Annotated in this window: 54 protein-coding genes (1 of these 54 cut by a window edge); 45 read left to right on the top strand and 9 right to left on the bottom strand. The window is 38.4% G+C overall.

Going from position 1 to position 57,671, the window contains the following annotated elements; all coding sequences use genetic code 11:
• Window positions 1–613: 613 nt before the first annotated feature.
• A complete protein-coding gene (locus AAV98_RS01220) occupies window positions 614–1,702 on the bottom strand; it encodes a citrate synthase/methylcitrate synthase (RefSeq protein WP_060663729.1) in 1,089 nt (362 codons plus the stop codon).
• Window positions 1,703–1,813: 111 nt separating this feature from the next.
• Here AAV98_RS01220 and AAV98_RS01215 point away from each other — a divergent pair, with 111 nt between their 5' ends.
• From AAV98_RS01215 to AAV98_RS01195, 5 genes are all read left to right on the top strand, one after another.
• A complete protein-coding gene (locus AAV98_RS01215; protein ID WP_060663728.1) occupies window positions 1,814–2,692 on the top strand; it encodes a LysR family transcriptional regulator in 879 nt (292 codons plus the stop codon).
• Window positions 2,693–2,877: 185 nt separating this feature from the next.
• Window positions 2,878–3,708 (top strand): electron transfer flavoprotein subunit beta/FixA family protein, encoded by an 831-nt coding sequence (locus AAV98_RS01210; protein WP_060663727.1) that lies wholly within the window; start codon window positions 2,878–2,880, stop codon window positions 3,706–3,708.
• Window positions 3,705–4,727 (top strand): electron transfer flavoprotein subunit alpha/FixB family protein, encoded by a 1,023-nt coding sequence (locus AAV98_RS01205; RefSeq protein WP_060663726.1) that lies wholly within the window; start codon window positions 3,705–3,707, stop codon window positions 4,725–4,727. Before AAV98_RS01210 ends, AAV98_RS01205 begins: the two co-directional genes overlap by 4 nt.
• Window positions 4,727–6,022 carry an FAD-dependent oxidoreductase gene (locus AAV98_RS01200; RefSeq protein WP_060663725.1) on the top strand — a complete coding sequence of 432 codons (1,296 nt, stop codon included), beginning with the start codon at window positions 4,727–4,729 and terminating at the stop codon, window positions 6,020–6,022. Before AAV98_RS01205 ends, AAV98_RS01200 begins: the two co-directional genes overlap by 1 nt.
• Window positions 6,004–6,318, top strand: a complete 315-nt coding sequence (locus tag AAV98_RS01195) for a ferredoxin family protein (protein WP_047968712.1) — start codon at window positions 6,004–6,006, stop codon at window positions 6,316–6,318. Before AAV98_RS01200 ends, AAV98_RS01195 begins: the two co-directional genes overlap by 19 nt.
• A 150-nt stretch (window positions 6,319–6,468) precedes the next feature.
• Here AAV98_RS01195 and AAV98_RS01190 read toward each other — a convergent pair whose 3' ends face one another.
• Window positions 6,469–6,807 (bottom strand): hypothetical protein, encoded by a 339-nt coding sequence (locus AAV98_RS01190; RefSeq protein ID WP_060663724.1) that lies wholly within the window; start codon window positions 6,805–6,807, stop codon window positions 6,469–6,471.
• Window positions 6,808–7,001: 194 nt separating this feature from the next.
• Between AAV98_RS01190 and AAV98_RS01185 the strand changes: the two genes are divergently transcribed.
• From AAV98_RS01185 to AAV98_RS01145, 10 genes are all read left to right on the top strand, one after another.
• A complete protein-coding gene (locus tag AAV98_RS01185) occupies window positions 7,002–7,913 on the top strand; it encodes a DUF899 family protein (RefSeq protein ID WP_231687669.1) in 912 nt (303 codons plus the stop codon).
• Between the two features lie 93 nt (window positions 7,914–8,006).
• Window positions 8,007–8,771 (top strand): exodeoxyribonuclease III, encoded by a 765-nt coding sequence (locus AAV98_RS01180; RefSeq protein ID WP_060663722.1) that lies wholly within the window; start codon window positions 8,007–8,009, stop codon window positions 8,769–8,771.
• A gap of 22 nt (window positions 8,772–8,793) precedes the next feature.
• Window positions 8,794–9,654, top strand: a complete 861-nt coding sequence (gene dat / locus AAV98_RS01175) for a D-amino-acid transaminase (protein WP_060663721.1) — start codon at window positions 8,794–8,796, stop codon at window positions 9,652–9,654.
• Between the two features lie 473 nt (window positions 9,655–10,127).
• Entirely contained in the window at window positions 10,128–11,357 is a 1,230-nt protein-coding gene (locus tag AAV98_RS01170) for an aminopeptidase (RefSeq protein WP_060663720.1), read from the top strand.
• Window positions 11,358–11,443: 86 nt separating this feature from the next.
• Window positions 11,444–11,536: a YjcZ family sporulation protein gene (locus tag AAV98_RS19770; RefSeq protein WP_010199532.1), complete on the top strand. Its 93-nt coding sequence runs from the start codon at window positions 11,444–11,446 to the stop codon at window positions 11,534–11,536.
• Between the two features lie 85 nt (window positions 11,537–11,621).
• Window positions 11,622–12,845, top strand: a complete 1,224-nt coding sequence (locus tag AAV98_RS01165; protein ID WP_060663719.1) for an NADH:flavin oxidoreductase/NADH oxidase family protein — start codon at window positions 11,622–11,624, stop codon at window positions 12,843–12,845.
• A 127-nt stretch (window positions 12,846–12,972) separates the two neighbouring features.
• Window positions 12,973–14,142: a M20 family metallopeptidase gene (locus AAV98_RS01160; RefSeq protein ID WP_060663718.1), complete on the top strand. Its 1,170-nt coding sequence runs from the start codon at window positions 12,973–12,975 to the stop codon at window positions 14,140–14,142.
• A 16-nt stretch (window positions 14,143–14,158) separates the two neighbouring features.
• Entirely contained in the window at window positions 14,159–15,163 is a 1,005-nt protein-coding gene (locus AAV98_RS01155; RefSeq protein WP_060663717.1) for an LLM class flavin-dependent oxidoreductase, read from the top strand.
• A gap of 424 nt (window positions 15,164–15,587) precedes the next feature.
• Window positions 15,588–17,567: a penicillin-binding transpeptidase domain-containing protein gene (locus AAV98_RS01150; protein ID WP_060663716.1), complete on the top strand. Its 1,980-nt coding sequence runs from the start codon at window positions 15,588–15,590 to the stop codon at window positions 17,565–17,567.
• A gap of 18 nt (window positions 17,568–17,585) precedes the next feature.
• Window positions 17,586–17,864: a DUF1871 family protein gene (locus AAV98_RS01145; protein ID WP_060663715.1), complete on the top strand. Its 279-nt coding sequence runs from the start codon at window positions 17,586–17,588 to the stop codon at window positions 17,862–17,864.
• A gap of 51 nt (window positions 17,865–17,915) precedes the next feature.
• Here AAV98_RS01145 and AAV98_RS01140 read toward each other — a convergent pair whose 3' ends face one another.
• Window positions 17,916–18,446: a YceI family protein gene (locus AAV98_RS01140; protein ID WP_060663714.1), complete on the bottom strand. Its 531-nt coding sequence runs from the start codon at window positions 18,444–18,446 to the stop codon at window positions 17,916–17,918.
• A gap of 309 nt (window positions 18,447–18,755) precedes the next feature.
• On the opposite strand from AAV98_RS01140, the gene AAV98_RS01135 reads away from it, so the two are divergent.
• The 23 genes from AAV98_RS01135 to AAV98_RS01025 all read left to right on the top strand — a co-directional run bounded on the left by AAV98_RS01135 (window position 18,756) and on the right by AAV98_RS01025 (window position 44,746).
• Window positions 18,756–21,344, top strand: coding sequence for a DEAD/DEAH box helicase (locus AAV98_RS01135; RefSeq protein WP_060663713.1), 2,589 nt, complete (start codon window positions 18,756–18,758; stop codon window positions 21,342–21,344).
• A gap of 113 nt (window positions 21,345–21,457) precedes the next feature.
• Complete coding sequence (locus tag AAV98_RS01130) at window positions 21,458–22,942, top strand: hypothetical protein (protein ID WP_060663712.1); 1,485 nt, start codon at window positions 21,458–21,460, stop codon at window positions 22,940–22,942.
• A gap of 209 nt (window positions 22,943–23,151) precedes the next feature.
• A complete protein-coding gene (locus tag AAV98_RS01125) occupies window positions 23,152–24,894 on the top strand; it encodes a carbon starvation CstA family protein (protein WP_060663711.1) in 1,743 nt (580 codons plus the stop codon).
• A gap of 69 nt (window positions 24,895–24,963) precedes the next feature.
• Window positions 24,964–25,227, top strand: a complete 264-nt coding sequence (locus tag AAV98_RS01120; RefSeq protein WP_060663710.1) for a cory-CC-star protein — start codon at window positions 24,964–24,966, stop codon at window positions 25,225–25,227.
• A gap of 11 nt (window positions 25,228–25,238) precedes the next feature.
• Window positions 25,239–26,192 carry an ArsA family ATPase gene (locus AAV98_RS01115; protein WP_060663709.1) on the top strand — a complete coding sequence of 318 codons (954 nt, stop codon included), beginning with the start codon at window positions 25,239–25,241 and terminating at the stop codon, window positions 26,190–26,192.
• 85 nt (window positions 26,193–26,277) lie between these two features.
• A complete protein-coding gene (locus AAV98_RS01110) occupies window positions 26,278–27,189 on the top strand; it encodes a CBASS cGAMP-activated phospholipase (RefSeq protein ID WP_060663708.1) in 912 nt (303 codons plus the stop codon).
• A 66-nt stretch (window positions 27,190–27,255) separates the two neighbouring features.
• Window positions 27,256–28,074, top strand: coding sequence for an adenosylmethionine decarboxylase (gene speD, locus AAV98_RS01105; protein ID WP_060663707.1), 819 nt, complete (start codon window positions 27,256–27,258; stop codon window positions 28,072–28,074).
• Between the two features lie 120 nt (window positions 28,075–28,194).
• Window positions 28,195–28,629, top strand: coding sequence for a YrvL family regulatory protein (locus AAV98_RS01100; RefSeq protein ID WP_060663706.1), 435 nt, complete (start codon window positions 28,195–28,197; stop codon window positions 28,627–28,629).
• Between the two features lie 107 nt (window positions 28,630–28,736).
• The gene (locus AAV98_RS01095; RefSeq protein ID WP_082380712.1) at window positions 28,737–29,450 is read left to right on the top strand and encodes a helix-turn-helix domain-containing protein; all 714 of its coding nucleotides are present in this window, start codon (window positions 28,737–28,739) and stop codon (window positions 29,448–29,450) included.
• A 154-nt stretch (window positions 29,451–29,604) separates the two neighbouring features.
• On the top strand, window positions 29,605–31,416 hold the full coding sequence (locus tag AAV98_RS01090) for an IucA/IucC family protein (RefSeq protein WP_231687668.1): 1,812 nt from the start codon (window positions 29,605–29,607) through the stop codon (window positions 31,414–31,416).
• Window positions 31,394–33,106, top strand: a complete 1,713-nt coding sequence (locus AAV98_RS01085; RefSeq protein ID WP_060663704.1) for an IucA/IucC family protein — start codon at window positions 31,394–31,396, stop codon at window positions 33,104–33,106. Before AAV98_RS01090 ends, AAV98_RS01085 begins: the two co-directional genes overlap by 23 nt.
• A 3-nt stretch (window positions 33,107–33,109) precedes the next feature.
• Window positions 33,110–34,348 (top strand): AMP-binding protein, encoded by a 1,239-nt coding sequence (locus tag AAV98_RS01080; protein ID WP_060663703.1) that lies wholly within the window; start codon window positions 33,110–33,112, stop codon window positions 34,346–34,348.
• Window positions 34,345–34,638, top strand: coding sequence for a petrobactin biosynthesis protein AsbD (gene asbD, locus AAV98_RS01075; RefSeq protein ID WP_060663702.1), 294 nt, complete (start codon window positions 34,345–34,347; stop codon window positions 34,636–34,638). Before AAV98_RS01080 ends, asbD begins: the two co-directional genes overlap by 4 nt.
• Window positions 34,635–35,606, top strand: a complete 972-nt coding sequence (locus tag AAV98_RS01070) for a DUF6005 family protein (protein WP_060663701.1) — start codon at window positions 34,635–34,637, stop codon at window positions 35,604–35,606. The genes asbD and AAV98_RS01070 overlap by 4 nt, the downstream gene beginning before the upstream one ends.
• Before the next feature lie 14 nt (window positions 35,607–35,620).
• Entirely contained in the window at window positions 35,621–36,457 is an 837-nt protein-coding gene (locus AAV98_RS01065) for a sugar phosphate isomerase/epimerase family protein (RefSeq protein ID WP_060663700.1), read from the top strand.
• A gap of 118 nt (window positions 36,458–36,575) precedes the next feature.
• Window positions 36,576–37,913, top strand: coding sequence for an alkaline phosphatase (locus tag AAV98_RS01060; RefSeq protein ID WP_060663699.1), 1,338 nt, complete (start codon window positions 36,576–36,578; stop codon window positions 37,911–37,913).
• Window positions 37,914–38,028: 115 nt separating this feature from the next.
• Window positions 38,029–39,153: an NAD(P)/FAD-dependent oxidoreductase gene (locus AAV98_RS01055; protein WP_060663698.1), complete on the top strand. Its 1,125-nt coding sequence runs from the start codon at window positions 38,029–38,031 to the stop codon at window positions 39,151–39,153.
• A 71-nt stretch (window positions 39,154–39,224) separates the two neighbouring features.
• Entirely contained in the window at window positions 39,225–39,599 is a 375-nt protein-coding gene (locus AAV98_RS01050) for a nucleotide excision repair endonuclease (protein ID WP_060663697.1), read from the top strand.
• Between the two features lie 164 nt (window positions 39,600–39,763).
• Entirely contained in the window at window positions 39,764–40,678 is a 915-nt protein-coding gene (locus AAV98_RS01045) for a hypothetical protein (RefSeq protein WP_060663696.1), read from the top strand.
• Between the two features lie 36 nt (window positions 40,679–40,714).
• Window positions 40,715–41,350 carry a hypothetical protein gene (locus AAV98_RS01040; protein ID WP_060663695.1) on the top strand — a complete coding sequence of 212 codons (636 nt, stop codon included), beginning with the start codon at window positions 40,715–40,717 and terminating at the stop codon, window positions 41,348–41,350.
• Between the two features lie 18 nt (window positions 41,351–41,368).
• The gene (locus tag AAV98_RS01035) at window positions 41,369–42,508 is read left to right on the top strand and encodes a DUF4350 domain-containing protein (RefSeq protein ID WP_060663694.1); all 1,140 of its coding nucleotides are present in this window, start codon (window positions 41,369–41,371) and stop codon (window positions 42,506–42,508) included.
• Window positions 42,505–43,434: an AAA family ATPase gene (locus AAV98_RS01030; protein ID WP_060663693.1), complete on the top strand. Its 930-nt coding sequence runs from the start codon at window positions 42,505–42,507 to the stop codon at window positions 43,432–43,434. Before AAV98_RS01035 ends, AAV98_RS01030 begins: the two co-directional genes overlap by 4 nt.
• Window positions 43,385–44,746, top strand: a complete 1,362-nt coding sequence (locus AAV98_RS01025; RefSeq protein ID WP_060663692.1) for a DUF58 domain-containing protein — start codon at window positions 43,385–43,387, stop codon at window positions 44,744–44,746. Before AAV98_RS01030 ends, AAV98_RS01025 begins: the two co-directional genes overlap by 50 nt.
• Here the strand turns inward: AAV98_RS01025 and AAV98_RS01020 are convergent.
• On the bottom strand, window positions 44,738–45,700 hold the full coding sequence (locus AAV98_RS01020; RefSeq protein WP_060663691.1) for a stage II sporulation protein M: 963 nt from the start codon (window positions 45,698–45,700) through the stop codon (window positions 44,738–44,740). The genes AAV98_RS01025 and AAV98_RS01020 overlap by 9 nt on opposite strands.
• Window positions 45,701–45,808: 108 nt before the next feature.
• On the opposite strand from AAV98_RS01020, the gene AAV98_RS01015 reads away from it, so the two are divergent.
• The 4 genes from AAV98_RS01015 to AAV98_RS01000 all read left to right on the top strand — a co-directional run bounded on the left by AAV98_RS01015 (window position 45,809) and on the right by AAV98_RS01000 (window position 49,668).
• On the top strand, window positions 45,809–46,612 hold the full coding sequence (locus AAV98_RS01015) for an RDD family protein (RefSeq protein ID WP_060663690.1): 804 nt from the start codon (window positions 45,809–45,811) through the stop codon (window positions 46,610–46,612).
• A gap of 337 nt (window positions 46,613–46,949) precedes the next feature.
• Entirely contained in the window at window positions 46,950–47,711 is a 762-nt protein-coding gene (locus AAV98_RS01010; RefSeq protein ID WP_197284195.1) for a nuclease-related domain-containing protein, read from the top strand.
• Between the two features lie 295 nt (window positions 47,712–48,006).
• Window positions 48,007–48,984: a ring-cleaving dioxygenase gene (locus AAV98_RS01005; protein WP_060663995.1), complete on the top strand. Its 978-nt coding sequence runs from the start codon at window positions 48,007–48,009 to the stop codon at window positions 48,982–48,984.
• Between the two features lie 135 nt (window positions 48,985–49,119).
• Window positions 49,120–49,668 carry a cupin domain-containing protein gene (locus AAV98_RS01000; RefSeq protein WP_060663688.1) on the top strand — a complete coding sequence of 183 codons (549 nt, stop codon included), beginning with the start codon at window positions 49,120–49,122 and terminating at the stop codon, window positions 49,666–49,668.
• Window positions 49,669–49,846: 178 nt separating this feature from the next.
• Here the strand turns inward: AAV98_RS01000 and AAV98_RS00995 are convergent, their stop codons facing one another.
• Window positions 49,847–50,719 carry a DUF3307 domain-containing protein gene (locus AAV98_RS00995; RefSeq protein ID WP_060663687.1) on the bottom strand — a complete coding sequence of 291 codons (873 nt, stop codon included), beginning with the start codon at window positions 50,717–50,719 and terminating at the stop codon, window positions 49,847–49,849.
• 25 nt (window positions 50,720–50,744) lie between these two features.
• A complete protein-coding gene (locus AAV98_RS00990; protein ID WP_060663686.1) occupies window positions 50,745–51,491 on the bottom strand; it encodes a helix-turn-helix domain-containing protein in 747 nt (248 codons plus the stop codon).
• Between the two features lie 232 nt (window positions 51,492–51,723).
• Here AAV98_RS00990 and AAV98_RS00985 point away from each other — a divergent pair, with 232 nt between their 5' ends.
• Window positions 51,724–52,977 carry a YeeE/YedE family protein gene (locus AAV98_RS00985; protein WP_060663685.1) on the top strand — a complete coding sequence of 418 codons (1,254 nt, stop codon included), beginning with the start codon at window positions 51,724–51,726 and terminating at the stop codon, window positions 52,975–52,977.
• Window positions 52,978–53,503: 526 nt separating this feature from the next.
• Window positions 53,504–54,139 carry an NUDIX hydrolase gene (locus AAV98_RS00980; RefSeq protein ID WP_231687667.1) on the top strand — a complete coding sequence of 212 codons (636 nt, stop codon included), beginning with the start codon at window positions 53,504–53,506 and terminating at the stop codon, window positions 54,137–54,139.
• Between the two features lie 46 nt (window positions 54,140–54,185).
• On the opposite strand, the gene cydS is transcribed toward AAV98_RS00980, so the two are convergent.
• From cydS to AAV98_RS00970, 3 genes are read right to left on the bottom strand one after another with little or no spacing between them, the layout of a single operon-like run.
• Complete coding sequence (cydS, locus tag AAV98_RS20895; protein WP_442853667.1) at window positions 54,186–54,287, bottom strand: cytochrome bd oxidase small subunit CydS; 102 nt, start codon at window positions 54,285–54,287, stop codon at window positions 54,186–54,188.
• 13 nt (window positions 54,288–54,300) lie between these two features.
• The gene (locus AAV98_RS00975) at window positions 54,301–55,314 is read right to left on the bottom strand and encodes a cytochrome d ubiquinol oxidase subunit II (RefSeq protein ID WP_060663683.1); all 1,014 of its coding nucleotides are present in this window, start codon (window positions 55,312–55,314) and stop codon (window positions 54,301–54,303) included.
• A gap of 12 nt (window positions 55,315–55,326) precedes the next feature.
• Window positions 55,327–56,667, bottom strand: coding sequence for a cytochrome ubiquinol oxidase subunit I (locus AAV98_RS00970; protein WP_060663682.1), 1,341 nt, complete (start codon window positions 56,665–56,667; stop codon window positions 55,327–55,329).
• A 370-nt stretch (window positions 56,668–57,037) separates the two neighbouring features.
• On the opposite strand from AAV98_RS00970, the gene AAV98_RS00965 reads away from it, so the two are divergent.
• On the top strand, window positions 57,038–57,671 hold the 5' portion of the coding sequence (locus AAV98_RS00965) for a tetratricopeptide repeat protein (RefSeq protein WP_060663681.1). Its footprint extends 587 nt past the window's final position; 634 of the gene's 1,221 nt are visible here — the first part of the coding sequence; the start codon lies at window positions 57,038–57,040; its stop codon lies off the right edge, out of view.

Genomic DNA, 57,671 nt, shown 5'->3' with positions numbered 1-57,671 from the left:
AGCCAGAACCTTTTTTGTGGGGTTCTGGTTTTTCTTTAAGTGATGGGGATCAATCTACCAATCATGCAAGGTGAAGGTACTACTAGGCTGAATTTATAGTTGGATAAGTCCTCATACACTATTTGAATAGATTATAATATTGTTATGTAAACTTAATGTCTAGATATTGTAGATAATCAATCATATAAGGGGAGAGATCGTAGTGTTACATTGAAATGTCCGAAGATTTTATGATTTTGTCCAAAGTTTTCACGAAGTTGACCGAAGATTTTCGGTTTTTGACCAAAGATTCAAGAAAGTTGACCGAACCAATTTTTCAAATGACCGAACACCTCAAATATTTATCCAAACATCCACGTACAATTGTCCAAACCCTCCTCCAAAACAGCATAAAAATGTCCGAACTTGAGTAGATTTTGACCGAACGGTTTTAAACACCCTAAGATGCACTAATTTCTTTAGTTTTTTCTTAAGTATACTTATAAATACACACAAAAATTTTGCATAGCAGCCTACCACCATCTCGTTAATTCCGGAGAAAGTTTGTAGTTTTAGAAAATGGACAAGACTAAAAATTCACCACTAAAAAAGCACCTTTATATAAGGCGCTCGCTTACCTATAATTCCCCACATACTTCGACAACGGCCGGTAAATCACATTATCCTCAGCCTGTTCCAAAACATGCGCGGTCCAACCGACCATTCGACTAGCTGTAAAGGTTGGCGTAAAAAGGGAAGAATCCATTTGAATTGCTTTCATAATGGCTGCTGCATAAAACTCAACATTCGTATATAGTCCTCTACCTGGTTTGAGTTCTTCCAACACATCGATAGCCGCACTCTCTACCTCTAAAGCTAAATCCAGCCATCTATCTCTTCCTACAAGGCTAGATAAAGTTTCCTTTAGTGCAATAGACCGGGGATCACGCGTTTTATATACTCGGTGCCCAAATCCCATCAGTTTTTCTCCTGCCAGTATTTTTTCTCGTAAGTGCAACTTTTTGTCTTTTACTTCACTCAATTCGTTCAAAAGAAATATTACCTCAGATGGTGCGCCACCATGCAAGGGGCCGTTCATCGTACCGATTGCAGAAGTCACTGCAGATGCAAGGTCCGTTTCGGTTGAAGCGGTTACTCTGGCGGAGAAAGTTGATGCATTCATACCGTGTTCCATTGTCAGTATCATGTACGTCTCCAATGCACGGACATGCTCAGGGCTTGCTTCTCTTCCGTTTAACATATACAAATAATTCTCAACATGGCTTAAATCTAGACGCGGAGGAATTAATTCTTTTCCTTCTAAACTTCTCTTTCTACAGGCAATGATTATAGGGATAACCGCTGTCAGTTTCATCGCATCTTCAAATGTAGGTTTCCACTTCATAGATTGGTCTCCGGCACTGGAAATCACTGTTCTTATGATACTCATCATATCCATATTTTCTGGAAGAGCAAATAAGACTTTTTTCATCGTTGGGGAGAGGCGCCTATATGATGTAAAAATTGACTTGAATTTTTCTAACTGTACAGCAGTAGGAAGTTCTCCGAACCATAAGAGATGAGCAATTTCCTCGAAAGAAAACTCATTTGAAATGTCTCTAATCTCAAATCCACGATAAACTAAACGGCCATTTGTCCCATCCACTTCGGCAATACTTGTTTGAGCAGCAATGACACCTTTTAATCCTCTTTTTACATCCATTCATAATCACCCTTTCTTTTGTTATTTATATCTTATAAAATATGGATGATTATGAAAATTAAAGATTATTAAATATATTGATTAATAAAGATAATAAGAGGGTGAAGTCCAATGGAACTGAACTGGTTAAAAACCTTTGTTACTGCTGCAGAACATAGTAATTTCAGAAAAGCATCAGAATTATTGTATATTTCACAACCAACAGTGACTGTACATATCAAGCAGTTGGAAAAGGAAGTCGGGATAGAACTGTTTGTTCGAGATGGTAGAAGAGTTATGTTAACAGAGGCAGGGAGAAGTTACTTAAAACATGTAAAAACGTTATTAGCTCTTTATGAAGAAGGAATTTCGGAGTTACATTCCATTCAGCAGGGGTTCACATCACAACTCACCATAGGAATTTCGCCATTAATTGCAGATACGATTTTGCCTTTTGTGCTTAAACAATTTATTCAGTCCCATCCTACAATAGAAATATCTGTTAAAATCATAGAATCAATTAAAATTGAACATGCTGTGGAATTGGAGGAAGTGGATATCGGTTTATCATGTCTGCCTAACAGAAAAACAGACCTGAAATGCCACTCCTTATATGATGATCCCCTAGTTTTGGTTGTGCCTCACGATGGCTTTGATTTGGAGACAGGGTTGCCACTTGAAGAAGAGGATATCTTTGGCCAGCACACCTTATTGACTCACAATCATCCTGGGTATTGGGAGGAACTATGTCAGCAGATTAAAGCCAAATATCCTCTTACAAAAATGATGAAGGTGTCCCAAACTCATATAACTAAGAGGTTTATTATTGAGGGATTAGGGGTGTCTGTCTTACCTAAATCTACGGTGAGACGCGAATTGTTAGAAGGAAGGCTCCTCGAAGTTGATTGCCGGTCTATAAATCTACCAAATGCAAAGACTTATGCTTTGATGAAATATGAGCATTCATTACAAAATGAGTTTTTAAGATTTATATCACAATACAGAATTTAATAATAAGCAAAATGAAAACATTACTCCCACAAAAAGGAGTAGTGTTTTTCTTTTGTTCCTGCTTATTAACAAATCTATAAAAATCGGTATTTTCTCTTTATCTACTTTATATAGTAATAGTAGTGGGACGAATATACATTACTATACATCAAGAAAAAATAGATGAAGGGCAGGAGGGAATAGATTTGCTTCACATTGTTGCCTGTATTAAGCAAGTACCAGATACAAAAGTAATTAAGATGAATCCAAAAACGAATACGATGGACCGTGCAAGTGCCCCGGCAATATTAAATCCTTACGATGCCCACGCGGTAGAAGAGGCCGTTCGCCTGAAAAACAAATATGGAGGAACTGTAACGGTCGTCACAATGGGACCGCCACCAGCAGTAAAAGCTATTAGGAAATGCATCGAAATTGGGGCGGACGAGGGATATATGATTTCAGACAGGGCTTTTGCAGGAGCGGACACCTTAGCAACCAGTTATGCACTGACAAAAGCGATCAATAAGATCAGGGAAATCAGACCAATCGATTTGATCATCTGCGGAAAAATGACCATTGATGGTGATACAGGACAAGTAGGGCCCGGTATTGCCCGCCGTCTTGATATACCACCATTGACTTCTGTTAATAAAGTCGTCGAAATTCATAAAGAGGATGGCTATATGGTGGTCCATCGAAAACTTGAAGATGGATATGAGGTTGTTCAAACTACATTGCCTTGTTTACTTTCGGTAGAAAAAGAGATAAATGAGGTACCCTATTCTTCTTTTCCAAACATGTTAAAGGCAGCAAGATATCAACCTGTAATTTGGTCCGTCAATGACCTGGAGGATATTGACCGGAAACAGTTAGGGTTAAAGGGGTCTCCAACCATTGTTGCAAAAGTTTGGGCGCCACCAAAACCAGAGGGTGGAAAGTTACTTGAGGGCAACTCGGACGAACAGGTGCAGCAGTTGCTTTCCGTAGTGTTGGAAAAGAAAGAGTTGTTTGCAGAAATGAGGGGATTGAAGTGAATTTTGAGGATTATAACGGGGTCTGGGTTTTCATTGAAGAAAATGAAGGGAAGATTGCACCGGTTTCCTTGGAACTGCTGGGAGCCGGACGAACACTTGCAGATAAACGTGGAGTGGAGCTTGCTGGAATCATCATTGGTGAAAATGTCACAGGACTTGCGGATACAATTTTTGAATATGGAGCAGACAAGGTTTATGTATATGATCAGCCGATCTTCCAATTGTATCGTACGGAATCTTTTATGAAAGCACTTCTTCATTGCAGTGAAAAGTACAAGCCAGAGATCATTCTTTACGGAGCCACATCAACAGGAAAAGACCTTGCTAGTGCGGTTGCGACGGATCTTCCAACCGGCTTAACTGCAGACACCACCGAACTGGATGTAGAAGAAGATACGGGATTACTTTTGGCAAGTCGCCCGGCATTCGGCGGGAATATCATGGCTACTATCCTCTGTAAAAAGTACCGTCCTCAAATGGCTACTGTCCGTCCGAAAGTGATGAAAGCGCTCCAACTTGAGAAGGGCCGTAGGGGGCAGTTAATTGCAGAGAAAATTGATATAAAAGAAGAAGATATGCGGACAAAAGTATTAAAGATTGTCAGGGAGACCACCAAAAAGGTAAGAATCGATGAAGCAGATATAGTCGTCGCAGGTGGAAAAGGTCTAGGAAGTGAAAAAGGATTTGAACTTGTTCATCAACTTGCTAAGACTCTAGGAGGAGTGGTTGGTGCAAGCCGTGATGTAGTCGAAGCCGGCTGGGTTGAGCACCATCATCAGGTCGGGCAGACAGGGGTAACGGTAACACCAAAGATTTATTTTGCAATTGGTATCTCTGGGGCAATCCAGCATATTGTGGGAATGAAGAATGCAGGATTGATTATCGCCATTAATAAAGATCCGGATGCGGCTATTTTCAATTCCTGCCATTATGGGATTGTCGGAGATGCATTTGAAATTGTCCCGCTGCTAGTAAAGGAATTCCATAAGGCTTTACATGGAGAGGAGGTAGAGGTTTAATGCCTGAAAAGTTTGATTGTATTGTGGTTGGGGCTGGTCCTGCGGGTATTTCATGTGCATATGAACTTGCTAAGGGCGGTGCGAATGTTCTCTTGTTGGAAAGAGGAGAATATCCTGGATCCAAAAATGTAATGGGCGGAGTGTTATACAGAAAGATGATGGAGGATATTATACCTGATTTTCATAAAGAGGCCCCGCTTGAAAGGCCCATTGTTGAGCAGCGTTTTATGATGATGGACAAGGAATCCGCCGTTACATTCGGCTATAAAGGCCTGGAGTGGGCACAAGAACCTTATAATAATTTCACCGTCCTAAGGGCGAAGTTTGATCAATGGTTTGCAGGAAAAGCCGTGGAGCAGGGGGCATTACTTGTCAATGAAACAGTCGTTCTTGAATGCATTGTGGAAAATGGGAAAGTGGTGGGGGTAAGGACAGATAGGCCTGACGGTGAAGTTTATGCAGATGTAGTGGTCCTTGCAGATGGCGTGAATTCCTTACTGGGTAAATCGCTCGGTTTTCACAAGGAATACCGTCCAGATGAAGTGGCCCTTGCCACAATGGAGATCATTAAGTTGGATAGTAAGGTGATTGAGGACCGTTTTAACCTCGAAAAAAACCAGGGCTGTACCATTGAGCTTTTCGGAGATGCCACGAAAGGAATTCTCGGAACAGGATTCCTATATACAAATAAAGATACTCTAAGTATCGGGGTCGGAACACTTCTATCCGGATTAATCGAGCATAAAATAAGACCATATGAGCTATTGGAATATGTGAAGTCACATCCAATGGTCCGACCGTATCTTGCAGGAGGGGAACCTGTTGAATACCTGGCGCATCTAATTCCAGAAGGTGGCTTGAAATCAATGGGGCGAATTGTTGCTGACGGGGTATTGGTAGTAGGGGACGCGGCACAGCTCGTGAATGCCATCCATCGAGAGGGATCGAACCTTGCCATGACCTCAGGAAGGTTAGCGGCATCCACTATTCTAGAAGCTATGTCAGTGGGGGATTTTTCCGAACGAACATTAGATCAATACAGGGTCAACCTCATGAAGAGCTTTGTTGGTCAGGATATGAAAAAATACAAGGATTCCACCCACCACTTTAATAAATTTCCGCAATACTTCGATCAGTACATCCCAATGGTCAATCGTGCAGCCAGCCAGATGTTTACCGTTGATGGTAAGTCCAAGTGGGAGAAACAGAAAAAGATTTGGAAAGATCTCGGATCACCAAAAGAGAAACTCAAATTAGCCCGAGATGCATACCGGGCATGGAAGGTGATGAAGTAATGAGTGAACAGAAAAAGGGTCAGTCTATCGAAGAAAAACAATACCTGGTTCGCTTTAATGCTGACACCAAATCTCATTTGACGGTCATGGATGAAGATATTTGTTTAACAAAATGTCCTGATAAAATCTGTACCATCTTTTGTCCAGCAGAGATCTATAAATGGGAAAATATTAGGATGCATGTAGGTTACGAGGGTTGTCATGAGTGTGGAAGCTGCCGAATTGGTTGTCCCCATCAAAATATTAAATGGGAGTATCCAAAAGGCGGTCATGGAATTGTGTTCCGTTTAGCTTAGGGGTCTATCGCTTTTGCGGTGGGCTTTTTTTAATTGTGAAGGGAAGAGGATTTGTAGGAAAAAGGTATCTAGAGGCATCATATGTATAATCTTTCACAAACACCTGCAAAAAGAAAAACATAGTGTTTTTCTTTTTTTACACTTTTTTCCTTAACCAGCGATTGTATAAAGCTGACCGTCACTAGCAATACGCTCCACTTCTGACGTGTAATCAATAGCCTCATCAATGGATAAGAAGAAGGAAGAAACATATAGGGGATGTTTATAGTCAAAACCTCCACCTATTTCTGCAGGGAACACAACTACTTGCCAATGGTAATAATCATCTCCCGTCCCCATTGCTCTGCCTTCGAGGGCAATTAACCAGTGGCTGTAATTATCACAACACTCAAAGTCCGTCACTTTTTCTAAAAAAATCACAAGGTCATTCTTATTAATTGGAACCAAAGACTTTGGGTAAAATTCTCCGTAATTTGGCGCTTCTCTCATAAACATCTCTCCTTTACATGAAATGTAGGGAAGTAGTAGTTGTATTATTATATGATGGTGCACTTGAAATATTTTGCGTTTTTAGAAAATTTAATTTTATTTCACTTCAAAGATTGTATAATAGTTAGATAGAATTCTATCAAGAGTGAAACGTCCCAATTGAAAAGAATAGTCATTATAGAAATGGAGTGATCGTGTTGAACCAAACGGAGATGTTAACAGAAATTCAACAGCTCGAGCAGGAAATCCTTGAAAAGAAAAAGCAGTTGGCAGAATTAAAACGCAACATAGTAAAAGAGAAAGTCGATCATTATGTCTTCTCATCTTTTCAAAATGGTAGGGTAAGCTTGGCAGAGTTGTTTGAAGATAAAACTGAATTATTTGTGGTTCACAATATGGGGAAAAGCTGTTCCTATTGCACGATGTGGGCAGATGGGTTTAATAGTGTATACCATCATATCCGCAGGAAGGCAGCGTTTGTTGTATCAACCCCAGATGCAACAGAAATCCAAGAGAATTTCGCAGCAGAGAGAAGTTGGGTTTTTCCAGTTGTATCCACTAAAGACACTACTTTTAAAGAAGACATGGGATTTGTGGTGAATGGTGGCTATTATCCTGGCGTTACCGTTTTTACAAAAGATGATAAGGGAGATATTTACCGTCATGCAAGCGCGTTTTTCGGACCAGGAGATGATTTTTGTTCGGTTTGGCCATTATTCGATCTACTTCCTTCTGGATATGAAGATTATAAACCAAGTAAGAAAATCAATGACCGTTCCTCTTACCAGTTGACAAATAACATCGCAATACAAGTGAAAGATTATGAGAATGCTATTGATTTTTATCACCAAATCCTTGGGATGAAACCAGAAAAAAGTACAGAGTCTGAAACACTATTTACTATGAATGGCACAAATTTATATGTAGAGAATCATAACAAGGGTTGTGATCCATCCGTATTTTTCGAATTCGCTGTTGAAAACATGGAAGATGCTAAGAAGGTCCTACTTTCAAATAACTGCATCATTACGAAGGAGTTTAGCGAGAAGAGTGTGATGGTAAGTGATCCTTACGGATTAAAATTCCATCTATTTCAAGTGGAATGACTAAGTTGGAATCGCTTTTCTTTTTGAGAAGCGGTTCTTTTTGATATACTGGGCTAAATATAGTAATAGTTTAGAAGGGAATAACATGCACCTATGAAATTAGTATCTTGGAATGTGAATGGAATCAGAGCTTGTGTTAAAAAAGGATTTATGGATTACTTTAATGAGATGGATGCGGACATTTTCTGTATTCAAGAAACGAAACTTCAAGAGGGGCAAATCAACTTAGATATGCCAGGGTATTATCAATATTGGAACTATGCAATCAAAAAAGGATATTCAGGCACAGCTGTTTTTTCTAAAATGAAACCACTGCAAGTACGCTATGGATTGGATTTGGAAAAGGCCGAAGTGTGCGAACCGGAAGGAAGGGTTCTTACACTTGAATATGAGGATTATTTCTTAGTGAATGTGTACACCCCAAACTCTCAACGAGATTTGGCCAGACTTCCATTCCGATTAGATTGGGAAGACCGCTTCTTGGCTTACATAAAAATGTTAGATCAAGAGAAGGCCGTTATTTTATGCGGGGACCTGAACGTAGCACACACGGAAAATGACTTAAAAAATCCTAAATCTAACCGCAACAATTCTGGCTTTACGGAAGAAGAAAGAGGAAAAATGACGAGATTTTTAGGAGAAGGATTTACGGATACATTCCGCCATTTTTATCCTGACCAAAAAGACAAATACACATGGTGGTCGTATATGAATAAGGTTCGCGAAAGAAATATCGGCTGGCGCATTGATTATTTCATCGTTTCCGATCGGTTAAAGGATTCTTTAAAGGACGCTGAAATACACTCTGAAATTTTTGGGAGTGACCATTGCCCTGTAGTGCTTGAATGGAATAAATAACCTATCTGGAGGTCCTGAAAAAATGAAAGTATTGCTGAATGATAAGATTATGGATAGAAATGAAGCAAAAGTGGATATTGAAGACAGAGGGTACCAGTTTGGTGATGGGGTGTATGAGGTTGTCAACATATATGATGGCGTTCCTTTTACATTAAAAGAGCATATTGCAAGGTTGTATAGAAGTGCTAGGGAAATTGGCATCCATCTAAACGAACGACCAGAACAACTGTGTAATAGGTTGCTTGAGCTTATTAAAGCTAATAACACGGAAAAGGGCGGACTCTACCTGCAAATTTCAAGAGGTGTTTCTAACAGGTCACACCATTATGATCAATCATTAACTCCCCAACTTGTTGCATATCCACTTTCTTATAAAAGCGTAGAAGATGCTCAGACATATGGAGTGGAAGCCATTACTTCAGAAGACTTGCGTTGGCTTCGATGCGACATAAAAAGCCTAAACTTGCTCTATAATATTATGGTCAAGCAGAAAGCAAACGAGGCGGGGGCATTTGAAACCATTCTTATTAGAGACGGAATGGTAACAGAAGGTTCATCTTCTAATATTTTTATCGTCAAAAATGGTATTCTCCTGACACATCCAGCTAATAACTTGATTTTGAACGGGATTACGAGAACAAAGCTATTAGAAATTATGGATGCGAATGGGTGGGATTATAAAATTCAACCATTCGAAAAAGAGGAACTGATGAAGGCAGATGAAGTATTCCTTACATCGACAACAAGTGAAGTCATGCCAATTATCAAAATTGACGGAGTCACGTTTTCAGAGGCAATGCCAGGACCTTACACCCGAAAATTCCAAAGAGCCTTCCGTGAAACAGTTCAATCCGATACAAAAACGACCTCAGAAAAAGCATAGAGTCCACTCTCTATGCTTTCAGTGTGTAGACAAAGCTAAAAATAATGAAATTCTGTAGTTGATCGCCGTGTAAAGTGCGAAGACTCCTGAGGGAGATAGCGCTAGGAGGGGACCCTAAAGTCCTGCGAGGCCACTGAAAAACTGATAACGTAAAGTTTTTATGATTCCTAGCTGGTGATTGGAGCAAAAGGCTCCAGCAGTGCCCCTAGCAAATCGAAGCCATTTGAGGAAATCAACAGCGATGCATAAAAAAATTCAAAAATTAATGACATTTTCAGTGGCCTCAGTCCTGCAGTGGAGTCTCACGTACCGTCCACGGTAAGCGCAGCACCTGAAACGGTGACTACCAGTGAATGTAACCTTTAGGCAGGACCAACTATGGTTACTGCCTTTTTTCCTCTAGAGAACTAGACAAATCAATGGGAACATGATATTTTTTGGGAACATAGGAAAAATCTTAGGGGGTATACATAATGAGTAATCTATACACAACTATGGAAAAATACGCTGAACTTGCCGTCAAAGTTGGAGTGAATGTTCAAAAAGGCCAAACACTAATTGTAAACGCTGACATTGCAACAGCACCTTTTGTTAGGCTTGTAACGAAAAAAGCATATGAAGCAGGAGCAAAACTCGTTCAAATTGAATGGACCGATGAGCAAGTGACAAGAATACGCTACGATAAAGCACCGGATGAATCATTTGAATATTTCCCTAGTTGGAGAGCGGAAATGCTAGAGAAAGCGTACGAAGAAGGAGCTGCAATGCTTGCAATTACTTCCGTGAATCCAGATTTGTTAAGAGGGGTAGATGCTTCAAAAATTGCAAACTTACAAAAAGCAGCAGGTGAAGCAAGCAAAGGCTATCGTAAAATGGTTATGGCAGATAAAATTAGTTGGTCTATTGTTGCTGTTCCCTCTAAAGGCTGGGCTGCTAAAGTTTTCCCGGAATTATCTGAGCAAGAGCAAGAAGATAAATTATGGGAAGCGATTTTCCATGCAACAAGAGCAAATCTTGAGGATCCAGTCCAAGCATGGATGGACCACAAGGAAAAACTTAGTGAGAAAGTGGATTTCCTTAACAACAAGAAATTTAAATCCCTTCATTATAAAGCCGAAGGAACAGACTTGACAATTGAATTAGCTGAAAAGCATGTGTGGATCGGACCGGAAAGCATTAACGAAAATGGGGTTGCTTTTATAGCCAACATGCCAACCGAGGAAGTCTTTACCACTCCACTTAAAACAGGAGTCAACGGTACCGTAAGTAGTTCCAAGCCATTGAACTACGGTGGAAACATGATTGATAAATTTTCCATCACTTTTGAGAAGGGAAGAATTGTCTCTTTTGAAGCGGAAGAAGGCTATGAAACACTACAAAAGTTGATTGATACGGATGAAGGGTCACACTTTTTAGGGGAAGTAGCACTTGTGCCACATGACTCTCCAATCTCCAACACAAATCTTATCTTCTATAACACGTTATTTGATGAAAATGCATCGCATCATTTGGCGATTGGAAACGCGTATTCATTCGCACTTGAAGGTGGCAAAATGATGTCAGAAGAAGAGCTTGAAGCAGCTGGGGCGAATTCAAGCATTACCCATGTTGATTTCATGATTGGATCAAGTGACATGGATATTGATGGAATTACAAAAGATGGAGAAAGGGTTCCATTATTCCGTCAAGGAAATTGGGCTTAATTCACTGAAAAAACATTCCTTAGCCTATACGTTGGACGTGTATCATGCATAAATTGTATTGTAGTCTACGTGAAGGAGGGAATTGTATGTCAGGTGGAAATTATGGTGGAGGCTTTGCGCTGATTGTAGTGCTTTTCATTATTTTGATTATCGCGGGTGCGGGTGCGTTAAGATACTAATTTAACAAATAGAGTGAATGGTTGGAGTGTTTTTCCAACCATTTTTTCATATCCATATTAGGACAAGCATAGGGGAGGAAAAAGAATGGCACAGTTACATGACAAATTGTTGCTGCCAAATGGGATTGAAATAAAAAACAGATTCTTTAAGGCCGCGATGAGCGAAGGGATGGCAGACGAACACAATAGACCCACACAAAAACTAGTTCGTCTCTATGAAACTTGGGCAGAAAGTGAAGCAGGCATTGTTGTGACAGGCAATGTCATGGTCGACAAACGTGCACTTGGTGAACCCAGGAACGTAGTAGTGGAAAATGAAAAGGATCTAAATTTATTGAAGAGTTGGGCAAAGGCAGGAACAAAGAATGGGACTCACCTATGGATGCAAATTAACCATCCAGGCAAACAGGTGTTTAAAGGAATAGTGAAAGAAGCAGTAGCCCCATCCAAAGTCGAGTTTGATCTAAAGCTCCAACGTTACTTCCCTGTTGCGAGAGAATTGCAAGAAGAAGAAATAATTAATATCATTCAACGATTTGCCAACACAGCCAAAATTGCCAAGAAAGCAGGATTTACAGGAATTCAACTCCATGGTGCCCATGGTTATCTTATTAGTCAATTTTTATCACCGAGACACAATAAAAGGAATGACAAATGGGGAGGTTCACTTGAAAACCGTATGAGATTTCTCTTGGAGATCTATAAAAGGGTTCGAGAAGAAGTTGGTGCCTCGTTCCCTATTGGTGTTAAGCTTAATTCTGCAGACTTTATGAAAGCAGGATTTACAGAAGAAGAAGCCTTAAAGGTAATAAAAGAATTGGATAGCTTGGGAATAGACTTGATAGAAATCTCTGGGGGGTCCTATGAAAGCCCACAAATGACAGGGCTGAATGTAAAAGAGAGCACCAAAAGAAGGGAAGCGTATTTTCTTGAATTTGCAGCAGAAGCTAGGAAAGTATCAAAAGCCCCCCTTGTAGTAACAGGAGGATTCAGAACGTTAAGCGGAATGAAGGATGCAGTCCTTGAAGGAGCAACATCTATGGTGGGATTAGCTCGTCCGATGGCCGTCTATCCTTACCTTCCTAAAGAGCTTCTACAAGGGAAAAGGGAATCTATCGAACTAGTACCTAGAAAGACAGGCATTAAATTAGTGGATCAAACAGCTATGCTTGAATTGACTTGGTATAGTAATCAATTAGAGAGAATCGGAAAGGGCAAGGAACCAAAACCAGAACTTTCCCCAAAGGTGGCTCTACTGCAGACGCTATGGAAAAACGGTTTAGATGTTTTTCAAATGAGAAGAGTATAAGGAAGAGGGAGCTTCTATTATATGGAGAGCTCCCTTTCCTTTTAGGAGGCAAATAATTATTATTTGAAGAAACTTCATGTTACTATATTTCCATTCACTAAATAAATTGTCCAAAGGGGATTAATTAATGAAACAGATCATAACAGATTTCCTTGAATCGCATAAAAATGATTTTTTTGAGATTAGTACATATATAGGTCAAAACCCTGAACTAGGACATGAGGAGTACAAATCATCAAAAGCTCTTACAGATAAACTCTCTGAACATGACTTTGAAGTTGAACTGGGCACTTGTGGGTTGGCCACTGCATTTGAGGCTGTATTTGACAGTGGGAAACCTGGTCCAACCATCGGATTTATGTGTGAATATGACGCACTACCTGAGATCGGGCATGCTTGTGGTCATAATTTAATAGGGACGATGGGGATAGCAGCCGGCATTGCCACAAGTAAAGTGTTAGAAGAAACGGGAGGCAAAGTTATTGTATATGGGACTCCTGCCGAAGAAACCAAAGGCGGCAAGGTGACAATGGCTGAGCAAGGTGTATTTGATAAACTGGATGTTGCCATGATGGTCCATCCGCTGCATTCCTATGTGAAAAGCGGTTCCTCGCTTGCGATGGATGCTATCCAATTTGAATTCTTCGGGAAACCTGCTCATGCAGCGGCAAATCCTGAAAAAGGAATTAATGCACTAGATGCTGTGATTCATACATTTAACGGTATTAATGCACTAAGACAACATGTTACTAGTGATACACGAATTCATGGCATCATCCCTGAAGGCGGAAAAGCTGCAAACGTGGTGCCAGATTATGCTGTTGCGCAATTTTACATTCGTGCCAAAACACGCAGTTATGTGAATGAATTGGTAGAAAAAGTGAAATCTATAGCAGAAGGCGCAGCGATGATGACCGGTGCAACAATGAAGATGTCCAACTATGAATTATCCTACGATAACATGGTTACAAATGAAACACTGTCCGATGTCTTTACCAATCAGCTGATATCGCTTGGAGTGCCATCTGAAGAGATTATAGAAAATAGGGACGGATCTGGTTCATTGGATATGGGAAATGTAAGTTTAGTAGTTCCGTCTATCCATCCTTACATTAAAATTTGTAATGAATTATATAGTTGTCATACCACTGAATTTCGTGATGCGGCATTGAGTGATCAGGGAAAAGAGGCAATGATCCTTGGAGCTAAAGCAATGGCATCGACCGCTCACGAACTTTTAACCAAACAAGAGCTGTTAACTAAAGTAAAAGAAGAGTTCGAGAAGGCTCCAAAATAAGAAAGGAAGATTTAGAATGACCGTTAGAAATAACCAGGTACCATTATCTGTCTTGGATCTGGCTCCAATTGTAGAAGGAAGTACTGCTCAAACATCTTTTCAAAATAGTGTGGAACTTGCAAAGCATGTGGAAAGGCTAGGATTTACCCGCTATTGGCTTGCCGAGCACCATAACATGAGAGGAATTGCAAGCTCCGCTACTTCTGTAGTAATCGGCCATATAGCCGGTGCAACAAAGACGATAAGGGTCGGGTCCGGAGGCATTATGCTACCAAATCATGCCCCACTTGTCATTGCAGAACAGTTTGGAACATTAGAATCCTTATATCCTGGGAGAATTGACCTTGGCCTCGGCCGGGCACCAGGAAGTGACCAACTGACTGCGGCGGCACTTAGACGGGAACGTCGAACAGGAGGAGAGGATTTCCCTAACCAGTTAGCGGAATTACGTTCTTATTTTCACCCTGATGGAACCACAAGAGTAAAAGCGGTTCCCGGAGAAGGATTGGATGTTCCAATTTGGTTGCTCGGCTCAAGCGGATTCAGCGCAAAGCTTTCTGCAGAACAAGGACTGCCATTTGCATTTGCCAGTCATTTTTCACCAGACTATACGCTGCCTGCACTTCAAATCTATCGCAGTTCCTTTAAACCATCTGAGCATTTGGACAAGCCGTATGCCATAATTGGCGTGAACGTAATTGCTGCAGAAAGTGATGAGGAAGCGGAGTATTTAGCGACCTCCATTCAGCAACAATTCCTTAATCTGATCCGTGGAAATCCAGGCCAACTGAAACCACCAGTGGAAGATATGGACTCCCTTTGGAGTGAGTACGAGAAACATGTGGTTGCACAACAGTTGAAATATACCGTTACAGGGAATGCAGAAACAGTTAGGAAAAAGCTTTCCGCAATACTTGAAGAAACACAAGCAGACGAACTCATTGTGAATACTCATGTATATGATCAGCAGGCAAGGTTGAAATCTTATCAGATTTTGGCAGATGCCTGGTTTGGACAATAAAAGACAGATATTTATATTTTGACCTCTACTTTTTTGAGTAGGGGTTTTTGTTTTATTAGGAACAAGTAGTTATTGAGATTCGTCTAATTATTGTTAGCTTTGATCATCTAGATTTAGGCATGAAGACAATCATGAGAAGATTTCTAAGTTGAGATTGTCATCATAAGGTGGATGAAGACAATTTTGAGTAAATTTTTAAGTTGAGATTGTTATCATAGGTTGGATGAAGACAATTTCAAGCAGTTTTTTTGTTTGCTATTGGTATCATAGCGAGAAGTCTACATGAAGAATTAACAACAAGACGTAACTCTTAAAAAGGTATGGGGGCTGGCTATTCCAAGAAACAATAGAATCATTTTCCTTTTATCAAATTGGAAATTCATGTATCCTTAAACTAAACGGACAAGAGAGGGTGGGGGCTTCAATGAAAAAGATAGTTTTTATGATAGTCATGTTGATGATACTAGCCGGGTGTCAAAAAGAACCCGTCAATCCTTATGATGTATTAAACGACTATATAACAACATGGGAGGAACAAGATTTCTCTAACATGTATGAAGAATATCTCCAATTGGAATCAAAAGAAAACGTACCACTGCAACTTTTTGAAGAAAAGCATAAAGAAGTCTATGACCTATTTGAAATGGAAAATTTAAAAATAGAAGTGTTGGATCAAGAAGTTGAGTGGGAAGAACAAGAAACCGTCACTATTCCAGGTAAGATCACATATGACACATTTGCTAGAAAAATAGATTACGAAGTGAATTTTGTCATGGATAAAGTGCTAGATGAAGAAGAAAACGAACAGTGGTATATTCAGTGGCAACCAAGTTTTATTTTTCCAGAATATGATTTGACAGATGAATTTGAGATCGAGTACACCAAAGCAACTCGGGGTGAGATCTTAGACAGCAAGGGGAACAAGCTTGCTGCTAATGAGGAAGTGATGAATCTGCAAATTGTTCCAGGTGAGTTTAATGCAGAAAGAGATTTAACAAAACTTGCTGAGATGATTGATATGTCAGAAGAAGAAATAACAAGTCTTTATACGTTAAGCTGGGCCCAGCCTCATTATGCCATGCCTATCAAAGATTTCCGAGAAGACGAGAGGGATTTGGTGTTACAAGTAATTGAAATCGAAGGAGTTACAAATGGAAGGTCGATAGAACGTGTTTATCCATTTGCAGAGGCAACAGCTCATTTAGTAGGCTATATAGCTGAGGCTACTGCACAGGATTTAAAAGACTTTGAGGGATACGCGCAGGGTGATAGATTAGGTGTTACCGGGATTGAAGGATTATACGAAAAGGAATTAAAAGGCAATAAAGGCTTGGAAGTAACCCAAGTAAAAGAAGACGGCACAGAAAAAACAATTGCAAGAACAGAGCCAGAACGTGGTAAAGACATTACATTGACTATAGATGCGAACATGCAACAGAAGTTGTATGATGTCATGAAAGATGATGCAGGTCAAGCAGCTACCATTGACCCTAGTACCGGAAAGGTATTAAGTCTTGTGAGTACCCCGGCATATGACCCAAACACTTTTACTATGGGAACTTCACTGAGCAAGGAAAAAAGGCTGGATGAATTAAAGGAAGCGGGGATCATGGCTAGTGAAAATCGCTTCCGTGCTACGTATTCCCCAGGCTCCACCATGAAACTCCTTACTTCAATAATCGGTTTGGAAAGCGGCAAACTTGATCCGAACCACCAATATGACATCCCTGACAAGCAATGGGATATCGGGGGCAGCAAAGTAACCAGAGTGTATGTAGATGATACACAAGTCGACTTAAGAAGTGGTTTGAACAACTCAGACAATATATACTTCGCAAAAGCTGCAATAGATATTGGAAAAAAGGATTTTGAGGAAGGGTTAGCGAAATTAGGAATTGGAGAAGAACTTCCTTTTGCGTATCCTCCAGTAAGCGATTCTCAAATTTCGAACACGGGATCTTTCGACAATGAAGTCCTATTGGCCCATACCGCTTATGGACAAGGCGAAATCTTATTGAACATCGTACACCTGGCAAGCATTTATGGAGGGGTGGTAAATGACGGGTCAATGATGAAGCCATTGCTGCTGGAAAAAGAAACTTCTGAAGTATGGAAGAATATTGTGTCGCCTGAAAACGCTAAACTTCTTCAAGACAATCTTAGAAAGACGGTTACGGAAGGAAAGTCCAATGTGGCAAATGTACCTGGACGTGAGATTGCAGGGAAGACAGGTACTGCTGAGATTAACAAAAAAGAAAGATTAGAAAACGGATTATGGGTTTCTTACGATCAAAAGAATCCGACATTTTTGACAGCTATGTTGATTGAGAATGTGATTGACAGAGGTGGAAGCAGATACACAATAGAATTGACGAACAAATTTTATGAGGCTCTTTCAAACTAACTAGGGCAGGTGTTATAGATGGAAAGTTTTATTGGTGTGTCTAAGATAAAAAAACAAGAAATCGTCAGCGAGATTATCAATGAATGGGATCCGATGGACCTTCTTGCAATGGGTGCGGAGGAAAGTAGGTACCGAAATCAAATTGATAAAATTGTAGATGCGCTAGATGGAGTTGATTCAGTAGACGAATTAGCAAGGTATATTAAACAGTTTATGGACGCTTCTTTTTCCACTGATTTCCCCTCTATAACATGCTTGCAAGTAGCGGTTTTAATTTGGGAAGAATTTAAAAAATAATCCAAAAAGGGAAATTGCGTATGTCTTTTCGCAATTCCCTTTTTATCTTATTTATCCTTTAGCAGCTTGTAATTGTAATGCTATCTTAATTTGATCCCCAACAAGTACACCACCGGCTTCAAGCGGAGCATTCCATGTCAAGCCATAGTCACTTCGCTTGATTTTTCCTTCTACTGCAAAACCTGCTTTTTCATTTCCCCAAGGATCTTGCCCAGTTCCTTCGAATAGTACGGAGAATGTTTCAGATTTTGTCGTACCACGCAGAGTAAGATCTCCTGTTACGTTGTATTCGTTTTCGTCTGTTTTTTCAATAGTTGTAGCTTTAAAAATCATTTTTGGATAATTATCAACATCGAAGAAATCTCCAGAGCGAAGGTGAGCATCACGGTCGCTACTGCGCGTATCAATACTTGCTACATCTACAACAAACTCAATATCAGCAGTTGTTAAATCTGTAGGATCTGCAACGATTGTTGCATCATACTGATGAAATCCCCCTTTTACTGTAGCGAACATCATGTGCTTCACTGAAAAGTCCACTGTGCTGTGGGATTTGTCAACATTCCAAACTGTTTTAGTCATAATAATATTCCTCCCAGTTTCTCATTTAGTAATATATCTTTAATTCGAGATTTATAACTTCAAGATAAATTATATGCGCGGTATGTTAATGTGTCAACATTTTTTTTCCTATTATTTACTCTGTTTTAAAAAAATGAGATACAACTCGTGACATGGGAATGTTCTTATGATATGTTGCAGGAAACATAAGATTTATGTTTAAATTCATTGAATTATCAAAAGATAAAAAAGACCAAATCACTAGAGCTTTTAGACATGTATTAAGTCAAACATCTAAAGTCTCTAAACATTCATAAAGGAGACTTCACTATGGACAAATTGACCTTGATTCATTCTACTTCCTTGGATCTAACAAAATACAAGATAGAAGAAGATATACAACAGTATTTTGAAACGAAAGAAGACCTTCCGACTTTTGAAGAGTATATGGAAGACCGCAGGCATTACGTGGAACAAATTTGGTACAATGTATGGCTTAACAAGGTAACGAATGACGTTGCAAGAAAAGATAAAAAACACATCTTGAATGCACGAGGGTTTGAAACAGAAGGTGTTGATAAAAAAATCATCAATCAACTGTTTAAAAATGAAATGCGGGAATATGAACCTTTTCTGGCAGTGAAGTGGTTACAGAATTCCACGTATACGAACCCGTCAGTTTGGGAAGAAAAATACATCCAAGCCTGTAAAGATTTCCAAAAAAGAATGGAAGAAAAACGTTTGCAACATCAAATGGATGCTGTTACAGATAAGGTTGATCAAGCTGCTCATAAAATAGTGGAAAAAAATCAAGCGAACTTTTTCTTATATGTCAGACACTTTGTAGCCAAGATAGTAAAAGCGGACTTAATGAACAATCCGAAGTTTGAGGAAACTGATTCATACAGAAGGGAAGATGTGTTAAAAGAGGCTGGACCTATGGATGCATCTGATTATCACACTTTGAAGGACTTTTTCATTGAGCTGACAGGTGCTGTCCATCAAAGTTTTGATTATTATGAGGAATATTTAGAATATGAAACGTATTATTTTTTCTATGAAAAAAGGATTACGGATTATCTGTTTGGCTTTTTGCCTGGTCTCATAATGAATGAACTTCCTACCGAAATTTCAGCAGAATACAAAGCCGTTACGTCAGAAGAATTTACTGTATCTAAGCTTCGAAAACTGCTTGCAAACTCTTTTTACTTGTTGGTCAACAACTATATGGAAAAATTACAAGAGGAATTTATTACAGATCTGCTTGAGCTTGCAGAGAAACCTTTTGACTTAGAAGTTCATGAGGAATATTTACAACGAGATATCCATGATCGCAAACGTAAAGAAGAGGAAATATTGGAAGAAATCCGCCGTAAACAAGAAGAAGAGGAGAGGATGCTAGAAGATATTTTTGGAAGGGAATATATTCCTTCTAGTGGCAGAAGCACACGGTATGTTGTACATATTGGGGAAACAAACACAGGTAAGACTTTTCAAGCCTTAAAGAGAATGAAAGAAGCAAAAAGCGGGTTATATCTTGCACCATTACGGTTATTGGCGTTGGAAGTCTACGATACATTAAATTCAGATGGAATACCATGCTCATTAAAAACAGGGGAAGAAGAGAAGTTGTCTCTAGGTGCCGCTCATTTCTCTAGTACTGTAGAAATGTTCTATGAAAAAGATCATTACGAAGTAATTGTAATTGATGAGGCACAAATGATTGCAGATAAAGACCGGGGTTTCTCTTGGTACAAAGCCATTACGAAGGCTAATGCGGATGAAGTGCATATTGTCGGAAGTTTTAGTATGAAGGAGATGGTATTGCAACTACTCGGAAATGCGAATATTGAAATTTTCGAATATACAAGGGACACTCCTCTTCAAGTGGAAGACACGCCATTTACTCTAAGGGATACAAAAAAAGGGGATGCCCTTGTATGTTTTTCCCGCAAACGGGTTCTAGAGACGGCATCGATTCTTCAGAACAATGGTCATCAAGTGAGCATGATATATGGAAGCATGCCTCCTGAAACGAGAAAGAAGCAGATGCAGCGTTTTATAGATGGTGAGACAACGGTAATCGTTGCTACAGATGCTATCGGGATGGGCTTGAATTTACCGATTAGAAGAGTGGTTTTTTTGCAAAATGAAAAGTTTGATGGAACGCGACGTAGACGTCTAACCTCACAAGAAGTAAAACAAATTGCAGGTCGAGCTGGACGTAAAGGAATGTATAATGTCGGAAAGGTTGCTTTTACAGGAGACATTAAAGCAATGGAAAAGCTTTTAGGCAGCAAAGATCGTCAGGTACACACATTTGCGATTGCCCCTACAAGTTCTATTTTGGAGCGATTTCAAAAGTATTCAAACAAGCTGAGTGACTTTTTTGAGCTGTGGGAAAAGTTCGAAAGTCCTGCAGGTACAGAGAAGGCGTCCCTTAGCGAGGAACAAATTTTGTACGAAACAATCGAGGACACCATGATAGAAGCTAGACTGACGGTTAATGATTTGTATGGCTTTTTACATTTACCGTTTTCTACAAAAGAGCAGACTCTAATAAACCAATGGAAGCAGACCATGGTGGCGATTGTAACCAGGGAAGAACTGCCGGAACCTTTTATGAATAAGGATAGCCTGGAGAATGTGGAATTATCATATAAGTCAATCGGTCTTCACTTGTTGTTTTTGTATAGATTGGATAGAAGAACGGAAGCAACCTATTGGGAAAGAATAAGAGAATCATTTAGTGATGAAGTGCATGAGCGATTACAAACAGATGTAAAAATGCGGACGAAGCAGTGCAGCAAATGTGGGAAGAAGTTGGATCCTGATTTCAAATATGCCGTATGTGATGCTTGTCATTTTTCTAAATTGAGGAAAAAGCACAAGAACTTTACTATAAAGCGTCCATTTTAGACAATAATTGTATATTTAAAGAAAGGTGCAGCTAGCACCTCTTTTTTTTGAATGTTTTATAAAAACAGTAATACAGTATACAAAGGAGCAACTGAAGGAGAGGTGTGTTCATCGTGTCTACTTGGATTCTACGTGGTGAGTCAAAGAATCTGCATTCAAACACCATTACTTATCTTTTAGATATGTATGAACAAATACTGATAAATGAAATGAAGCAAGGGGACAAAGTATTCTATTGTGATCATTCTGATTTTATTTGCATTTGCAAAGTAAATTCAATTACCATGTACAGTCAAATTACCATAACATTAGATGTAATAGAGCAAGGAGAACCATTGCCATTAAAATTTGTAAGTAAGCTTTGGGGTTTAAAAAATCTGGATATATTTAAAATAGAGGACATAAAGGTTCTGCCACTCCAAAAAGAAGAGGATGAATTATTAAATTCATATTGGAAAGTACCAGGATCCGTTGAGGGTTTGGTGAAATATGATTATTTGGATATATATTTGTTTTTGTACAGTAGAGTTGCAGAGGTTTGGATAAAAGACATAGAAAACCAAAAATCAAAATATCAGTTCTTCCATGCTTTTAGAAAAGAAGAATATATATCGATAATGAACTGGGAAGATTTCCAAGAATTTAGAGAGCAATCTTCTTTTCAACCGACTCTGCCGGTGGATAGCTTCTTTACTGAACAAAAAGCACCGATTGAACGCTATAGACAATATTTTATCGATCTTCTTTTTGGTGATGAAAGTATTGATAAACGATTAGACAGCTTTTACAAAGACCCTGTACGAAAATTAATTGGTTTTGGTCATAAAGAGATAGGTGAGTTAATTCATTATCTTTTCCCAAACTTCTTTTGCAGTTTTACCAATAAAGAGATAATCGCGATAGAAAGATTGTTTAAAGAAGCATCTTCTTTGAAGAATACATATACCATTGGCTCTAAAATTTACCATTATCAAAAATTAATCAACGAAAGTTACTTATTAAATAAGTATTTAACTATTGTAGGTAGGAAGACAGAATTGCCGATATATTATGAGATTAACTGTTTTTTGCAATATGTTTATGATACACACTCTGAAAGTGAATATAGTGAAAGTGATAATAAAGAAGGATATATCGAGAAGGAAAAAAGAAAGTATTGGATATACTCTATGCAAACTGAAGTTGATACCGGTTCTTTTTTCCAAGAAGGAATGCTTACTTTTAATCATGGAAAGCTAGGGAATATAAAGAACTATGCCTCTCGAAAAGAAATATGGAATAGTTACAGGCAGATTTATCGAGCAAAAAAAGTACCTTATTTAGAGACTTCTGCTTTGTATCAATTTTGTCATGAAATGGAAGAGGACGATTATGTTTTTGTTAAGAATAATAAAGAGCAAATTATTGGATTGGGAAGGGTTTGCAGCCCTTACATGTTTCCGAAATTTCCTAACTCACCGTCTTTTAGAAAAATTGAATGGATTCGAACTGGTACCTGGACTGTAAGCGGAATGCTATTTTCAAAAAAGCATCTTGTAAACATTACAGCCAATCACCTCTCTTTGTCCTATCTGCTGGATGTTATCCTGGAAAGGTAATAAAGCACCTCACTGATCTCAACGTGAGGTGCTTCTTTAGTGCTTTCGACATTGAGTTCATATTGAACAACATGCTACTTTTGCCCTAGTTTATGACCAGATAATAGAAGGAACGTGTATTTAGTACGAATTTTCAGAAATCTATATTGACAACGCTTTCACTCATTAGTAATCTTTTCTTGTATACATAGAAAGAGGGAGGAATTAGGGTGAATTCAGTTTGGCTGGCAATCATCGGTTTTGTTGTATTTGCACTAGGTTATCGTTATTATTCCAAATTCATCGCAGAAAAAATTTATCGCCTGGATCCTGAATATGTAACACCTGCCCATAAGTATAATGATGGGGTGGATTTTGTACCAACAAAGAAGGTGGTCCTTTGGGGACATCACTTTTCTTCAGTGGCGGGGGCTTCACCTATTTTAGGTCCGGCAATCGCACTTTATTGGGGATGGGGACCTGCTTTCCTGTGGGTTATTCTTGGTACTGTTTTTGCAGCTGGTGTTCATGATTTCGGTACACTTGTGCTTTCTGTCCGAAATAAAGGACAGTCTATTGGCACTCTAACAGACCGATTAATCGGAAAACGGGCAAAAATGCTCTTTTTATTTATCATTTTAATCTTAGTTCTCATGGTAAATGCCGTGTTTGCTTGGGTTATCTCAAACTTGTTCATAAAGTTCCCAGCTGCAGTAATTCCCATCTTTATTGAGATCCCGATTGCGATTTGGATTGGTTATGCAGTTTACAAAAGAAAGGCAAACATGTTGGTTCCCTCTTTAATTGCACTTGCTGTCATGTATGGTTCAGCAGTTTTGACAAGCAAGGTTCAGTTCCTCCAGATTGACTTGGTCCGTTATTTTGGCGGTGCCGATAACACGGTAATTTTCGGATTAGATGGAATGTCCATGTCATTTTTCATATGGATCATGATTCTATTAATTTATTGTTATTTTGCATCAACTTTACCTGTATGGAAATTACTGCAGCCACGTGACTATATCAATTCTCATCAATTAGTTGTTGGCTTATTCATGCTTTACGCGGGCTTATTAGTACTCAGACCAAAACTTACTGCCCCGATGACAAATGAAGTAAGTGATGTTTCTTGGTTCCCATTGTTATTTATCACCATTGCCTGTGGGGCCATTTCTGGATTCCATGGACTAGTTGCTTCGGGTACTACTTCTAAACAACTGGACAAAGAAACAGACGCACGTTTTGTTGGTTATTTGGGATCGGTAGGAGAAGGGATTCTTGCTTTGATCTCCATTATTGCGGTTGCGACTTTGTTTGCAAATGCTGGTGATTTTAGGGCAGCTTACGCCGACTTTGGTGCAGCAAGCCTAGGGGGAATGTCCAATTTTATTAACGGGGCAGCCCAACTAGCTACAGGTATTGCCATTCCTGCGGATATTGCAAGAACCATTGTAACCGTGATTGTTGTGAGTTTTGCTGCAACTAGCTTGGATACGTCCTTACGTCTGATGAGATACATCATTTCAGAGATCGGTAGTGAATATAACTTTAAACCTCTAACAAATATGCATGTCGCAACTTCTGTTGCCGTGGTGTCGAGTGCTGCATTAGTATTGATTCCAAAAGGTCCGAATGGATTTGGTTCAGGAGGTTACTTACTCTGGCCGCTGTTTGGCACAAGTAATCAGCTTTTGGCAGGAGTGAGTTTACTGCTAATATCAGTTTGGTTAAAGAAGCAGGGTAGAAACTTCTTCTATACTTTTGTACCGATGATTTTCATATTCACTATGACTCTCTATGCTATGTTTGTACAAGTCGTCTTTCAATGGTCAGGACTCGGAGAAACAGATGCGAACATGTTACTTTTTATTTTAGGTGGAATTATTTTCGTGTTTGCATTTTGGATTATTTTAGAGGCATTCAGAGTATTCTTTCAAACGGACAAGTCTCCTCCAATAGATCCGTCCATGTAACATTTAGTGAGAGGATGAGGCTTGTTGTTCATCCTCTTCTAACATAAAAAGAAAGGGGTTTCTTTAATAATGGATATTCTGGAAAAATTAAAGAAAGTTATCACTATTTATGATGAAATCCTTCAACAGCCCCACCGAACTGAGATTGCAAGAGAGTTGAGGGAAGAAGAGGATTTGTTTACTTTATTATGTTTTTCCGAAATGCTCGGTCTCCCTAATCCTGCATTTTACTATACGTTGGAGCTATATCCATTTGTCATTGAGAGGTTTCATGATTGGCACCTGCGAATGGGGATGGAGAAATCACCACTAAATGGAATACGCTGTTGTTAGGAGGTAGAAGAATGAGCAAGCTTTTTAACTGCAAAATTATGTTTATTGGTGGCAAAGGGGGAGTTGGAAAATCGACCACAGCTTCTGCTATTGCACACCTATTATCGGAAGAAGGCAAAAAGGTTTTATTAGTATCAACGGATCCAGCCCACAATATTGGAGACATCTTTCATGTAAAGCCGAAAGATAAGCAATTGTCGATCGACACATACCTGCATCTCTTGGAAATTAACCCTCAATCTGAATCAAAGCGATACATTGAGGAGGTAAAATCTAATCTAAAGGGATTAGTAAAGGCAACCATGGTGGAAGAGGTACATAGGCAAATTGATCTAGCAAGCGCATCGCCAGGGGCTGATGAAGCGGCACTATTTGATAAAATTACTTCCTTAGTGCTGGAAGAATACACTTCTTTCGACCATATCATATTTGACACTGCTCCAACCGGCCACACCATTCGGCTTTTAACATTACCTGAATTGATGAATGTCTGGATAAGCGGCTTGTTGGAAAAGAGAAAAAAGGTTCAGCAAAACTATAGCCAGTTATTAAACGATGGAGAGCCGGTGGAAGACCCCATATTTGAAAAATTACAGTCTAGAAAGCAAAAGTTTGTAAAAGTACGGGATATTCTCCTTGATCAGAAGAAGACGGGTTATGCATTTGTCCTTAATGCCGAACGGCTTCCTATACTAGAAACAAAAAAAGCGATAGATATGTTAGAAAAGCAAAACATGGACGTTTCCACTGTTTTTGTTAATAAGGTCATCCCAGATCATGCAGATGGTGTCTTTATGAAAAATCGCAGAGATAATGAAAGACCATATATACAGCAGATTCATGAAATTTTTCATAAGCAAGAAATAATTAAAACGCCACTTTTTGAACATGATATTTCTAATATTGGGCATTTAAGGAAATATGCAGATACTCTAACAAACAACTTTACAAGGAAGAACTCTTAAGAAAGGAACAAATTCCTCCATTTCTTAGGAGTTTTTTCTTGGTTGTAGGAAAGCCTAAAAAGAAATGAGTACGGGAGATAAGGAAATGAAAATGTTGTGTTTAGATGGGGGAGGGATTCGGGGAGTATTTGCCGTTTCTATTCTTCAGGAGATGGAGAAAGACTTCAATCAACCAATAGCTGATCTGATAGACCTTGTTGCGGGAACAAGTACTGGTTCTATTATCGCCTCTTCCGTTGCCATCAAAAAGCCAATGAAAGAAGTATTATCAGGATATAAAAAATACGGAAAACAAATATTTACTCGTCAAGCAAAGGTAGGCCTTTTTAAAAGCATCTATAGTGACCGTCAGCTTAGACAGTTTATCATGCAAGCGTTTGGGAATAGAAAATTAAAGGATATAACAAGTCCATTGTTAATACCTGCTGTTGATTTAACACATGGTCGGCCTTTTGTGCATCGATCCAATTATGGAAACAAAGCAGCAAAGGATTTGACCATTCACTTATGGGATGCAGTGCTTTCCTCTTGTTCTGCACCAGTTTATTTCCCTCCAAACAATATTGGCAACGACTATCTTTCCATTGATGGAGGTCTGTGGGCAAACAATCCGTCTCTGGTTTGTATTACAGAAGGATTGGAATATTTTAAACTGAAAATGAAAGACATTGAAATTCTTTCTATCGGGACTGGACTTCAAAAAATCGACTTTACCATTCAAAAGGATAAATATTGGGGGGTAAAACAGTGGCTGCCCTTTCAATTCCCTTCTATGAAAGTAACGCCAAAATTATTAGATCTTGCTTTACAATTATCCTCTGAATCTGTGTCCTATCAATGCAGGCATCTATTAGGGAGCAATTACATCCGTCTTAATAAAGAACTGGGAGAGGAAGTACCATTCGATGATGTAACCTATATGGAAGAGCTGATTCAACTAGGGCAATCGGTTTATAGCGAACAGAAAAAAGTGATAAGCGAATTCTTATCTGGCTGATTTGTTTTTTTCCATTGCAGAAGGGGTACTATAACTGTAGAAAATAATTAAAGGGGGAATGTTGATTTGTCTTCGGAAAAAAGAATTACGCTGCATGAGTTTAATAACCTAACAAAATCCCTGAGTTTTAATATGTATGATATTTGTTATACCAAGACAAAAGAGGAAAGAGAATCTTATATTGATTATATTGACGAACAATATAATGCCGATCGATTAACAAAGATTTTAAAGAACGTCGCCGACTTAATTGGTGCACATGTGTTGAATGTCGCAAAACAAGATTATGTTCCACAAGGAGCAAGTGTAACGGTACTCGTTTCTGAAGGACCTGTAGTGGAAGTCCCAACAGAGTCATATGAAGAGTCTCCAGGACCTCTTCCAGATTCGGTGGTATGCCAGCTTGATAAAAGCCATATCACAGTACATACCTACCCCGAATATCATCCAGTGGAAGGAATTAGCACATTTAGGGCGGATATTGATGTATCTACTTGTGGAGAGATTTCACCGTTGAAAGCTTTAAACTATCTCATCCACTCTTTTGAAACAGATATTATGACCATGGATTACCGAGTTCGCGGCTTTACAAGAGATATTAATGGGAACAAGCTGTTTATTGACCATGATATCAATTCGATTCAAAACTACATACCAAATGATGTGAAAAGTCTTTATGATATGATTGATGTAAATATCTATCAAGAAAACATTTTTCACACAAAATGTCGTCTTAAAGAGTTTGATTTAAACAATTATTTGTTCGGATACTCTAAAGACAAACTGTCAGATGAAGAGCGATATGATATTACAAACAAGCTTACAAATGAAATGGATGAAATATTCTATGGCAAAAACATTAATTTTGGACACAAGGAAGATTGAATATTGAGTTTCAACTCAAGAGAAGCAATGGGTCTATTGACTTATTGCTTTTTTTATTGGAATGAAAATCCCTATAAAAGAATAACACCTATTAATAGGATAAAAAGGGGCGATTCTTTCATGGGACATGATCATGATCCAAACTTGAGTGGTTCAGATAAACTTATATTAGCCTTATTTGTGACACTTCTTTTTACAGTTGCTCTGCTTATGGTGGGGGGAGCATTTTTGTTTGGTTTTGCGGGTCTTTTTCAACTATTCAGTGTCCAATATGAAACAAAAGGTTCCTTGATTTATTTTATCGTTTTGTTGCTTCCATTAACCTTAATTTTTGAAATAGCCAGCATGTCTATCCTGATAAGAGTTTTACCTAAATTAAGAAAGAAGTGGATCGTTACTGTCTCACGATTTGTAATAACTTTTCTTTTCATTTGGATCCCAATGTGTTTGACTGATGAATGGTTAAAAGGAATCAATGTGCCGATTTATACAGAATTGGTTGCAACTACTTTATTACTAGTTTTAGATCGTTTAGTTGAAAAAAAAAATCTATGAACCAGGTTCTAGAACCAAAGTACTAAAAAAAAACCGTCTATTGCAACTGATAATCATTATCATATATAATTGAAAAAAAACAGAGAATGTTAATGAGGGGTAAACGTATGAACAGTATTATTCATCACATTTTAGAGGAAGGAGAAGAGCTTAAAGCACCTCCTTCCATTATTTATGTAGCGGCAAATTCAGCATCTGTTAAGATCAATCATTTGTCTCATGTACAAACTCTAGATGAAGGGAATGCGTATTGGTTGAAAAATAATTCCATTTTAACTCCTTCAAACAAATACTTAAAAATATATGTTATTCAAATGAATGATACTAAACAAGAAGAGATAAATTTTACCTCTTCAGATCCTTGTGTAATATGTCCCATATTAGATCAATTATTGGTTCTACAAAAAAGTAAGTCCTTTGTGGACCGGTGCCAGTTTCAAGTAAAACTTTGGGAATTAATCGGTCGCATGACAAAACCTCAACCTTTAGATGATATTGATCATACTATTAGCTATATTGACTGTAACACTCATCAACATTTCACTGTACAAGAGCTTGCTGATAAGGCTAGAATGACTCCGGTTTCTTTTGCAAGAGCTTTTAAAAAGAAAACAGGTGTTCCACCAAAAGAGTTTGTTCTTGATAAAAAAATAAAAAAAGCTAAAGAACTTATCTTTCAAAATAAAGAAATGAACATTAAAGATGTGGCGCTTCATATAGGTATTCAAGACGAGTTTTATTTTAGTCGCCTGTTTAAAAAGAGGGAAGGGATATCACCCTCTCTATACATAAAAAAAGTTCATGATTTAAAGAATATATAAGATTTGTCTATGTTAAAAGTGAAATTTGTGCATGGAAACTCATATTGATAATCGTTATCATTGAAAATGAATTTCTTTAAGAAATTCTTTTCTTTTTAGTTATAAATGATAATAGTTATCAATTATTAAGGAAAAAATTAGAAAGGGTGGCATTATGCATTCAGCTAAAAAAGTTGCAGAAAAAGCCTCCTACGAAGCCTTTATGAATTGTTATATTCGTGAGGTTGGAGATGAGAATTGGGTAAAGAAAAACGATTTACTTAAGCTGTTTAAACTACCCTACATATTTAATGGTGAAGAAGTATTAGAACTAGTACTTCCTTTACAACAAAAAAGATTACTTGTCGAAGTAAATTATCGCTCATTAGTAGGTAAGCATAAACTAGGAAGAGTCTACCATTTCGACGATAAAGAATCAGTATGGAAGGAAGAAGAACCTTTAAACTGCATGATTTCATGCATTCAAGAACTAAACTTGCAAGCTAAAAACAATAATTGCCATGAGATGACATCTCATTATGATGAACTTATATTACGGTTGATCGATAGCTACCATACCATTTGTACATATATGGAAAAATCATATTTTAAAAATAATGATAAGAGAGTAGAAGACTACCGTTTTTTAGAATCTGAGCAATCGCTTTTATTTGGTCATTGGTTGCATCCAACTCCAAAAAGTAGACAAGGGATGGCTACTTGGCAACATGATTTATATGCTCCCGAACTAAAAGGTTCCTTTCAGTTACATTTTTTTGAAGTAGACCAATCGATAGTGAAAGAAAGGATCTATGCTGGTGAAAATTCTTCATTAATCAAGGATGAGCTTCTAAAGAAAACTAAAGAAGGGAAATACCTTTACCCCATGCACCCTTTACAGTCTCAGTGGCTTCTGCAACAGGACTATGTACAAAAAGCAATGAAAGACAAATTACTAAATTATATAGGTCCAATGGGAGATACGTTTAGTGCCACGTCTTCCATAAGAACGGTTTACAACAAAGATACCAACTGGATGTACAAGTTTTCCATCCCTGTAAAAGTGACAAATTCCTTGAGAGTAAACAAAGTACATGAACTCAAAGCGGGAGTAGTTATGGCGGAATTGTTCGACAAGATAGACTTTTTACAAAGAAACGAATGTTTCCGTGTATTAAACGATCCGATTTCCTTTTCTCTTAACATCCCTGGAAAAAAAGAAAATGGTTTTGAAATTATTCTGCGATCGAATCCATTTAAAGAAGGGGAAGGGAAAGGGGTTCATTCCATTGCAGCATTGGTTCAAGACCCACTTCCGGGAGAAGAATCATTAATGGGTAGATTGGTTCGTAACATCGCTCGCACGTATCAATTAAACACCGAAGAAGCGAGTTTTCAATGGTTTCAAAAATATTGGCAATGCTCGGTTGAACCAATGATTTCATTGTATGATGAATTCGGATTGGCATTAGAGGCACACCAGCAAAACAGTTTGGTGGATGTATCAAAGGGGTTTCCTACTCATTATTTCTTTAGGGACAATCAAGGCTATTATTTATCAAATTCAAAGAAAGAAAAGCTTCAGAATTTGGTGGTTAACTTGAAGAATGCACCCGAACTATTCTTCGACGAAGAAATGATCCAGCATCGTTTTACCTATTATCTTTTTATTAACCATGTCTTTTCTATCATCTACAGAATGGGAGAGGATGGCTTGATTACGGAGGAAAAATTAGTTCAATGGATGATAATAGAATTAAAAAATCTTAAACAAAGTTTGTCCGGAGAAGGAAAAAGATTTGTTGATTTTATATTGAACAATAAGGTACTTCCTTGCAAAGCAAATCTTTTGACACGTTTTCATGACGTAGATGAACTTTTGACTGATATGGAACAAGCTGTCTATTCTTCCATTCCTAATCCATTTTACTTGATGCTTTCTATTGAAAAAAAGGAGAAACACTATGCCACAGCTAGTAGCGTCTAAAACGGAAAAAAGGGTAATCAAACAGCTGTTAGAGGCGATCATTTTTGAAAAATTGCTGCCTTATGAACTGATTAAGCAAGATTCTAAAACTCTTATCACTATATTGGGTAACAGTTTTCGTGTTCACTCAGAAGCAGTACAATCTTCATTTGGAAGAATTCGACTGTATGATTGTTCTATTGAAATAACAGACTTACATGGTCATCAAGTATCTGAACCAATAAAGAGGATTGTCTCGCAGCTATCAAATGATCAGAAAATACTAGATAACTTGATAGAAGAATTACACCAAACCATTCTGCTTGGAGATTGGAATGAGAAAAATCTAGGGCAACCATGCAGGCGTGGACTTTCCTATGAAAATATGGAGTCAGCGATCGTGGAAGGGCACCTCTACCATCCTTGTTTTAAGGCAAGAACTGGTTTTAGTACATACGATCATGCATTATATGGTCCAGAGGCGCGTCACTCCTTTCAGTTATGGTGGGTGGCTATTAAACGGGACTATGTAAGAATCGCCCTTCCATGCTCTGAAGAAGTTTTCTTGCGAGATGAAATAGGTGAAAAAACTTATTCATTACTCCTTGAACGTCTGAATTTGGCGGGAGGTACCATCAAAAACTACATGCTGTTTCCTGTTCATCCTTGGCAATGGAAGAACAAGATTCAGCAAGAAGTACAATTTCTCAGATCTGATGATCTTATCCCACTTGGACTTGCGGGTGACTTTTATCGCGCAACGCAATCTGTTAGAACATTGTTTAATGAGACCCATCCTGAAAAGGCACATATTAAATTGCCGTTAAACATGGTGAACACTTCATCATTAAGACTTATAGAACCTCATTCCGTTTGCACCGCTCCCAAGCTCTCCACCTGGTTAGCGAATTTGATAGAAGCTGATAGCTATCTTAATGAGAATCTTGCTATCTCGCAAGAATATGCCGGTATGGTGGCAATGGAGGAATTACCGAACCTTTCTGGTCACATAGCAGCTATCTGGAGGATTAGTCCTACTAGATCTCTAATGAATTTGGAAAGCGCGGTACCTATGAATGCGATGTCTTTACTAGAAGAAGACGGAAAACCATATATTTTGCCTTGGGTAGAGCATTACGGTAGGAAGAAGTGGGTGGAGCAATTTGTTAAAGTAACCGTTGTCCCAGTATGGCACCTGCTTGTATCAGAGGGTGTGGCTTTAGAAGCTCATGCTCAAAATATGATTCTTGTTCATGAAGAAGGCTGGCCTAAAAGAGTTATTTTGCGGGATTTCCATGAAAGCTTGGAATATGTGGATGATTTCTTGAAACAGCCTGAATTAGCGCCAAATTTCGCAGAACTGCATCCAAGCTACGAACATGCACCTAATGATGAATATTATTGGATGTCCTCGGTAGAAGGGTTAAGGGAACTGATTATGGATACGTTATTTGTATTTCATTTAAGTGAACTATCCTTCCTGCTGAGTCAACACATGGGATTTGCTGAAAAGGATTTCTGGAAAGAAGTTCGAAATGCCATACAAACTCATTTGCTACATAACCCTCCGTTACAGGAAAGAAGTAAACAACTTGGAGCAGACAATAAAGAAATTTTCACAGAGTCTCTTTTTACTAGAAAAGTTGGAATGGATAAAAGAGAATATCGTCATCCTGTATACAACAGTTTATTTAATGAAGGGAAGTTATAATAGATGTTTTTTATCAACGACAAGTATTTTTCAAAGAATGATTTAAGAAAACAATTTGAACACTTTGATCAAATGTATGTGCTTCGTGATTGCAGAAAAAAAAGAATCGCAGTGTGTACAAAAAATGTCTTTGAGGGATTGGCACTTTGTTTATATTTAAGAGAAAAGGGCGGATCTGTTGTACCTATTCATGCTGCTACACCAAGAGATGCAGCAATACGAATTGCTCACAAAAGCTCTAGTCATATTCTGATGTACGATACTTTCCAAGCTCCTATTTTAATGATTAATGACAGGGAAGAAAAGCAAGGTGTACTAGTCCAAATGAGCTCCGGCACAACTGGTGAACCAAAATGCTTAGAACGTCCATGGGAAGACATTCAGGAAGAGATAGAAAACTATAATGAGCGTTTGCCAGTGGATAAAGAAACTGTACCAATGATTGCTTGCCCTATCTCCCATTCATACGGCTTTATAAGTGGGGTGCTTACATCTTTAGAGCGAGATATAACTCCTATCATTCTTAGTAACCTCAACCCTAAATATGTTTTAAAGAAACTAATGGAAACGCCAAACCATATTTTATATGCTTCGCCGGCATTTTTACATACCTTAACCAAGCTCTCACCTCAAGATTTTTCCTTTCAATATGTCATGACATCTGGGATGTTGATGTCTGCTGTATGTCTTGAAGATCTGAAAAGAAAATCTAATCGAGTTTTACAACAATACGGGTGTTCAGAAGCTGGGTGCATTACCATCAACCCTGATGTACAGAGTCCAAGTGAAATGGGATTTCCGCTGGGACATTTTACAGTTAGAGCTGGAAAAGATATGGACCAACCCCAAGAGGTGATACTGCATGGAAGTTCGAAATCTATCCATACGAATGATATAGGTTATTTTAATGAAGCAGGTTCTCTATGCCTCTTTGGAAGAATGGATGACATGATTAATGTAGCGGGACTCAATGTGTATCCACACGAGGTAGAAGAAATAATTCTGAAGGAACCGAACATCCAAGAAGTGGTTGCTTATAAAAAACCAGACGCATATGCAGGGGAGAGAGTATGTGTTCAGTTTGTGGCTTCAACATTTGTCGAAGAGTCCCAGTTAAGGAATTGGTGCGTGAAACAATTGGCCCCACATCAAGTTCCTGTTGAATTTATTCAGGTTGAAAAAATTCCAACACTGCCAAATGGAAAGATAAGCAGAAAGCTAGTAGGAGAGATGATGGGATGAAAGAGTGTTTAAGCAGAGAAGAGCTGTATGATGCTGTTTATGATATTTTAAAAGATAAATTAACTATACCAACATGGAAATCTTTTAAGGAGAGCGCAAGATTGAATGAAGATCTCTACATGGATTCCATTATGATATTACAGCTTATTTTACATGTAGAATTGGATTTGGGTTTAAGCATCCCAGATGACATGCTTGTGCCTAAAGACTTCCATACCGTTGAATCATTATTGAATTTATTGGAAAAATTGAGTTCTGAAAAATCCAAAGAAAAGGAGGGGCAAGTATGATTAAAGTTCATTGTTTTGTAAGTTGTGTATGTGAAGTAATTAAAAAAACGGAAGGCGTGGACCATCGCCCCTTTTACTTTGGAGTATGGGATGCTGATTTTGATGTTACAAAGGATGGTACTTTAAGCTACCATTCAGAAAATATTAATCACGACTTTTTTAAAACTTGGTATGAAATGCTTTATGGTATAAAAATTCACCGATGGTATGACGAGTCAAAACCAAAATCTGATAATGTGGTGACGTTGCTTGAATTGATGAAAAATAAGCCAAGTTACCGCTCCATTATGGTGATGCTTGACCTTTCCATGCTTCCTGAACGGGAAAATAAGTTTCATCAAAGTCCATTCCCACATTATGTCATGTTAGAGGAAACAGAGGTTCGAGATGAATGGTTTATGTTTGATCCCGATTTTAGATGGGAAGGAAGATTGTCTAAACAAAAAATAATAGATGCTATTATGGTTCCTGCAGTAAAGGGCGGATATTATTTTGACGCGGAGAATATTAATCCAACTAGCCCTGAAACCATAGAGGCTTATTTTCAAACATGTATGAAAGAAAATGAAAATCCTATGTCAGAAGCAATCCGCCAAATTGTAGACTTATTTTCAAAAGGCACTGAAAAGCATAGAAGAACAGAACTTTCGGATGCCCTTAAGCAAATACCAGTCTTGGCAATCAGAAAATATGCTTATGAACATGCCTTCGCATTCTTCTGGGAGGCTAACGGCTACACAGAGGAATGGTTTGAAGAGTGGTGCGACGAAATAGAGAAGCTTGTAAAAGGGTTTACTGCCATACAATATCGCGCAATGAAATATGCGATGACTGGGGATGTAAACGTGTTAAAAGATATTCATTTGAAATTAACTGAACAAGAAAAACTGGAATATTCCATTAAGGGCGGACTAAAAGATTGTTTTCAAGCCTGGATGGTTTCGAATCAATCCAAAGTACTAGCTTGAAGGAGGTAATGAATATGAACCTATCTTTATGTACCATCTCATTTCGCCACCATCTCCATTCCATGAAGGAGATAGCAGAATGGGCACAGTTAAACTATTTTCAAGGTATAGAAATATGGGGCATTCATGCTAAGCATTTGAAAGATGACCCTCACTATCATAGTGATTGGTTGGCATCGTACAACCTACATACAAGTATGTTAAGCGACTATCTTCCTCTTCACTTGTCAGATAAGGAACTTCTTCGTGCGACAATGGAATTGAGCGAGCTTGGGCACCGTTGGGGAACGCAAAAGTTAAGGACGTTTGCCGGGCAGCAGGCAAGTGCATCGTTGAACAAACAAGAGCGTAAATCGATAGTAGATAAGCTCAAAATGATTTGTAAGGAGTTAGAAAAAGAGAATCAGTTTCTCCTTTTAGAAACACATCCCAATACTTTGACAGACACGGTACCCTCTACTTTACAACTCTTGGAGGAAGTAAATCACCCTGCGTTAAAAATTAACTTTGATGTATTACATATATGGGAATCGGGAGCAAATCCAATAGAAGCTTTACTAAATCTGGAACCATTTATCAAGCACTTTCATTTTAAAAATATTTCATCTAAAAGCAAGCTAGATGTGTTCAATCCGAACAACGTATATGCTGCAGCAGGCTCAAGAGAAGGAATGACGCCTCTCTTTGAAGGAATTCTTAATTATGAGGAAATTGTTAAAACAGCTTCCTGCTTGACAGAGGTTGAAGCTTCTTTAGAATGGTTTGGTCGCAATGTAAAAGAAGTGCTCGAGAAAGATGCTAGAAAAATCATGCAAATAACGAAAGAGATTAATAGTTTGAATGTGAGCTAAACACAAATTAATATAAAATTTACGATACTGTAAACTAGCCTTAATAGAACCTTCATTCCTCCTTTACTTTGCCTTGTTAACCTAAGAAAGTAGCAAAAATGCTCAAGGAGGAAAGATCATGTTTAAAAAAGTAGCAAGTGTTGCAGTCGCAGCAGGATTAGTAATCTCAGGTGTACAAGTAAGTGTAGGAACGGATATAGCGGAAGCAAAAAAGGAAGATACCAAAATAGAACAGAAACAGGGTAAAGTCAAAAATGTCATTTATATGATTCCAGATGGATACAATGCGGGTTATGCAACAAACTACAGATGGTATAAAGGAGAAGAATCTTCCTTCGATCAACATGTAAAAGGGTTGATCCAGACGCATTCAGCAGACACAGAAGTAACGGATTCTGCAGCAGCAGGTACCGCGATGGCAACTGGAGTAAAGACAAATAATGGCATGGTGGGCGTGACTCCTGATGGGAAAGAAGTAGATTCCATTTTAGATGCCGCAGAATCATCCAAGAAATCTACCGGACTAGTAGCAACATCTACTATTACTCATGCTACTCCAGCAGTGTTTGGAGCTAGTGTCGCTTCCCGTTCGGATGAAGCTTCTATTGCCCCACAATATTTTGATAACGGCGTTGATGTCATTCTTGGCGGTGGAAGAGACTACTTTGTTAGTAAAGAAAATGGTGGAAAACAACCTAAAGGCGACTTGATTGAGCAAGCAAAGAAAAATGGCTATCAATATGCTTCAAACAAAGAAGAGTTGGAAAATGCAGAAGGAGATAAGTTACTAGGTTTGTTTGCAAACAATGCGATGTCTCCTGAGATGCACCGTGACGAAACGGATGAACCAAGCTTGGCTGAAATGACCAATACAGCAATTGATGCATTAAGTAAAAATAAAAAAGGTTTCTTTTTAATGGTAGAAGGTTCTCAAATTGATTGGGCAGGACATGCTCATGACCCAGCATGGGCTATGACTGATTCCGAAGCATTTGACAAAGCGGTAGAAGCGGCTTTAGAATTTGCTGAAGAAGATGGAAATACATTAGTCGTTGTAGCAGGGGACCATGAAACAGGTGGAATGTCCGTTGGATCAAACGGTGAATATGACTTAAAAATGGATGTCCTAGATAGCGTAACAGCAACAGGTGACAAAATGGCAAGCGAACTTAATACCGATAAAAGTAATATTAAAGAAGTGGTAAAAAAGTATACTTCCTTTGATTTAACAGAAGAAGAAGTGGAGAGAATCAAAAAGGCAGAAAAACCTTCAATTGCAATTAATGAAGTAGTAAGTGACCGTGCTCTTATCGGGTGGACAACTACTGCACATACAGGAACTGACTTACCGGTTTATGCCTATGGTCCGCAATCAGATAAATTCAGCGGTTTATTAGATAACACCGACCTTCCTAAATTAATGGCAAAAGCAATGAAAATTAAGTTTAATAACTAACATGCAACCCCTTTTCTTGTTAAAGAAAGGGGGTTTTTTGATCAGAAAATTGAGCGGGGATTAAAAATCCTGTACACTTATAAAACAAACATAATAGAAAAGGTGCTATTTATAAATGAAAAATATCATAATTATTGGGGCGGGGATTCTTGGGTCATCCACCGCGTATCATTTAGCAAAAGCAGGCGAAAATGTCACGGTCATTGACCGTTTTGATAAAGGTCAGGCAACAGATGCCGCAGCAGGAATTATCTGTCCTTGGATATCGCAGCGTCGTAATAAAGCCTGGTATAACATGGTCAAAAACGGTGCGAGGTATTATACAACTCTCATTGATCAGCTAGAAAATGATGGAGAAACAGAAACGGGATATAACCGTGTTGGGGCAATTAGCTTACATAATGATAAAGAAAAACTCGAGAAAATGGCCGAAAGAGCCATTAAAAGACGAGAAGAAGCTCCTGAAATTGGCGAGGTGACAATTTTAAGTGCAGAAAAAACGAAAGAACTCTTTCCAGTTTTGTCAGATGGTTTTGGCTCCGTCCACATTTCCGGAGGAGCAAAGGTAAATGGACGCTCCCTTCGCAACGCTCTTAAAAATGGTGCTAAAAAGCATGGGGCTAAGTTTATTGATGGCGATGCTTGCCTTAATGTCAAAGATAACCAGGTGACAGGTGTAAGTTTTGGAGAACAGAGAGTAGAAGCAGACTTAATTATTGTGACGGGTGGTGCCTGGTCACAGGAACTATTTCAAGAATTGGGAATGAAATTTAATGTGGTCCCTCAAAAGGCACAAATTGTTCACATCGAGATTGAAACGAAACATACGAAAGATTGGCCAGTCGTTATGCCGCCAAATAATCAGTACATCCTTAGTTTTGATGATGGTAGAATTGTGGTAGGGGCAACCCATGAAGACAATGCAGGTTTTGATACAAGGGTTACTGCAAGTGGCATGAATGAGATCTTAAGTAAGGCATTAGAAATTGCTCCAGGTTTATCAAATGGGACCATAATGGAAACTAGAGTAGGATTTCGTCCGTTTACACCAGATTTTCTTCCGGTGATTGGCAAGCTACCAAAGCATGATAATGTTTTCATTTGCAATGGTCTTGGAGCATCAGGTCTAACAAGCGGACCTTTTTTAGGAGCAGAATTAGCTAGGCTAGCCATGGGACAACAAACGGTTCTTGATATAAGTAACTATGATGTAGCAGGAGCCATTCAATTTCTTGGATAAAAACAATTATAGCTATTATCCATTCGTTGTGTTACCATGAATTTCTACTGAAAAAGAGGACGTGAACAACAATGATAAAAATAACTATACCTAATCCAAGTGTCTCCATTACGGAACGCCAGCAGATTCGCACAAATGATGAACCAATTATTACACCAATCAATGGCTTTATTGATTTTCATAAAATCCCACGAGATCAAGGCGGGATTTTTATGTTCTTTAATATCAATGAAGATTTGTTGTTTGTCGGAAAAGCGAGAAAGCTTCGACAACGAATTAAAAAACATTTTGAGGACACTGTTTCTCCAATAAAAAATAACCGCGATGAAGTATATCGTATAGACGTGTGTATCGTAGAAGACCCTATGGAAAGAGAAATATATGAAACATACATCGCTAACACACTTCAAGCAAAGTATAATGTTGAAAAAGTTTTCTATAAATGATGACTCGAGTTCAAAAGTTCTAAGGCCGTTCTCCTAAATGGAGAACGGCTTTTCATTTTTCCTAAATCTGCACATTCTCGCAATATATTTCTCGAATTTTGCTAGATTAATGGTAAAATTATTGGTATGACAACATTTGGAATAGTTATAAGGGAGGAAAAGGAATGAACAGTAATCTTAATAAACCAAAAGGGTTCGGAGAGATTCTAGATCAGACGTTTAAAATTAGTAAATACAAGTTTAAGGATTTCTTCTTCATTTTATTACTTTTAGTTGGTCCCATTTACCTTCTGCAAGCAATTATTGAAATGGCGACTGGAAAAAGCTTTGTTAGACAAGAAGGCGTCGGGGGAGCTTGGTATGAAGAGATCATAAGTAATCTTGAAGTGACGGAAGAAGCCTCTTTATCTTCTAATCTTGCAGCGGACCTTGGCATGTTATTTGTTTCATTATTAGTATTATTTACATATCCTGTCGCTCAAGCTGCAATCATATTTGGCGTTAATCACATATACCAGAATCGAGAGTTTACTGTCAGTAAAATAGTCAAACAAGCATTTGGACGATTTTTCCCATTAATTGGTTCCTCTCTGTTATATGTACTTATAGCGTTTGGTATCATTTTCGGATTCACAATGGTAGGGATATTCACTTCGGTTTTTGTCTTTGCAATCGATCCGATTGCAGGAGTCATTGTTTCCATCGTAATGACGGTGAGTTTTTTGCTCATTGGCGCATTTCTCCTTACAAAATGGAGTTTCTTCTTCGGCTCTGTAGTGTTGGATAAAAACTCTCCGGGTTTATCAAGAAGCTGGAATTTATCTAAAGGTAGAACATTTAAGTTGATTGGTTTATACATCATTTTCTTTCTGATAACTACCGCCATAGGAGTAGCGATAGAATTATCGTTCTCAGTCTTCCTTGGGAGCAGTGTACTTCTTGGATTAATTGTTAATTTTAGCACTCTTTTTACAACACTCATTATGGCAGTCGGGTACGCTGTCATGTATCTGGATTTGAAAGTTCGTCATGATGCAGATGACTTGAGAGAACTTATTGATGATTATCATATTGGATAAACCCGGATTCCTTTAGAAAAGGACAGGTGATATAACGTGCTTACAGAACCAAAAGCAAGAGAACAACTGGCAGAGATTCTAGATCAACAGGAATATCAAGCATTTTATACTGATTCAAGAAATACCTTGCAAATTTGGTGGGATGAATTAAAAGCATGGCTCGCAGATTTACTCTCACGACTTTTCCCTTCCATGGAAAATACAAGCGGAACAGCAGGGAATATAATGATTCTTGTCATCATTCTTGTAATTGTAATATTAGCGGCTTGGATCATTACTTACCTTGCAAAAAATAAACGAAATAGTCGTAATAGTAGAATGAAGCCTTTTCAATCAGGGGAAGAGCTAGAATGGTCTTTTCACCAACATGTGGCGGAGGCAAAGAAATACGAAGAAATGGAAGACTATTCACTTGCTACTAGACATCTATTTTTGGGTTTATTACTCAACTTTCATGAGCGGAATTGGCTCGTAGCAAAAATATGGAAAACAAATTGGGAGTATTATGAGGAATTACGAAGAGAACAGAGAAATTTAGCTGATTTTTTCTTTCATTTTGCACTTTTATTCGACAAAGGTACTTATGGTAAACAAAAAATTGGAAAAGACGACTATTTATCTTACCGTGATACTGCATTGAAATGGATCAATGATACAAATCAAGATCTATAAAAGGAAGGAGGGTGGGACTTGAACGGAATTACCACAAAGAAAAAAGGATGGATATGGTTTGGAATTTTACTCATTCTGTTTGTAATCTGCTCCTACTTTGTTTTATCCCAAAAACCGGAAGAATTCTCACCATATGACTCAGAATCTCCTTCACCTACGGGTTTGAAAGCTTTTTACAGCTATCTGGAAAACGAAATAGGGATGGTGAATAGATGGGAACAATCCCCCAAATTCTTACCTGATAATGAAAATGGACAGGTATTGGTGATGGTTGAACCATACTTTACTCCTGATACAAAAACGATGGAATCTTATATGGATTTCTTAGAAAGAGGAAATACCATTCTTTTATTTAAGAATAATCCAAAAGGATTTTTTGATATTCGTACAACCTTTGTTGAGTCAATGTTTCCTGAGCAAACCATCAATGATACTAGTCCAATCAACTTTGTAGGAGATATTCATTCTCCTGTAAGGATAGAGCCAGCAGGTGAAGATGAAATACTTTACTCCGATGAACTCGGTGATGTAGCGGTTAAACGGAAGTATGAAGATGGAACACTCATCGTAGCATTGACGCCTTACTGGCTAACAAATCAAGAAATTCTAAAAAAAGATCATCTCCTTCTTGTACTTAGTCTTATTCAAGAAGAAGGGTTAAATAATGACACAATTATTCTCTTCGATGAGTACAACCACGGGGATACCGGGACATCTTCTTTAAATGTCTACCAAGATTGGTTCTTGTTGTTACTCTTCCAGGGATTGCTAGTGTCAATTTTACTTCTTTGGAAACAAGGCAAAAGATTCGGTCCTATAGTACAGCCTCGTGAGGAAACAGTCAGGTATAGTGATGAAAGTCTTCGAGCTTTAGCTGCATGGTACGTAAAAGGAAATGCATATCATGATTCTCTAAGCAATCAGGCGGAATATGTAAAATATCTACTGCAAGAAAGATGGGGTATTCCATATAACAGGGATTGGAAAGAGTGTGGAGTCTTCCTGCATAAAAAATGGAAAACAAAAGAAGATGGAAAAATAGATTTGTTTACTTATCAATTAACACAGATGTTAGAAAAAAAGAAAATAACAAAACAAGAATATCTTGAATGGTCCAAACAATTAGATACCTTAAGGAAAGAGGTGGAAGAGGGATGAAAGTAGAATTAACATCTCTTCTTGAGAAATACGAGGAAAGAATACTAGGTCAACATTTGAATTTGAAACTTTTACTTTCTTCCGTACTGGCAGGCGGCCACGTTTTATTAGAAGGAGTGCCTGGCACCGGGAAAACGCAAATGGTACGAACCCTTGCAAGCCTGTTGGGCGGTAAGTTCAACCGGATTCAATTTACCCCAGATCTTTTACCGAGTGATATTACAGGAAGTTCTATTTACAATATGAAAGAAGGAAGCTTTGAAACATTGAAGGGACCTATTTTCAGTAACATACTCCTTGCAGATGAGATTAATAGAACCCCTGCAAAAACGCAGGCTGCTCTGTTAGAGGCGATGGAAGAGAAACAGGTTACGATTCATGGTGAGACATATCCATTAGCAGATGTGTTTTTTGTGGTTGCCACTCAAAATCCAATTGAATTTGAAGGAACATATCCGCTACCTGAAGCACAGCAAGACCGCTTTCTTTTCAAGCTGCGTATTGATTTTCCTAGCTTGGAAGAAGAAACGGCAGTACTAAAACAAGTAATGGAAAATAAGTTTACTCAAACCGATACCAAGCCAGTATTAGATATGGAAACTTTCCTAAACATTAGAAAAGAGATCCAGCAAGTTACTCTAAGTGAAAGTATCCTCGATTATGTCATGCAAATCGTCCGTAACACTCGTGAGTCAGATTCAATCAGATTCGGAGCTAGCACTCGCGCTGGAATATCTATCGGGAAAGCGGCACAGGCATGGGCTTACTTAAGCAACCGTAACTATGTAACTCCTGATGATATTAAAATGGTGACAAAACCCGCGCTTCGTCACCGGATTCAATTATCTCCTCATATGGAATTGGAGGGAGCGACTGTTGAACAAATCATTGAAGAACTTGTGGGGTCGATTCCTGTTCCGAGATAAAGGCATTCTTCCAACTAGTAGACTAGTTCTCTTACTTTCTGTACTTTCTTTTGTTTTTATTCTATTGAGTTTTTTTGTAAACATTTCATGGCCAATAATCTTTCTAATGAATGTATTTGTTATTCTTTTTAGTTTGGTGGACCTTCTACTTACACCAAATAAAAAAGTACTTAGTATGACGAGAATTATACCTAGCGAGATGGAAAGAGGGATTAGTTATTCCGTTAACATTGTGGTGGAGAATCCAACAGAACTTGATATGAAGGTAGAAATGAAAGATGGTATCCCTCAGTCCTTTTCTCGCACGTTTCCTTTTACCGGTATGGTAGAAAAAAACACTAGAAAGCAATTTACCTATCACACCATTGCGCCTGTTAGAGGTGAGTATCATGTTTCACAACTATATTTACGCTATCAAAGTAGGATTGGCCTTTGGCAAAAGCAAATGATTTTTGCAAAAGAAGATACAATTAAAGTCATTCCAGATATGACGGAAACCAAACAGTACTTGGAGAGTGCCCAAAAATTTCTGATACATGAAGGAGTAACTATTAGAAAGCAGAAAAGTGGCGTTGGGGAATTTTCTAAAATTCGTTCTTATGTGGTAGGGGATGATCCTAGGAAAATAAACTGGCGTCAAACAGCAAAATTGCAGGAAGTCATGACAAATGAGTATGAACCAGAGCACGGAAAATACATCACCATACTTATTGATTGTGGAAGAATGATGGGGGCAGAACTAAAAATAGGCAACCGTTTGGAGCGATCATTAGAAGCAGCCTTGACGGTGGCTGCAGCAGCATTGCAAAAAGGGGATTATGTCGCGGTACTTGCTTTTTCCAAAAAGGTAAAGGCATATGTCCCCCCTGCAAAAGGGTTGCCTCACTTGCAAACCATCCTGAAAACTATTTATAACGTTCAAGTCGATGCAGCAGAATCCAACTATGCTGAAGTCTTTCAATACTTACAGCTTGTTCAAAAGAAGCGAAGCCTTATCCTATTATTTAGCGACGTTAAAACATTTCTGCATGAAGAAAGCGCCCTTATTTACCTTAAGAGGGTAAGGCAAAGGCATCTCTTTTTCATGATAGGAGTTGAAGACGAGGTATTGGGAAAAAGAGCAGCAAACCCTGTAACGTCTTTAGAAGAAACGATGATTAAAGGGGTTGCCCAGCAACAACTTTTAACGAAGAAACGGGAGAAAGCAAGGTGGGAAAAGCAAGGCCTCTTGATGATGGAGGCCCGTGAAGAGCGGCTTGCTACAACCGCTGTATCCTATTATATTGATACCATGAACAGAGGATTATTGTAACTGGGCTTTACGAAGCTTAAGACTGCCTAAAGTAACATAAAGTATTAATCCCATAACAGTCAATCCAGCAACCAAATACTTGGCTTCCAACGATATGGCAGCAGGGGTAATGAATCCTTCAATTATCCCTGCTATAATAAACAAAGGAATCGTTCCAAGTAACAATTGCACAGATCGTTTAGCATTCCACTTCAACTGATAGCCCCGCGAATATTCACCAGGTACAAAAAGCTTGTACCCCATTAGTAAACCAGCGCCGCCGGCAATGAAAATCGCTGTCAGTTCAATCATCCCATGTGGAACAATATAAGCCCAAAACTCGTATGTTTTATCATAATGCCAAAAAAGGGCAGCGATCGCGCCTACAATAATTCCATTGTAGATTAATACATAAACAGTCAACAATCCAAAGGTTATCCCGCCGGCAAATGCAAGGATGGCCACTTGAATATTATTGGTCAGAATACTTGCAGACATGACAGGGGCATCCACCATCCCGTCACTGTCACCAAGTTTTTCGGGGTCAAAGTTTTGTGCCATATCTCCTGGTAGAATGGAATACAAATAAAGTGGGTCATACAGAACAGCAAAATAACTTCCAAGTCCACCAATTGTAAAAAGAAGCATAGCTATCAACACAAACTTCCATTGTTCGAAAAGGAGTCCAATAAACTTATGACCAAAAAAGTCGCTTGCTTGCTTCCAACTTGTTATCTGATCTTTGTATAAAAGATTATGAGACTTGGATACAAGACCATTCAAGTAAGATGTGACTTCTTCTCCAGGAAAATAAGTTTGACTATAAGATAAGTGCTGTGCCGCCTTTTGGTAAAGACTGTGGAATCGCTCAAGGTTCTTTCCGGTAATATTCTTTCGCTTATGTATATCAGATGCTAGATTTTCTAGCTCCTTCCACTGGCCGCGGTGTTGTTTAATAAATTGTTTGACATTCATCTTTTACACCTCGTGTCTCATTTTCATCTATCTTCTATATTATAGTAATATTATAGATAAATAGAAACACCCTAAAGTTAAATTTATCCATAGAAAGTGGGAATCATCTTGAAGACAGAACAAGTGGATATCAAAACTCCCGAATATGTATCTTTACAGTTTCACGCAGCAGGCTTAGGCAGCCGCGCAGCAGCCTTTATTCTTGACACCATCTTGTTGATTATCATCAACATTCTCATTCTACTTGCACTTGTTTTCGGCTTGAATGCAAGTATATTTGAGTACGTTGAAACGGACATGCCCTCTTATATGTTTGCAGTAGTCATCATTCTAATTTTTTTATTAAATTGGAGCTATTACTTCTTGCTTGAATATTTTACAGGCGGCAGAACAGTTGGCAAAAAGATGCTTGGCATACGTGTCATTCAAGAAAATGGCCACAGTATTACCTTGCTATCCAGTTTACTCCGCAACTTTCTACGAATTATTGATATGTTACCTGCGAATTATCTAGTTGGGATATTGATGATTTTCTTTCACTCTAAGCACAAACGCTTAGGGGACCTTGTTGCAGGTACTATTGTTGTCCATGAAAGAAGAGGAAAGAAGAAAAAGAAAGTTTCCAAGCTGGACAAACGTATGGCAGAAAAGGGTCTCAGTTTGGACGGGGGCCTAGTAGAAGAATGGGCTTTGAAATCCCTTGGAGCTAAAGAGTGGAAGCTTTTGAAGACATACGCAGAGCGTTTGGATACTTTAACTAACGATGACCGCATCGTTTTGACTCGAAAAATGGCTGATATCTTGTTTCCGAAAATAGGGCTAGATCCCTCTACTAAACATTATGATGAATTAGAAGATATGCTGCTGGTTTTGTATTTGCAGATGAAGGAAGAGTGGGAGTATGAGTTGTAGAGGGGGGGGCTTGATTGGCAGCATTGACTTTGGGAAAAAGAATAGCATGAGGTGGGTGGCCACTGAAAAAGTCTTGATTTTAGTATTTTAATACACACCGCTGTTGATTTCCGCAAATGGCTTCGCTTTCCTAGGGGCTGACGTGAGCCTCCTTCGGCTACGCCTGCGGGGTCTCCACCTAGCGCTAGCTCCCTCAGGACAAGGAAGGCTTCGACAGCGATTCATCGCACGAAGAAAATGCGTAGCATTTTCGAGGAGTCTTCGCCTTTTGCTCCAATCAACAGCTAGGAATCATAAAAACTTTACGTTATCAGTTTTTCAGTGGCCTCGGAGGCGGGTGGGTGGATTTTACCTAAAAGAGAGAGAATACCCTGTTAACATACTATTTTTACAGGCTATTGAGAGACGCATTGATGAAGATCACCCCTCGGTGCCGCGAGTAAAGGAATTGATAGCCAAGCAATTTAAAGGCCATAAAGGCGAAAGTGCCATTGACTACCCCTTAAGCATCCTTCCTAATCAAGACTATCACATTCTCCATTCCGTCAGTTTACAATTCCAAAATCAAAATTTCCATATTGATACGTTACTCCTGTCGGCTAACTTCATATCCCTATTAGAAGTGAAAAATATGGGTGGGACCATTTATTTTGACAGGAAATTCAATCAGCTGACTCAGACCTACATGGGCAATGTGAAATATTATCAGTGTCCGATAATACAGGTCAGTAATCAAGAAAGGCTGCTAAAGCAATGGATTGAACAGTTTGATATTCCATCACTACCACTTACCTCATTCGTAGTCATCTCCAATCCTTCTTGCATGATTCAAGTCGATCCCAAAGATAAATCAACAAACCAAATAGTCATTCATGGTCATTATCTCCCCACAAAAATCGAACAACAACAAACAATCTCCAATAAACAGATTCTTTCCACTAAAGAAATTCATAACCTTGCGCGCACCATTATGAAGCACCATAAAGTTAAACCAACCCTCACTTTAAAACAGTTAAACATTAACCCAAGTGAACTTTTATTAGGTGTACTATGTTCAAACTGCCTGGCTATCCCAATGCAAAGGACTCATTCTTATTGACGTTGTCCTAAGTGCAACAATAAATCAAAAGACGCACATATACCGGCGTTAAGAGATTATTGTTTATTATTCAAAGAGACAATTTCCAATATAGAGGCTAGAGAGTTTCTAAGTGTACCATCTACTAATGTAATGAAAAGGATCCTAAAATCCATGGGACTTCAAACTGTTGGAAACACCAAGTCGATAAAATACAATCTATATACACTTATCAATTTGACATCCCCATCCAACCACGATATAATTATCTCGAATTCAAGATAAATTGCATCAAAATAAAGGGGAGATCCTTATGATAAACGGTTTAAAAGGTATTCATCACGTAACAGCAATAACCAGCAGCGCTGAAAAGAATTACGAATTTTTCACATATGTACTTGGTATGAGGCTAGTAAAAAAGACAGTTAATCAAGATGATATACAAACTTACCATCTATTTTTCGCAGATGACTCAGGAAGTCCGGGAACAGATATGACATTCTTTGATTTCCCTGGTATTCCAAAAGGAAACCATGGAACTAATGAAATTTCCAAGACAGGCTTCAGAGTGCCATCCGACAAAGCATTAACATATTGGGTGGACCGTTTTGACCGTCTAAAGGTAAAGCATGAAGGCATTAAAGAACAGTTTGGGACCAAGACCCTGTCATTTGTAGACTTTGATGACCAACAGTATCAGTTAGTTTCCGATGAAAACAATAAAGGGGTGGAGCCGGGTACGCCATGGCAGAATGGGCCCATTCCTTTAGAATATGCCATCACAGGACTAGGACCTCTTCACATTCGTGTAGCTAATTTTGACTTCTTTAAGGAAGTATTAGAGAAAGTCTTACTTTTTAAAGAAATAGATCAAATTGGTAACACATATTTATTTGAGGTAGGAGAAGGAGGCAATGGTGCCCGACTGGTTGTAGAACATAATGACACACTTCCTCAAGCGCAGCAAGGATTCGGTACCGTTCACCATGCGGCATTCCGAGTAGACAATCGAGCTGTCATTGATGAGTGGGATGCAAGATTGAAAGGGTTTGGCTTTAACACATCAGGACATGTGGATCGTTATTTCTTTGAATCGTTATACGCACGAGTTGCGCCTCAGATTTTATTTGAGTTCGCAACGGACGGCCCAGGATTCATGGGGGATGAGCCGTATGAAACATTAGGAGAGAAACTCTCTTTGCCTCCGTTCCTTGAACCGAAACGCGAGCAAATTGAAAAGCTTGTCAGACCAATTGATACTGTAAGAAGTACAAAAGAATTTACAAAAGAATAATCTTTGATACAGCCTGTTTCTTTTTTTAAAGAAATAGGCTTTTTTTATGATCTGAATTAAACCTACCCTTATCACGTACTTTTCCTGTAAAAATGAATAGGATAATTTAATGAGTTTTAAGAAGGAGATGAAGGAATGTTTTATCCAACAAATTTTCATCCGTATCCTTATGCTGCAAATCCGTATGCATACAATTATGTTAGAAACAGTTACTGGCCAAATACGGTGTATAATGCTTATCATTCGAACAACAATTTTAGGGCTATTGAGTTAACAGACTATGGTCCAAACCCATTTGTTACAGACATCAACCAGGCTACTTTACAAAACAATACGTTTCGAACTGCCTTATGGACCGGAACACAATTTCAAATAACATTGATGAGCATAAATCCAGGAGAGGATATAGGATTAGAAATGCACCCAGATGTTGATCAATTTCTCCGTTTAGAACAGGGACAGGGAATTGTGCAGATGGGAGAAGATAAAAATAATCTTAATTTTGAAAGAATGGTTGTAGATGATTATGCAATAGTGATTCCAGCCGGCACTTGGCATAACCTGACCAATACTGGTAATACTCCATTAAAGCTTTATTCGATTTATGCCCCTCCAAATCACCCGTTTGGTACGGTTCATCCTACCAAAGCTGATGCCGAGGCTGCTGAAGAATACGGTTACTAAAGCCAGGAATGCAGAGGAAAACAGCACTATGTCCTTATAGTGTTGTTTTTCATTTAAAATCTGAAAGACAATGACTGAAACCTTTAAATCAGTCATTGTCTTTCAGATAGAATCGGACAGGGTATATACCTTTTTTCTATTATCTTTTAAAAATCTATTAACCCTTATATATGATTTGCTAGTAAGAACCGAAGAATACTATCTTCAACAACACTCCGAAAATGATTGCAAATAGGAAGGATGTAAGTGTCCCTAACAAAAAATACTCCGCCCAATCGCGGTCATCCATCTGTTTGAAACGAGTAAGTGACTTTGCTGCAACAATGAATCCAACCGCAGAAAAAGAGCCCATCAATATTAATGCTACTACTAACAATCTTTCGAGATACCCAATCACTTTTCCACGCGATAGGTCCTGGTGTTTCATCACCATATATGTATATTCCTCTGACATATTTTTTTCACTATTAGAACTGACGGCAAGATCTTTCAATGTGTATTTTCCTTCAAAAAGGGAGATATGTTTAGTTAGTGATCCAAGCAGAATTCTTATAAGATGGCCTGTTACAGTGGTACATAGTATTAACATTATGATTAAAAACAAAAGACCCTCAAACAACCCAATCTCAGGTCGTAAGCCTTCTTTTAAGTGGAGTAGTAATAGAATAGAATGGAAGGTAGTCTTTAAATCTACTTGTAATGTAAAGTAACAGACTACCAAAATAGTAATCACATGAAATAGTTGATCTATAATAAATAAGCCAAGATTCCAGGCATTTTTTCGTACTAATTTACTTGTCTTTTCCTGGATAGAGATCTTAAAGTAATCAATACCCCCGTGAATTCCCACTAAAAGTATGGTAGGCAACAAGACCTCTCTCATCAAATCCTTTCCTTGATAGAAGTAAATGACGAGAAGAGGAATAAGAAAGATAGCAGCATGATGAAATAAATGGAGCTTTAAAAATTTCCGTTTTTCCTTCACCATGTGCTCTGTCTGAAAATAAAAATCGGCCATTAAGTGGGCTAAGATAAGGGAAAGGATTATCATTTCCAACGCTCCTTCCTATAAATAATCATATAGAAATGATTGAATCGATATTCTTATAAAGCTCATTTTTAATCGTTTGGGTCAACTCTTTTGTAATATTTTGCGGTTGGGTTCCAAAGCTGGTTGATTCTAATTTATCAAAAGTTTCTTGAAGCGTGTACAAGGTATTCAATATTATCTCACAATTCCCTTTTTTATAGTGACTAGAGATAGTAGAAGGCGACTTATTTACTAGCCTTGCTATGGCTTTTTGCTCATCAAGGATGGCGTACAGCGTTGATATTAATTGCTGCAAGGCGGTTTGGTCCTTCATAAATTTATGCTGATAGGATAAAAGCAAATTTGCCATTCCTAATGACGTATTCTCCATGTATTCATCATCTGGGAGCAATAACATGGATAAACGTTGGGAGGAGTGCTTTATTTTTTCATTAGCTACCCGAGCCTGACGCATAAGCGGATGATTCCATTTATCTAAATCAATTTCTTGTAAGCTTGAGTCAACTGTTCCAAATGTGATACCGAAGTAGGGAGGCTGTTCTTTGTATTTCCAAATTTGGCTTATATAAAATGCAACTGTATATGCAGTAGAATAATGATCAAACAACCCGACAATTTCGTCTCCTAGTCGGTGTTTAACCTGTGCATGGGGGAGTCCTCTTGTCCACCTTCGCACAAGGCCTTCCATTTCTCCTAAATAGGCTGTTATTTCGTCCCAATTTTTTGAAGAGTTTGTCACATCCATTATAAAAATGGAAATAGGGTACTTCATATTTCTCACTCCTTCCAAAAAGAATTCCACATTAGTTTAATTCAATTCGACTAAATAATCAACTTACATAGATTTCGATAGATTAATCGTATTATAGATAAATAGATGAAAAAGTCAAATTTTCAGAGAAAAATAGAATGAAAGCAGAAAGGTTTACAAGAGGTTAGAAAGAAGTTATCATTTGTACAACAAATTAATTCCGATAAAAACAATATGAAAAGGTGTGATTGAATTGGCGGGAACAGCTTATAATACTGTCCGATATGAAAAACAGCCAACAACTATTGTTGCTAAATTAAATCCTATACAAAAACCTTTCTTGACGATTGGGGTACTAGCAAGCATCATTCTTTTCATAACAATTGTCGCTACAACAGATTGGGTTCAAGGGACGTTATATATTATTGGCTTGGCGCTCGGTGTAACACTATTGCATGCTCGCTTTGGATTTACATCTGCATTCAGGCGCTTGATGTCTGTAGGAAATGTACAGGGACTGCAGGCGCATATGGTGATGCTGGCGGTCGCAACTACATTGTTTGCTATCATTTTAAGCACAGGTTTTAGTTTTACTGGTAGTACACCGACAGGGTATGTATCACCTGTAGGAGTAAGTGTGTTAGTTGGTGCTTTCATGTTTGGTATTGGGATGCAGCTGGGAAGTGGATGCGCATCTGGTACCCTTTACTCGGTGGGGGGAGGCTCTTCTTCCATGATCTTAACGCTACTTTCTTTCATCGTTGGGTCTGTTATTGGAGCCTATCACTTTACGTTTTGGATGGAAGATACCCCTGCACTTCCGCCTATTTCAATTGCTGAATCTACTGGTCTTGGGTACTTTGGCGGATGGTCGGTCCAAATGGCACTGTTTGCGGGTATTTACTGGGTAACTGTACAAATAGCAAAGCGAAAAAACCCGCCAAACATGAAGCCATTGGCAACAACAACCGGGTGGAGAAAGGTAGTGCGAGGTTCTTGGCCTTTATTTGCGGCTGCTATCATCTTAGCACTTCTTAACGCTCTTACATTAGCAGTACGAGGAAATCCTTGGGGTATCACATCTGCATTCGCCCTTTGGGGAGGGAAGGCATTAATGCTGGTAGGTATAGATGTTTCCAGTTGGGGATATTTTGGCGGAGCAAACGGAGAAGCTTTAACTCAAACAGTGTTGGCTGATTCAACTAGTGTGATGAACTTTGGAATCATCTTAGTAGCCTTTATTGCAGCCAGTGCACAAGGTACCTTTAAACCGAAGAAAATTAAACCTGGCATCGCAGGAGCTTCCATTGTTGGTGGGTTATTAATGGGCTACGGTGCAAGACTTGCCTTTGGTTGTAATATAGGAGCATACTTTGGAGGAATTGCATCCTTCAGTTTACACGGTTGGGTATGGATGGTCATGGCCATGCTTGGAACATTGTTAGCATTATTTATTCGTCCTCTTTTCGGATTAAAAAATCCAAAACCAACTGATTCAGTATGTTAAGAACACATAAGAAAAGCGATCCTTAAATGGGATCGCTTCAGACTGTCGACAAACTATAAACTAGTTAGGTTATCTGTTGGAAGAGTTGATCTCCGTTGCAGGAGCTTCGCTTTCCGCGGGCAGTCCGGAAGCCTCCTCGGGCTACGCCCTGCGGGGTCTTCCATGTCCTTTCCTCCCGCAGGAGTCTTCGCTCCTTCCACTGCGATCAACTAGAGAATTTCACTATTTTTAGCTTTGTCTACACACTGAAGCGATCCTTAAATGGGATCGCTTTTTTTATGTAACTATAAATCGGGAAATAATTATCGGCATTCAAGCTATTGTTATCTTAGTATAATGGACAAGTATAACTACTCGCAATGTGGGTGTTATTTTACAAAAACAAAATATTGTTATATCAAAATTATTTCCTGAATTCATGAAATTAATTTTAGGTTGATAGATTGCTGGTAAATTAGATATTGTTAAAGAAAGTCATTAATAAATCAGTTTTGTAGAATAAATAAGTAGCAGTAAGGAGTTGAAGGTGAACGTGGGAGAACCAGAACAATTTAAAGTTTTCACCAAACAAAGGGAATTTGTTAGAATCGCTTCAAGAGAAGAGGTCCACAAAAAAGGATATTGGCATGAAACGTTTCACTTTTGGCTGGTTGCTGAAATAGACGGGAAAAACTATCTTTACTTCCAACTCAGAAGCGAGTCTAAAAAAGACTATCCGGGACTATTAGATATAACAGCGGCAGGACACCTGTTACATAATGAAAGGATAGAAGATGGGATAAGGGAAGTGAAAGAAGAAATAGGTTTGAATGTAACGATAGAAGAGTTACATTATCTAGGGATATTTCCATATGAGAAAATATTGGGGGAATTCATTGATAAAGAGCATGCGCATGTATTTTTACTGAAAAGAGTGATTCCGTTTCATGAGTTTACGCTTCAACAGGAAGAGGTGAGTGGAATGTACCTTGTTCCTATAGATGAATTTATGAATTTATGGTTTAAAGATAATCAAGATACAATATTAATTGAAGGATTATTTGAAAATAAAGACGGCAAGATTGCAGCGAGTAAATGGAAGGTAAACAAAGCCGATTTTGTTCCGCATAGCGATGATTTTTACAGAGATGTATTAAATGCCATTATTAATAAGATTTCTTAACACTAAAAAACTGCTTTCCCCATTTCAGGAAAGCAGTTTTTAAATGTTATTTATATTTTTCTTTCCCCTTAGCTCCCCAAAAGAATAGAACAAAGATACCAGCAGCCACTATCAATGGTGAAGCATACATAATCAAGAAGTTTTCCATGTAAAGAACCTCCTTATTTTTTTCCTTGTACGTACTTGTTGTCAAATAAGAATAGTCGCATTAATAGATACAATGAAGGGATTAGCAGAAACAATCCCGCAATGAAAGCCGTAATTAATGCTACAGCCATGGCTTCATTCGTAAATCCGTCATAGATTGTCAAATACGGATATAGCAAGTATGGCATATGAGATGCACCGTAACCGAAGAAGGCCGTTGCAAATTGGAACATTACTAAGATAAAAGCTACACCAAGGCGTTTCTTTTTCCACATAAGATAAACCGCTCCTAGGAAAAAGAGAAACGAAAGACTGAACATCCAGGAAAGTCCCAACATATTATCAAAGTGTTCTGGGTTATGGTCACTTAAAGCGAAGAATACAAGAACACTGGCAAGAATGGTTGGAAGACTCCAGTTTAATGCATATTTTCTTAATACTTCAAATGCATTTTCGTCTCGTGCTGCTTTAGCATAAAATGCTAAGAAATAAGCAGAAATGTAGAGTACACTTACAAGCGCCAAGATGACTACTGCCCAAGAATAGAAACTAGTGAAAAGTGCTCCATAATCAAGCCATACCGAGTCTTCATATTTGTAAATGAAGCCCCCCTCTGAAATGGTAAGCACAACAGAAAGAGAAGCAGGAATCAAGAGACCAGTTGCCCCATATAAAGCTTGATAAAAATTGTTCCCTTTTTCCCCATAGTGATGAAAAGCATAATATGATCCACGTATAGCCAATAGCACAATGGCGATGCTTCCTGGAACTAACAAGGTTGTTCCATAGTAATAGGCAGTAGATGGGAAAAAGCCTACTATTCCTATAAAGAAGAAAACTAGGAACACGTTCGTTACCTCCCAAACAGGGGAGAGGTAACGAACGATTACTTTGTTAATTAAGTGGTTTTTCTTTGTAATGGTGGAATAATAACTAAAGAAACCAGCGCCAAAATCAATGGATGCTACAATTAAATACCCGTACAAAAACGTCCACAGAACAGTAATTCCAATTATTTCATAAGTCATTCTTCAACCCCCTTACTCCATGCCCCTATCGTGAAGTTCTTTCTCCACCGGGTTATTTTTAAACATTTTCCGTAATACAGTCGCGCATGTTGTTAGAAGAACGATGTAAAGAAGAACGAATAGGACAATCATTAGATCAACATGTTCTGAAGTTGTGGCCCCTTGTTCGACCGTCATATAACCTACAAGCAACCACGGCTGCCTTCCGAGTTCCGCAAAAAACCAACCCATCTCAATGGCAAGGACTGCGAGCGGTCCACCCGCAACGATTGCCCACAACAGAGGCTTGTTCCATTCGTTCCATTTCCGAACTTTTGCAAACAATACATATAAGATTGATATAAACGCCAGGAACATGCCAATTCCGACCATTGTATCGAAAAAGTAATGGACGATTAATGGAGGCAGCTCTTCTTCAGGGAATTCTTCTAAACCTATTACTTCCGCATCAGGGTTACCGTGAGCCAAAATACTTAAGGCGTAAGGAATTTCCAATGCGTATTTTACTTCATTATCTTCTTGAAGCACACCACCCACAATTAACGGAGCTTGTGATGTAGTCTCAAAGTGCCATTCTGCTGCTGCAAGTTTTTCAGGTTGATATTTTGCCAGATACTTACCTGAGAAATCACCGATGATCGCTGTGGATATAGCAAAGATTGCAGCTGCTGTCATGGTAAGATGAAGTGCTTTTTTATGATACACATGGTTCTTGCCTCGTAGTATTGCGAATGCTGCTATAGCAGCTAAAACGAAAGCTGTTGTTAAATACGCCGAAGATAAAACGTGAGCAACCTTGGTGGGGGTTGCAGGATTAAACATTGCTTCTAATGGACGAATGTTGGTTAACACACCGTTTTCAAGGTCAAATCCTCTAGGTGCATTCATAAAGCCATTCACCGTTGTGATAAAGAAGCCTGAAGCCATTGCTCCAAGTGCTACAGGAATCAAGATGAAAAAGTGATAAATTTTCTTTTTAAATCGGTCCCACGTATATAAATAGATTCCTAGAAAAATAGCTTCAAAGAAGAACGCAAAGGTTTCCATGAATAACGGAAGACTAATAACATGCCCAGCCATCTGCATAAAGTTTGGCCATAGCAGACTTAACTGTAAACCAATAGCGGTTCCGGTCACTACCCCAATTGCCACGGTAATGACAAATCCACGGGCCCATCTTCTTGCAAGAAGGCGGTAATGCTCATCATTTCTTTTTATCCCCATCCATTCTGCCAAAGCAATCATAAGGGGCACTCCGACGCCGACAGTGGCGAAGATAACGTGTACAGCCAATGTAATACCTGTTAGAATTCGGCTTAACAAAACCGGATCGTATTCAAATAACCCAAACATCCAAATTCCACTCCTTTTTTAACACAAAATTTCTGTCTTCAAGATTCATTTTTTATTATACAATAGATTGCTCAATACTTCACATAATAAACATCAAGCAAACTCTCTTACTAGTATATTCCCTTTAAACAAGAAGCAAAACAGGGAGAAAGCGCTTGAATATGACAGCTTTATGGCAAAGATTCGGCTAATTTGTGACAACCAACGAACAGCGAAAGTAATTCAAGTTAACAAACGCAAAGGTTTTTGGAAGGGATGAAAGGAAAGATGGAGAATTTACAGAAAATACGTAGAAACAAAAAGAATGTTGTATAAATATGTAGAAGAAAGTGGTAAAATATTCTTATAATTCACACAAAGGGTGTATTTGATGAGCTATTTAAAAAATCATATTAATAGGCTTTCCAGAGACACATTCTCTCTGAACTATATTCTAGATCAAGAAATCGTTGGCACCTATGAATTATCAGAAGGCCAGAAAGATCGTATGAAAGTTCAAGAGAATCTAAAATTTAATACACCAGTGGAAGAACTATTATACACAATCTATGATCATACAGTGTTCCAAAATAAGAAAGCGGCAAGGGAAAAGTTCCAATACTTAAACGATGAGTTTGATATAGACAGTCTATTGTCTGACCCCAGCCTGAACTTACTTTACCTGGTGGTGAAACTTAAATACTCTATCTTAAATAATGATAGAAAATTATATCAGCCAATATTTAATAAAATTAGAAGTTTACCTACTAGCACAGATCCCTCGGTTGAATATATACACCATAAAACATTAGGTATCTATTATTATCGTACTAATAACTTTTTACAATCCACATTAGCGCTTGATAATGCCCTATCCTTAGCGGAAAAACTACCTTATATTTCTGAAATCGATAAAGCAGAATTGTATTATCAAGTCGCGTTAACAAAAATAAAAACTTGCGATACGTTTGAATCCATTTTTTTTGCAGAAAAGGCCCTTTCACTCTACCAAAGTCTCTCTATTA

The organism is Bacillus sp. CHD6a (assembly GCF_001293645.1).
In the GTDB taxonomy this organism is placed as follows: domain Bacteria; phylum Bacillota; class Bacilli; order Bacillales; family Bacillaceae_I; genus Sutcliffiella_A.
The sequence above is the reverse complement of the archived record's forward strand: the minus strand, read 5'-3'. Positions and strand labels throughout refer to the sequence as shown.

Coding starts and splice junctions, on each gene's coding strand:
- AAV98_RS01220 (WP_060663729.1), bottom strand. CDS start 1,702: ATGGATGTAAAAAGAGGATTAAAAGGTGTCATTGCTGCTCAAACAAGT.
- AAV98_RS01215 (WP_060663728.1), top strand. CDS start 1,814: ATGGAACTGAACTGGTTAAAAACCTTTGTTACTGCTGCAGAACATAGT.
- AAV98_RS01200 (WP_060663725.1), top strand. CDS start 4,727: ATGCCTGAAAAGTTTGATTGTATTGTGGTTGGGGCTGGTCCTGCGGGT.
- AAV98_RS01195 (WP_047968712.1), top strand. CDS start 6,004: ATGGAAGGTGATGAAGTAATGAGTGAACAGAAAAAGGGTCAGTCTATC.
- AAV98_RS01190 (WP_060663724.1), bottom strand. CDS start 6,807: ATGAGAGAAGCGCCAAATTACGGAGAATTTTACCCAAAGTCTTTGGTT.
- AAV98_RS01180 (WP_060663722.1), top strand. CDS start 8,007: ATGAAATTAGTATCTTGGAATGTGAATGGAATCAGAGCTTGTGTTAAA.
- dat (WP_060663721.1), top strand. CDS start 8,794: ATGAAAGTATTGCTGAATGATAAGATTATGGATAGAAATGAAGCAAAA.
- AAV98_RS01170 (WP_060663720.1), top strand. CDS start 10,128: ATGAGTAATCTATACACAACTATGGAAAAATACGCTGAACTTGCCGTC.
- AAV98_RS19770 (WP_010199532.1), top strand. CDS start 11,444: ATGTCAGGTGGAAATTATGGTGGAGGCTTTGCGCTGATTGTAGTGCTT.
- AAV98_RS01165 (WP_060663719.1), top strand. CDS start 11,622: ATGGCACAGTTACATGACAAATTGTTGCTGCCAAATGGGATTGAAATA.
- AAV98_RS01160 (WP_060663718.1), top strand. CDS start 12,973: ATGAAACAGATCATAACAGATTTCCTTGAATCGCATAAAAATGATTTT.
- AAV98_RS01155 (WP_060663717.1), top strand. CDS start 14,159: ATGACCGTTAGAAATAACCAGGTACCATTATCTGTCTTGGATCTGGCT.
- AAV98_RS01150 (WP_060663716.1), top strand. CDS start 15,588: ATGAAAAAGATAGTTTTTATGATAGTCATGTTGATGATACTAGCCGGG.
- AAV98_RS01145 (WP_060663715.1), top strand. CDS start 17,586: ATGGAAAGTTTTATTGGTGTGTCTAAGATAAAAAAACAAGAAATCGTC.
- AAV98_RS01140 (WP_060663714.1), bottom strand. CDS start 18,446: ATGACTAAAACAGTTTGGAATGTTGACAAATCCCACAGCACAGTGGAC.
- AAV98_RS01135 (WP_060663713.1), top strand. CDS start 18,756: ATGGACAAATTGACCTTGATTCATTCTACTTCCTTGGATCTAACAAAA.
- AAV98_RS01120 (WP_060663710.1), top strand. CDS start 24,964: ATGGATATTCTGGAAAAATTAAAGAAAGTTATCACTATTTATGATGAA.
- AAV98_RS01115 (WP_060663709.1), top strand. CDS start 25,239: ATGAGCAAGCTTTTTAACTGCAAAATTATGTTTATTGGTGGCAAAGGG.
- AAV98_RS01110 (WP_060663708.1), top strand. CDS start 26,278: ATGAAAATGTTGTGTTTAGATGGGGGAGGGATTCGGGGAGTATTTGCC.
- AAV98_RS01100 (WP_060663706.1), top strand. CDS start 28,195: ATGGGACATGATCATGATCCAAACTTGAGTGGTTCAGATAAACTTATA.
- AAV98_RS01095 (WP_082380712.1), top strand. CDS start 28,737: ATGAACAGTATTATTCATCACATTTTAGAGGAAGGAGAAGAGCTTAAA.
- AAV98_RS01090 (WP_231687668.1), top strand. CDS start 29,605: ATGCATTCAGCTAAAAAAGTTGCAGAAAAAGCCTCCTACGAAGCCTTT.
- AAV98_RS01085 (WP_060663704.1), top strand. CDS start 31,394: ATGCCACAGCTAGTAGCGTCTAAAACGGAAAAAAGGGTAATCAAACAG.
- AAV98_RS01080 (WP_060663703.1), top strand. CDS start 33,110: ATGTTTTTTATCAACGACAAGTATTTTTCAAAGAATGATTTAAGAAAA.
- asbD (WP_060663702.1), top strand. CDS start 34,345: ATGAAAGAGTGTTTAAGCAGAGAAGAGCTGTATGATGCTGTTTATGAT.
- AAV98_RS01070 (WP_060663701.1), top strand. CDS start 34,635: ATGATTAAAGTTCATTGTTTTGTAAGTTGTGTATGTGAAGTAATTAAA.
- AAV98_RS01065 (WP_060663700.1), top strand. CDS start 35,621: ATGAACCTATCTTTATGTACCATCTCATTTCGCCACCATCTCCATTCC.
- AAV98_RS01060 (WP_060663699.1), top strand. CDS start 36,576: ATGTTTAAAAAAGTAGCAAGTGTTGCAGTCGCAGCAGGATTAGTAATC.
- AAV98_RS01055 (WP_060663698.1), top strand. CDS start 38,029: ATGAAAAATATCATAATTATTGGGGCGGGGATTCTTGGGTCATCCACC.
- AAV98_RS01050 (WP_060663697.1), top strand. CDS start 39,225: ATGATAAAAATAACTATACCTAATCCAAGTGTCTCCATTACGGAACGC.
- AAV98_RS01045 (WP_060663696.1), top strand. CDS start 39,764: ATGAACAGTAATCTTAATAAACCAAAAGGGTTCGGAGAGATTCTAGAT.
- AAV98_RS01030 (WP_060663693.1), top strand. CDS start 42,505: ATGAAAGTAGAATTAACATCTCTTCTTGAGAAATACGAGGAAAGAATA.
- AAV98_RS01020 (WP_060663691.1), bottom strand. CDS start 45,700: ATGAATGTCAAACAATTTATTAAACAACACCGCGGCCAGTGGAAGGAG.
- AAV98_RS01000 (WP_060663688.1), top strand. CDS start 49,120: ATGTTTTATCCAACAAATTTTCATCCGTATCCTTATGCTGCAAATCCG.
- AAV98_RS00995 (WP_060663687.1), bottom strand. CDS start 50,719: ATGATAATCCTTTCCCTTATCTTAGCCCACTTAATGGCCGATTTTTAT.
- AAV98_RS00990 (WP_060663686.1), bottom strand. CDS start 51,491: ATGAAGTACCCTATTTCCATTTTTATAATGGATGTGACAAACTCTTCA.
- cydS (WP_442853667.1), bottom strand. CDS start 54,287: ATGGAAAACTTCTTGATTATGTATGCTTCACCATTGATAGTGGCTGCT.
- AAV98_RS00975 (WP_060663683.1), bottom strand. CDS start 55,314: ATGACTTATGAAATAATTGGAATTACTGTTCTGTGGACGTTTTTGTAC.
- AAV98_RS00970 (WP_060663682.1), bottom strand. CDS start 56,667: ATGTTTGGGTTATTTGAATACGATCCGGTTTTGTTAAGCCGAATTCTA.